The organism is Aquibacillus sediminis (assembly GCF_005870085.1).
GTDB lineage: Bacteria > Bacillota > Bacilli > Bacillales > Amphibacillaceae > Aquibacillus_E > Aquibacillus_E sediminis.
On sequence record NZ_SZNM01000010.1, the window covers coordinates 57672 to 115342 of the forward strand.

The 57671-nt window shown below is 38.0% G+C and carries 55 protein-coding genes, 1 pseudogene and 1 riboswitch (2 of these 57 cut by a window edge); of the genes and pseudogenes, 45 read left to right on the plus strand and 11 right to left on the minus strand.

Going from position 1 to position 57671, the window contains the following annotated elements:
* Window positions 1–812: pseudogene (locus FCI53_RS11305) on the minus strand (AraC family transcriptional regulator); it reaches 61 nt to the left of the window's first position.
* Window positions 813–1104: 292 nt separating this feature from the next.
* On the opposite strand from FCI53_RS11305, the gene ddlA reads away from it, so the two are divergent.
* Entirely contained in the window at window positions 1105–2214 is a 1110-nt protein-coding gene (ddlA, locus tag FCI53_RS11310; protein WP_138418907.1) for a D-alanine--D-alanine ligase, read from the plus strand.
* A gap of 98 nt (window positions 2215–2312) precedes the next feature.
* Window positions 2313–2510 carry an alpha/beta-type small acid-soluble spore protein gene (locus FCI53_RS11315; RefSeq protein ID WP_138418909.1) on the plus strand — a complete coding sequence of 66 codons (198 nt, stop codon included), beginning with the start codon at window positions 2313–2315 and terminating at the stop codon, window positions 2508–2510.
* Window positions 2511–2553: 43 nt separating this feature from the next.
* Here the strand turns inward: FCI53_RS11315 and FCI53_RS11320 are convergent, their stop codons facing one another.
* Complete coding sequence (locus FCI53_RS11320) at window positions 2554–3486, minus strand: DUF4349 domain-containing protein (RefSeq protein ID WP_138418911.1); 933 nt, start codon at window positions 3484–3486, stop codon at window positions 2554–2556.
* Window positions 3487–4099: 613 nt separating this feature from the next.
* Here FCI53_RS11320 and FCI53_RS11325 point away from each other — a divergent pair.
* The 14 genes from FCI53_RS11325 (at window position 4100) to FCI53_RS11390 (ending at window position 20737) form a co-directional block, all read left to right on the plus strand.
* A complete protein-coding gene (locus FCI53_RS11325; RefSeq protein ID WP_138418913.1) occupies window positions 4100–5359 on the plus strand; it encodes an argininosuccinate synthase in 1260 nt (419 codons plus the stop codon).
* Window positions 5356–6774: an argininosuccinate lyase gene (gene argH, locus FCI53_RS11330; protein ID WP_138418915.1), complete on the plus strand. Its 1419-nt coding sequence runs from the start codon at window positions 5356–5358 to the stop codon at window positions 6772–6774. Before FCI53_RS11325 ends, argH begins: the two co-directional genes overlap by 4 nt.
* A 127-nt stretch (window positions 6775–6901) precedes the next feature.
* Window positions 6902–7996, plus strand: coding sequence for a carbamoyl phosphate synthase small subunit (locus FCI53_RS11335; RefSeq protein WP_138418917.1), 1095 nt, complete (start codon window positions 6902–6904; stop codon window positions 7994–7996).
* Window positions 7989–11234 (plus strand): carbamoyl-phosphate synthase (glutamine-hydrolyzing) large subunit, encoded by a 3246-nt coding sequence (locus FCI53_RS11340; protein WP_138418919.1) that lies wholly within the window; start codon window positions 7989–7991, stop codon window positions 11232–11234. The genes FCI53_RS11335 and FCI53_RS11340 overlap by 8 nt, the downstream gene beginning before the upstream one ends.
* The gene (gene argF / locus FCI53_RS11345) at window positions 11231–12187 is read left to right on the plus strand and encodes an ornithine carbamoyltransferase (RefSeq protein ID WP_138418921.1); all 957 of its coding nucleotides are present in this window, start codon (window positions 11231–11233) and stop codon (window positions 12185–12187) included. Before FCI53_RS11340 ends, argF begins: the two co-directional genes overlap by 4 nt.
* Window positions 12188–12615: 428 nt before the next feature.
* Entirely contained in the window at window positions 12616–13533 is a 918-nt protein-coding gene (gene murB / locus FCI53_RS11350) for a UDP-N-acetylmuramate dehydrogenase (RefSeq protein WP_138418923.1), read from the plus strand.
* Between the two features lie 132 nt (window positions 13534–13665).
* The gene (locus tag FCI53_RS11355) at window positions 13666–14226 is read left to right on the plus strand and encodes a sugar O-acetyltransferase (protein ID WP_138418925.1); all 561 of its coding nucleotides are present in this window, start codon (window positions 13666–13668) and stop codon (window positions 14224–14226) included.
* Window positions 14227–14478: 252 nt separating this feature from the next.
* A riboswitch (FMN riboswitch) is annotated at window positions 14479–14632 on the plus strand.
* A gap of 109 nt (window positions 14633–14741) precedes the next feature.
* Entirely contained in the window at window positions 14742–15833 is a 1092-nt protein-coding gene (ribD, locus tag FCI53_RS11360; RefSeq protein WP_138418927.1) for a bifunctional diaminohydroxyphosphoribosylaminopyrimidine deaminase/5-amino-6-(5-phosphoribosylamino)uracil reductase RibD, read from the plus strand.
* Window positions 15833–16492, plus strand: coding sequence for a riboflavin synthase (gene ribE / locus FCI53_RS11365; protein WP_138418929.1), 660 nt, complete (start codon window positions 15833–15835; stop codon window positions 16490–16492). The genes ribD and ribE overlap by 1 nt, the downstream gene beginning before the upstream one ends.
* Window positions 16493–16506: 14 nt before the next feature.
* Window positions 16507–17700, plus strand: coding sequence for a bifunctional 3,4-dihydroxy-2-butanone-4-phosphate synthase/GTP cyclohydrolase II (locus FCI53_RS11370; RefSeq protein ID WP_138418931.1), 1194 nt, complete (start codon window positions 16507–16509; stop codon window positions 17698–17700).
* Between the two features lie 12 nt (window positions 17701–17712).
* Window positions 17713–18180: a 6,7-dimethyl-8-ribityllumazine synthase gene (ribH, locus tag FCI53_RS11375; protein ID WP_138418933.1), complete on the plus strand. Its 468-nt coding sequence runs from the start codon at window positions 17713–17715 to the stop codon at window positions 18178–18180.
* A 391-nt stretch (window positions 18181–18571) separates the two neighbouring features.
* Window positions 18572–19264: a DUF1538 domain-containing protein gene (locus tag FCI53_RS11380; protein ID WP_138418935.1), complete on the plus strand. Its 693-nt coding sequence runs from the start codon at window positions 18572–18574 to the stop codon at window positions 19262–19264.
* A complete protein-coding gene (locus FCI53_RS11385; protein ID WP_138418937.1) occupies window positions 19261–20031 on the plus strand; it encodes a DUF1538 domain-containing protein in 771 nt (256 codons plus the stop codon). Before FCI53_RS11380 ends, FCI53_RS11385 begins: the two co-directional genes overlap by 4 nt.
* Window positions 19985–20737: a P-II family nitrogen regulator gene (locus FCI53_RS11390; protein ID WP_138418939.1), complete on the plus strand. Its 753-nt coding sequence runs from the start codon at window positions 19985–19987 to the stop codon at window positions 20735–20737. Before FCI53_RS11385 ends, FCI53_RS11390 begins: the two co-directional genes overlap by 47 nt.
* An 836-nt stretch (window positions 20738–21573) precedes the next feature.
* Here FCI53_RS11390 and trhO read toward each other — a convergent pair.
* A complete protein-coding gene (gene trhO / locus FCI53_RS11395) occupies window positions 21574–22545 on the minus strand; it encodes an oxygen-dependent tRNA uridine(34) hydroxylase TrhO (RefSeq protein WP_138418941.1) in 972 nt (323 codons plus the stop codon).
* Window positions 22546–23193: 648 nt separating this feature from the next.
* On the opposite strand from trhO, the gene FCI53_RS11400 reads away from it, so the two are divergent.
* Both FCI53_RS11400 and FCI53_RS11405 read left to right on the plus strand, forming a co-directional pair.
* Window positions 23194–23391, plus strand: a complete 198-nt coding sequence (locus FCI53_RS11400; protein ID WP_138418943.1) for a cold shock domain-containing protein — start codon at window positions 23194–23196, stop codon at window positions 23389–23391.
* A 79-nt stretch (window positions 23392–23470) separates the two neighbouring features.
* Complete coding sequence (locus FCI53_RS11405; RefSeq protein ID WP_138418945.1) at window positions 23471–23770, plus strand: hypothetical protein; 300 nt, start codon at window positions 23471–23473, stop codon at window positions 23768–23770.
* A 2-nt stretch (window positions 23771–23772) separates the two neighbouring features.
* Here the strand turns inward: FCI53_RS11405 and FCI53_RS11410 are convergent, their stop codons facing one another.
* Window positions 23773–24651 (minus strand): NAD(P)-dependent oxidoreductase, encoded by an 879-nt coding sequence (locus FCI53_RS11410; RefSeq protein ID WP_138418947.1) that lies wholly within the window; start codon window positions 24649–24651, stop codon window positions 23773–23775.
* Window positions 24652–24773: 122 nt separating this feature from the next.
* Here FCI53_RS11410 and FCI53_RS11415 point away from each other — a divergent pair, with 122 nt between their 5' ends.
* The 3 genes from FCI53_RS11415 (at window position 24774) to FCI53_RS11425 (ending at window position 26743) form a co-directional block, all read left to right on the plus strand.
* Window positions 24774–25235 carry a GNAT family N-acetyltransferase gene (locus FCI53_RS11415; protein WP_138418949.1) on the plus strand — a complete coding sequence of 154 codons (462 nt, stop codon included), beginning with the start codon at window positions 24774–24776 and terminating at the stop codon, window positions 25233–25235.
* Window positions 25236–25338: 103 nt separating this feature from the next.
* Window positions 25339–26040 (plus strand): TraR/DksA C4-type zinc finger protein, encoded by a 702-nt coding sequence (locus tag FCI53_RS11420; RefSeq protein WP_138418951.1) that lies wholly within the window; start codon window positions 25339–25341, stop codon window positions 26038–26040.
* A gap of 499 nt (window positions 26041–26539) precedes the next feature.
* A complete protein-coding gene (locus FCI53_RS11425) occupies window positions 26540–26743 on the plus strand; it encodes a zinc ribbon domain-containing protein (RefSeq protein ID WP_138418953.1) in 204 nt (67 codons plus the stop codon).
* Between the two features lie 79 nt (window positions 26744–26822).
* Here the strand turns inward: FCI53_RS11425 and FCI53_RS11430 are convergent, their stop codons facing one another.
* Entirely contained in the window at window positions 26823–28187 is a 1365-nt protein-coding gene (locus tag FCI53_RS11430) for a S1C family serine protease (protein ID WP_138418955.1), read from the minus strand.
* Window positions 28188–28346: 159 nt separating this feature from the next.
* Here FCI53_RS11430 and FCI53_RS11435 point away from each other — a divergent pair, with 159 nt between their 5' ends.
* The 4 genes from FCI53_RS11435 (at window position 28347) to FCI53_RS11450 (ending at window position 32876) form a co-directional block, all read left to right on the plus strand.
* Window positions 28347–29042: a response regulator transcription factor gene (locus FCI53_RS11435; RefSeq protein WP_138418957.1), complete on the plus strand. Its 696-nt coding sequence runs from the start codon at window positions 28347–28349 to the stop codon at window positions 29040–29042.
* Complete coding sequence (locus tag FCI53_RS11440) at window positions 29039–30355, plus strand: sensor histidine kinase (protein WP_138418959.1); 1317 nt, start codon at window positions 29039–29041, stop codon at window positions 30353–30355. Before FCI53_RS11435 ends, FCI53_RS11440 begins: the two co-directional genes overlap by 4 nt.
* A gap of 83 nt (window positions 30356–30438) precedes the next feature.
* Entirely contained in the window at window positions 30439–32265 is a 1827-nt protein-coding gene (gene typA, locus FCI53_RS11445; protein WP_138418961.1) for a translational GTPase TypA, read from the plus strand.
* A gap of 350 nt (window positions 32266–32615) precedes the next feature.
* Window positions 32616–32876 carry a YkvA family protein gene (locus FCI53_RS11450; protein WP_246050086.1) on the plus strand — a complete coding sequence of 87 codons (261 nt, stop codon included), beginning with the start codon at window positions 32616–32618 and terminating at the stop codon, window positions 32874–32876.
* 72 nt (window positions 32877–32948) lie between these two features.
* Here FCI53_RS11450 and FCI53_RS11455 read toward each other — a convergent pair whose 3' ends face one another.
* The 3 genes from FCI53_RS11455 to FCI53_RS11465 all read right to left on the minus strand — a co-directional run bounded on the left by FCI53_RS11455 (window position 32949) and on the right by FCI53_RS11465 (window position 35288).
* Window positions 32949–33095, minus strand: a complete 147-nt coding sequence (locus FCI53_RS11455) for a YfhE family protein (RefSeq protein ID WP_138418965.1) — start codon at window positions 33093–33095, stop codon at window positions 32949–32951.
* A 775-nt stretch (window positions 33096–33870) separates the two neighbouring features.
* Window positions 33871–34407 carry an HD domain-containing protein gene (locus tag FCI53_RS11460; RefSeq protein WP_138418967.1) on the minus strand — a complete coding sequence of 179 codons (537 nt, stop codon included), beginning with the start codon at window positions 34405–34407 and terminating at the stop codon, window positions 33871–33873.
* 71 nt (window positions 34408–34478) lie between these two features.
* Window positions 34479–35288, minus strand: a complete 810-nt coding sequence (locus FCI53_RS11465) for a DUF2935 domain-containing protein (RefSeq protein ID WP_138418969.1) — start codon at window positions 35286–35288, stop codon at window positions 34479–34481.
* Between the two features lie 160 nt (window positions 35289–35448).
* Here FCI53_RS11465 and FCI53_RS11470 point away from each other — a divergent pair, with 160 nt between their 5' ends.
* The 9 genes from FCI53_RS11470 (at window position 35449) to FCI53_RS11510 (ending at window position 43370) form a co-directional block, all read left to right on the plus strand.
* Window positions 35449–36651: a CapA family protein gene (locus FCI53_RS11470; RefSeq protein WP_246050087.1), complete on the plus strand. Its 1203-nt coding sequence runs from the start codon at window positions 35449–35451 to the stop codon at window positions 36649–36651.
* Window positions 36652–36771: 120 nt separating this feature from the next.
* Window positions 36772–37587: a DUF368 domain-containing protein gene (locus FCI53_RS11475; protein ID WP_138418971.1), complete on the plus strand. Its 816-nt coding sequence runs from the start codon at window positions 36772–36774 to the stop codon at window positions 37585–37587.
* A gap of 65 nt (window positions 37588–37652) precedes the next feature.
* Window positions 37653–37973 (plus strand): thioredoxin family protein, encoded by a 321-nt coding sequence (locus tag FCI53_RS11480; protein ID WP_138418973.1) that lies wholly within the window; start codon window positions 37653–37655, stop codon window positions 37971–37973.
* Between the two features lie 100 nt (window positions 37974–38073).
* Window positions 38074–38571, plus strand: a complete 498-nt coding sequence (locus FCI53_RS11485) for a GNAT family N-acetyltransferase (protein WP_138418975.1) — start codon at window positions 38074–38076, stop codon at window positions 38569–38571.
* A gap of 264 nt (window positions 38572–38835) precedes the next feature.
* Window positions 38836–39300, plus strand: coding sequence for a MarR family winged helix-turn-helix transcriptional regulator (locus FCI53_RS11490; protein ID WP_138418977.1), 465 nt, complete (start codon window positions 38836–38838; stop codon window positions 39298–39300).
* Window positions 39301–40188: 888 nt separating this feature from the next.
* Window positions 40189–40434, plus strand: a complete 246-nt coding sequence (locus FCI53_RS11495; protein ID WP_171038149.1) for a glutaredoxin family protein — start codon at window positions 40189–40191, stop codon at window positions 40432–40434.
* A gap of 86 nt (window positions 40435–40520) precedes the next feature.
* Window positions 40521–40919 (plus strand): YppG family protein, encoded by a 399-nt coding sequence (locus tag FCI53_RS11500; RefSeq protein ID WP_138418981.1) that lies wholly within the window; start codon window positions 40521–40523, stop codon window positions 40917–40919.
* Between the two features lie 233 nt (window positions 40920–41152).
* Window positions 41153–41839, plus strand: coding sequence for an alpha/beta hydrolase (locus FCI53_RS11505; protein ID WP_138418983.1), 687 nt, complete (start codon window positions 41153–41155; stop codon window positions 41837–41839).
* Between the two features lie 49 nt (window positions 41840–41888).
* Window positions 41889–43370 (plus strand): MFS transporter, encoded by a 1482-nt coding sequence (locus tag FCI53_RS11510; protein WP_171038150.1) that lies wholly within the window; start codon window positions 41889–41891, stop codon window positions 43368–43370.
* Window positions 43371–43497: 127 nt separating this feature from the next.
* Here the strand turns inward: FCI53_RS11510 and FCI53_RS11515 are convergent, their stop codons facing one another.
* Together FCI53_RS11515 and FCI53_RS11520 are read right to left on the minus strand one after the other, a co-directional pair.
* Window positions 43498–44352 carry a DegV family protein gene (locus FCI53_RS11515; protein ID WP_138418987.1) on the minus strand — a complete coding sequence of 285 codons (855 nt, stop codon included), beginning with the start codon at window positions 44350–44352 and terminating at the stop codon, window positions 43498–43500.
* Between the two features lie 58 nt (window positions 44353–44410).
* On the minus strand, window positions 44411–45322 hold the full coding sequence (locus FCI53_RS11520; protein WP_138418989.1) for a DMT family transporter: 912 nt from the start codon (window positions 45320–45322) through the stop codon (window positions 44411–44413).
* A gap of 320 nt (window positions 45323–45642) precedes the next feature.
* On the opposite strand from FCI53_RS11520, the gene cshA reads away from it, so the two are divergent.
* The 4 genes from cshA (at window position 45643) to FCI53_RS11540 (ending at window position 50764) form a co-directional block, all read left to right on the plus strand.
* Entirely contained in the window at window positions 45643–47115 is a 1473-nt protein-coding gene (cshA, locus tag FCI53_RS11525; protein WP_138418991.1) for a degradosome RNA helicase CshA, read from the plus strand.
* 644 nt (window positions 47116–47759) lie between these two features.
* Window positions 47760–48302, plus strand: a complete 543-nt coding sequence (locus FCI53_RS11530) for an RNA polymerase sigma factor (protein WP_138418993.1) — start codon at window positions 47760–47762, stop codon at window positions 48300–48302.
* Complete coding sequence (locus FCI53_RS11535; protein ID WP_138418995.1) at window positions 48295–48621, plus strand: hypothetical protein; 327 nt, start codon at window positions 48295–48297, stop codon at window positions 48619–48621. Before FCI53_RS11530 ends, FCI53_RS11535 begins: the two co-directional genes overlap by 8 nt.
* Window positions 48611–50764 carry a carboxypeptidase-like regulatory domain-containing protein gene (locus FCI53_RS11540; RefSeq protein WP_138418997.1) on the plus strand — a complete coding sequence of 718 codons (2154 nt, stop codon included), beginning with the start codon at window positions 48611–48613 and terminating at the stop codon, window positions 50762–50764. The genes FCI53_RS11535 and FCI53_RS11540 overlap by 11 nt, the downstream gene beginning before the upstream one ends.
* A 53-nt stretch (window positions 50765–50817) precedes the next feature.
* Here the strand turns inward: FCI53_RS11540 and FCI53_RS11545 are convergent, their stop codons facing one another.
* Window positions 50818–51582: a rhomboid family intramembrane serine protease gene (locus FCI53_RS11545; protein ID WP_138418999.1), complete on the minus strand. Its 765-nt coding sequence runs from the start codon at window positions 51580–51582 to the stop codon at window positions 50818–50820.
* A 143-nt stretch (window positions 51583–51725) separates the two neighbouring features.
* Here FCI53_RS11545 and acpS point away from each other — a divergent pair, with 143 nt between their 5' ends.
* From acpS to FCI53_RS11580, 7 genes are all read left to right on the plus strand, one after another.
* Window positions 51726–52088: a holo-ACP synthase gene (acpS, locus tag FCI53_RS11550; RefSeq protein ID WP_138419001.1), complete on the plus strand. Its 363-nt coding sequence runs from the start codon at window positions 51726–51728 to the stop codon at window positions 52086–52088.
* A gap of 378 nt (window positions 52089–52466) precedes the next feature.
* Window positions 52467–53972 (plus strand): NAD(P)H-hydrate dehydratase, encoded by a 1506-nt coding sequence (locus FCI53_RS11555; protein WP_138419003.1) that lies wholly within the window; start codon window positions 52467–52469, stop codon window positions 53970–53972.
* Window positions 53973–54028: 56 nt separating this feature from the next.
* Window positions 54029–55057: a LolA family protein gene (locus FCI53_RS11560; protein WP_138419005.1), complete on the plus strand. Its 1029-nt coding sequence runs from the start codon at window positions 54029–54031 to the stop codon at window positions 55055–55057.
* Window positions 55058–55341: 284 nt separating this feature from the next.
* Window positions 55342–56490 carry an alanine racemase gene (alr, locus tag FCI53_RS11565; protein WP_171038154.1) on the plus strand — a complete coding sequence of 383 codons (1149 nt, stop codon included), beginning with the start codon at window positions 55342–55344 and terminating at the stop codon, window positions 56488–56490.
* A gap of 218 nt (window positions 56491–56708) precedes the next feature.
* On the plus strand, window positions 56709–56990 hold the full coding sequence (locus FCI53_RS11570; RefSeq protein WP_138419008.1) for a CopG family ribbon-helix-helix protein: 282 nt from the start codon (window positions 56709–56711) through the stop codon (window positions 56988–56990).
* Window positions 56991–56993: 3 nt separating this feature from the next.
* On the plus strand, window positions 56994–57344 hold the full coding sequence (locus FCI53_RS11575) for a type II toxin-antitoxin system PemK/MazF family toxin (protein WP_138419011.1): 351 nt from the start codon (window positions 56994–56996) through the stop codon (window positions 57342–57344).
* Between the two features lie 149 nt (window positions 57345–57493).
* Window positions 57494–57671, plus strand: the 5' end (the start) of a protein-coding gene (locus FCI53_RS11580; RefSeq protein ID WP_138419013.1) for an RsbT co-antagonist protein RsbRA. Its footprint extends 689 nt past the window's final position; only the first 178 of its 867 coding nucleotides appear in the window; its start codon is at window positions 57494–57496; the stop codon falls past the right edge of the window.

A 57671-nucleotide genomic window follows, 5' to 3' on the forward strand; every position in this document is an offset into this window, starting at 1 on the left:
CTTTTGATTGATAAGATTTCGGGCCCTTCTGTTACTTGATAGTTGGATGATGGGAACCACTCGGAATAGATTCTTCCCCAAGTTTCCTGTAATGTACTAGGAAAAGGTCCTATTGATTCGAATACCGCCCATGTTAGGGCAGGAACTTCAAGTTTAGTAAAGTTTTCGGGGCATTCTTGTGTCGTTGCCACTCCAATATACTGATCTAGTTCTCCTGTTTCTTCCATACGTCCTTCCGAGAAGTTAGTAGATGCTTGAATGATTCCTTAAGGTTCGATTGTAGACAGTTTTTTTAATTGTTCTATTTTGTCCATTGTCAATGATTGCCACATCTCTGTAATTTCCGGATTTTCCCCTTCAAAAACAATCGGTACTCGTTTCATAATTCCAACTAGGTTAAATGCTTGCTTTTGTTCAATTCGATAGTTCATTTCGTTTCCCCCTCTAATCGATAATTGAAAGGACATTAATGGATAGGCCTTTAATTGCTTGCCACTGTTTCTTGCTTCTGATGGTGTAACACCGTGTAAGTGTTGAAAAGCTCTAGTGAATGAGTCTGGTGAGTTATAGCCGTATTTCACCGCGATTTCAATAATTTTTTTGTTGCGATTTTGAAGTTCAAAGGCTGCTAAACTAAGTCGTCTGCGGCGGATGTATTCTGACAAGGTAATACCAGCAAGGAAAGAAAACATCCTTTTGAAATGATATTCGGAACAATGGGCGATCCTTGCTACCGCTTTATAGTCTATTTCATTTGTAAGGTTATCCTCGATGTAATTCATTGCATCATTCATCCTTTTAAGTGAGTCCATCTAATATCCCTCCGTTAACCATATAGTAACAGGAATGGAATGTAATTTTCCGACAATCTGTGCACCATTATGTAGGATTCATTCCCCCCTCCCGTCGTATTCGTCTTCAATATAATGTAGAGTTTTCAACATTGAGTTTTTTATCAAAAATTTGCTGTGCTAGAATATAAGGGTTCATGATATTACATAAACATATAAGAGACAAAAATACTTGCTTGAAAAATTACTCAAAACAAGCCTTGATATGGTATCTTTATGTAAGACTAAAATTGTCAAAGTGAGGGAAAACTGCATGTCTAAAATTAAAGTTGGTATTATTTTTGGTGGTAAGTCTGCCGAGCATGAAGTTTCGTTACAGTCAGCCAAAAATATTGTAGATGCAATTGATAAAGATAAATATGAAATTACACTGCTAGGAATAGATAAACAAGGAAAATGGCATTTACACGATCCATCATCTTATCTTGTTAATGAAGATGATCCAAAGCGAATTCAGTTGAACAAAACCAATCATCCCGTAGCCATTAGACCTGGAGAGACGACAAATCAACTCGTCTATTTATCTGATGATGGAGAAACAGATAAGTTAGAACTTGACGTTGTTTTTCCAATTGTGCATGGCACGTTAGGAGAAGATGGTAGTGTTCAAGGGATGTTCAGGATTGCAAATATTCCATTTGTTGGTACAGATGTATTAGGTTCAGCAGTTAGTATGGACAAAGACATTGCTAAGCGATTGTTAAAAGAAGCTGGGATCCAAGTAGCGGACTCCGTAACATTTACGGCTGCTAAAATGGATGCCATTAACTATGAACAAGTAAAAAAACAATTAGGTTTACCAATGTTTATTAAGCCAGCCAATCAGGGGTCTTCGGTTGGGGTCAGTAAAGTGAGAAGTAAACAAGAGTTTGAAGGTGCTATAGAAGAAGCTTTCTGTTATGACCACAAACTGTTGATTGAGGAAACGGTGGAAGGTCGTGAAATAGAGTGTGCCGTTCTTGGAAATGAGCATCCAAAAGCATCTTTACCGGGTGAAATTTTGCCGCAAACAGATTTTTATTCATACGAATCCAAGTATATTGATGAAAAAGGTGCCGATCTGGCAATCCCTGCTGAACTAACGGACGAAGTAAGCCAAAACGTCCAACAAGAAGCAGTTCGTGTGTTTGAAACACTCAATTGTGAAGGGATGGCACGGGTAGACTTTTTCTTGAAGGAAAATGGTGAATTAGTCGTTAATGAAGTCAATACCTTACCAGGTTTTACAAAAATCAGCATGTACCCTAAGCTTTGGGAAATAAGCGGAGTTTCATACCCAGAATTAATTAACCAACTGATTGAACTAGCAATTGCCCGTTATAAACGAAATGAAACACTGAAAAATGCAGTTTGGGAAGATTAATTAACAGAAAGTACCGGGTGTATGATGGAAATAAAAACATATAGTAAGTATGAATAGCAAATAGGCTATTCCATCATCCCACAAGGAGTGATTCGGTTATGGCATCTCGTAATAAATTACTAGTGCCTGGTGCAGAACGAGCGATGGACAATATGAAAGAAGAAATCGCAAATGAGTTTGGTGTAAAGCTTGGAGCAGACACCACTGCACGTGCAAACGGATCAGTGGGGGGCGAAATGGTCAAACGAATGATCAAAGTAGCGGAGCAAAGTTTAGAAAATAATAATCAACAGTAATAAAGAAAAGGGTCGGACTATTTGTAGTTCCGACCCTTTTAAGTTATTCTTTCTGTCGTTGTTTTTGTTTTTTATAGATCGAGTACACAATCAGACCTATGATTCCTAACAATAGGATCGTTGGCAAGTTCCCCACTATAAAGACAACAAGAGCGGAACCAGCAGAAAGGAGAAAGTTGATGCTGTTCATAAATTGTTGCTTTGTTTTTTCCCATGTGTTCAAGTCTTCATCATGGACGTTTGGGATGTTTACTCGATTTTCATGAAGGTGAATCGTGACCGTCGCTAAATCTGTTTTATTTTGTAAGTATTGAAGTCTTCCTGTAATCTGTTCAATTTCTTCTTGTACGTCGGCTAAGTCATTAGAGATCTGTAATAAATCCTCTGTTTCTTCGGCTTGTTCCATAAATGTGAGCAATCTTTCTTCGACCACTTGTTTTGATTGTAAACGAGACTCTAAATCAACAAATTCTTCGGTTACATCTTGCCCTGATACATTTTTTTCCATTACCTTCATGCTACCCTCTTCAATGACTTGAATGAATGCATCAAAGTGTTGTTGAGGGATCCGAACCTTCAACATTCCTTCTTGTCGATCATCATCGGCGCCACCATAGGTTGTTGATTCTACCACATAGCCATTGTTATCAGTTACTTGTGATTGAATATCTTGAACGGCTTGCGTATAATCTTCTACCTCAATTTGCAGATTTGCGGTATAAATCACCTTTCGTTCTTGATCTGTTGCCTGCTGCTCTGATTCTGTGCTTTCTATTTGATTAGACCGGGACTGGTCACGATCTGGTGCGTCATCTGTCATACTGACCCTATCATAACTTTCTTCTGTAGCACCATCTGCTGCAGCATTACTATCGTCTGAGATAGCTTCATTAGATTCAGTTGATTCATTGCTACTACAAGCTGTTAATAAAGAGATTATACAAAGACCGACAATGATTAACCATCTTTTATACATAATGTCCCCCACCTTATTCCTTTTCTATATAGTCGTTTTTTGACAACGATCTGTTACAGTAATTTTCAACTTTGTTAATAATAGCTGCAAGTGGTTTAAAAAGCTTCCCGTATAGGATGGAACGAGGAACCGGTTAATCCAACGATGTGGTTCCTGAGTCCGTTATATTGTAAAATCTGCCCATTTTGAGGCGTGAAATAGTTTCTCATTCCGCTATTTGCTATTTTCTACAAGATTTTAACCACTATAGGGCCCAATAGCGTAATCACAAACCGCTTCCCTCTAAATGTGGGGTTATTTTCTTGAATTAGTGGAACGAGGAACCAGTTAATCCAACTTGCGGTTCCTCATTCCATTCCACATTTCGAGGTTCATTCCGCCTTTCCTTCAATTACTTCTGAGATGGTTTTTAAAAACAAACATTCCCCATAAAATTTCACCCAAAAAACAATGAACGATATGCCTAAAACCACATAAGTTATCGTGAGAAAACTTTTTTAAAAAAATGGGACTAAATGGTTGAATTAATATACTTTATAGTGCATAATAATTCATAACATCAAAATAATTAAAAAATTGTATCTAATATAAATATTTTAAGGGGAGATCGCAAATGGGTAAGGAGAAAATCGTTTTAGCGTATTCTGGAGGACTTGATACATCAGTAGCAATTAAGTGGTTACAAGATAAATATAACTATGATGTGATCGCTGTTGGTCTTGATGTAGGAGAAGGGAAAGATCTTGAATTTGTAAAAAATAAAGCATTAGACGTAGGTGCGATTAAATCCTATAGTGTCAATGCAAAAGCATTATTTGCTAATGAATATGTATTACCAGCGTTACAAGCAAATCTTCTATATGAAGGGAAATATCCGTTAGTATCGGCATTATCCCGTCCGTTAATTGCAAAAGTATTGGTTGATATTGCTGAAAAAGAAGGAGCAGTTGCAGTTGCACATGGTTGTACTGGAAAAGGAAATGACCAAGTTCGTTTTGATGTAGCATTTACTGCATTAAATCCAAACTTAAAGATTGTAGCACCTGTTCGTGAATGGAAAATGACAAGAGATGAAGAGATTGCCTATGCAAAAGAACATGGTATTCCAGTACCAGTAAAATTAGATAGTCCATATAGTGTCGACCAAAACTTATGGGGACGTAGTAATGAATGTGGAATTTTAGAGGATCCGTGGGCAGAAGCACCTGCAGATGCCTTTGATCTAACAGTAGATCCTGTAGATGCGCCAGATGAGCCACAAACTGTGTATATTGGTTTTGAACAAGGGAAGCCAGTATCACTTGATGGCGAACACCTACCGTTAGAAGAGTTGATCTTGAAGTTAAATGAAGTTGCTGGAAAACATGGTGTCGGCAGAATTGATCATGTCGAAAATCGTTTAGTTGGGATTAAATCACGTGAGATTTATGAAAGCCCAGCAGCTATTACATTGATTGAGGCGCACCAAGAATTAGAAGCACTCACACTTCCAAGAGAAGTTGCAGCGTTCAAACCAACAATTGAGCAAAAGTTAGCACAAACGATCTATGATGGACTTTGGTATTCTCAATTAACAGATGGCTTAAAAGCATTTATTGAACAAACACAAACTTATGTTTCTGGAACAGTGAAAGTGAAACTATATAAAGGTCACGCACAAGTGGTAGGACGTGAATCAAGTCATTCTCTATATGATTTAGATCTTGCAACATACAACAAAGGGGATGCATTTGATCATGATGCAGCACTAGGTTTTATTAAGTTATGGGGCTTACCAACGCAAGTACATTCTACTGTAAACAAAGTACATGAGGAAAAGGACACATCAATGGAAAAAACAAAAGTTGATGTAAAGGAAGCTGTCAAGCAATGAAACTATGGGGCGGACGTTTTACGAAACCAACTAGTCAATTAATGGATGAATATACGGCATCGATTCAGTTTGATCAAAAACTAGCAAAGTATGATATCCAGGGAAGTCTCGCCCATGTAGAGATGTTAGCAAAGTGTGGCATTATAGCAGAAAGTGATGCCACGACAATTGCAAAGGGATTAGAAGCAGTTGCTGAAAAAATTGAAACAGGTGAAGCGGAGTTAACGGAAGATAATGAAGACATTCATATGAATGTCGAGAAACTATTAATTGATGAAGTCGGTCCTGTCGGTGGAAAGTTACACACTGGCAGGAGCCGAAATGACCAAGTTGCTTTAGATATGCGATTATATCTTCGTGAAGCTTTGGTGATGCTGAGTCAGCTAGTAGTAGATGTACAAAACGCTTTGTATAACCAGGCCAAAAACAACTTAGATACGGTATTGCCTGGCTATACACACCTGCAAAGAGCGCAACCAGTATTGTTTGCCCACCACATGATGGCGTATGTGTTTATGTTTCAACGTGATGTGGAACGATTGGTAGACAGTTTTAAAAGAGTGAATAAATCGCCATTAGGTGCGGGGGCGCTTGCTGGAACGAGTTTTCCAATTGACCGTCAATATGTTGCAGACAAACTAAACTTTGACGGGATTACCGAAAACAGTCTAGATTCCGTAAGTGATCGCGATTTTGTTGTCGAGTTTCTATCTAATGCATCGTTAATCTCTACCCATCTATCACGCCTATGTGAGGAGCTTGTACAATGGTCTAGTGCAGAATTTAATTTTATTGAATTGGATGATGAATTCTGTACGGGCAGTAGCATGATGCCACAAAAGAAAAACCCAGATGTAGCGGAGTTAGTACGAGGAAAAACAGGTCGTGTCTATGGGCATTTAATGGGAATGTTAACGACATTAAAAGGGCTTCCGCTAGCATATAACAAGGATATGCAAGAAGATAAAGAAGGTATGTTTGATACAGTTGAAACATTAAAAGGAGCATTAGCATTATTTGCACCGATGATCGAGTCCATGCATGTCAATAAAGAGACGATGTACCAAGCGGTTGCGAAGGATTACTCAAATGCAACGGATTTAGCGGATTACTTAGTTGGCAAAGATTTGCCGTTTAGAGAAGCGCATGCAGTTGTTGGGCAAGTGGTGCTCTACTGTATACAGCATAATAAATATTTATTAGATCTTGAATTTGAAGAGTTCCAGCAATTTTCTGAGTCTATTGATCGTGACATTTATGATGTGCTTGCACCAGAAGCTGTCGTTAATGCTCGTGATGTTGCAGGTGGAACAGCAAAACAACGGGTGAAGGAACAATTTGAAACTGCAGATCAATTATTGCAACAAAGTTCAAATTGGATCCATGAACATGAAAAGAAGTTAAATGTGAACTAGATAAAATGAATGTAAGAACTAAGTTTCCGATCTTGTGAAGGTTCTTAGTTCTTATTTTTTCCTATATATGCATAATTATTAGTTATTGAGTATAAATATTTGTTTGGGGTTTGGGAGGAATGAAATCATGAAGGAACAAATTGGCTATCTTGTATTAAGTACTGGGGACGTTTTAGAAGGGAAATGGTTAGGATCAGTAAAAGAAGTAGAAGGTGAAATGGTATTTAACACAGCAATGACAGGGTATCAAGAGGTTATGACAGATCCATCGTATGCTGGACAGATTGTTACCATGACCTATCCGCTGATTGGGAATTATGGAATGAATGATATCGACTATGAAAGTATTAAACCTTCTTTAGCTGGTTGGATTATTTCTTCCCCGTGCCATACACCTGAACATTATCAATCGAATCATACGATTGTAGATATTATCGAGAAATACCAAATTCCTACTTTATATGATATTGATACAAGAGCATTAACGAGAATTATTCGTGAGCATGGTGAAGTGTATGGAAAAATAACAACAGATGAAAAAGATATACCCAAAAAGCGAACGGTTGATGCTGATATCGTAAAACAAGTATCCATTTCAAAAATCACCCAATTTAAAGCAAATAAACTGACTGATCAAGTCTATCCACATGTCGTTGTTTTTGATTTTGGTTATAAACACTCGATTACACATTCGTTAATGGAATTAGGTTGCCATGTCACGGTTGTTCCATATGATACATCTTTTGAAACAATAAAGGAGATAGATCCAGACGGAGTTGTATTGTCTAATGGACCAGGGAATCCTGAAGATTTAAATCATATAACAAATACGATTAAGCAAGTAACTGATTATTACCCTACTCTAGGCATTTGCCTTGGCCATCAGCTTGTTGCATTAGCTTATGGTGCACAGACGAAGCGTCTACCTTATGGACATCGCGGGAGTAACCATCCAGTGAAAGATTTAATTACTGGAAAGGTCGTGATTACGTCACAAAACCATGGGTATGTTGTGGATCATGACTCGGTAAATAGCGGGGATTGGACTGTATCCCATATCAATGTCAATGACCGCTCAGTGGAAGGGTTAAAGCATCGTACGAAAAATTTAATGACGGTGCAGTTTCACCCTGAAGCACACCCAGGCCCAATTGACACGTTCAATATTTTTACTACATTTATCAACCAGTTATCAACAAAGGGAGAGAAACAACATGCCTAAATTGCAGCACATAAAAAAAGTACTCGTGATTGGGTCAGGGCCAATTGTGATTGGTCAGGCTGCAGAATTTGATTATGCCGGAACCCAAGCATGTCTAGCACTAAAAGAAGAAGGAATTGAAGTTATACTTGTTAACAATAATCCAGCAACCATTATGACGGATGAAAATATTGCAGATAAGGTTTATATGGAGCCGTTAACTGGTGAGTCTGTAGCTAAAATTATTGAAAAAGAAAAGCCAGATGGATTGTTGCCAACACTAGGAGGTCAAACTGGTTTGAACCTAGCTGTTACATTAACAGATTCTGGTGTATTAGCAAAATACAATGTTGAATTACTTGGTACACCATTAGATACGATCCAAAATGGAGAAGACCGTGAGAAGTTTAAAGCCATGATGAAAGAGATTGATGAGCCAGTTCCAGAAAGTATTTCAACAAGTTCTGTTGATGAAGCTATTCAATTTGGTCAGTCAGTAGGTTTTCCGTTAATTATTCGACCTGCCTACACACTTGGTGGCGCTGGTGGGGGGATTGCCAAAGATGAGGAACAGCTTATAACAGTTGTCAAAAGCGGTATCCATGCTAGTCCGATTAACCAAGTATTGATTGATCAAAGTGTTAAAGGTTGGAAGGAAATAGAATATGAAGTGATGCGAGACGCCAATGATACGTGCATCATCGTATGTAATATGGAGAATTTTGACCCTGTCGGTGTTCACACTGGTGACAGTATCGTTGTCGCTCCATCGCAAACATTAAATGATCGACAATACCAAATGTTACGTTCTGTATCATGTAAGGTTATTCGTGAGCTTGGTGTTGTTGGTGGTTGTAACATTCAATTTGCCTTGAACCCTGAAAGTAATGAGTATGTCATTATTGAAGTAAATCCACGGGTAAGTCGCTCTAGTGCCTTAGCCTCCAAAGCAACGGGTTATCCAATTGCTCGAATCGCGGCTAAATTAGCCCTTGGTTACCACCTTGATGAAGTGTTAAATCCTATTACTGGGGACACGTACGCTAGTTTTGAACCTGCCATCGATTATATTGCATTAAAAATTCCACGCTGGCCATTTGACAAATTTGCTTCAGCGGATCGGTTACTAGGTACGGCGATGAAGGCAACTGGTGAGGTTATGGCATTAGCGAGGAACTTCCCATCCGCACTAAATAAGGCAATTCGCTCGTTAGAAATAGGATTGGAACATCTTGCACTACCAGGACTCGAAGCATATTCTAATCAGGATTTGAATCAACAATTAGTTGAGGCAACCGATGAAAGACTATTCTTTGTTGGCGAGGCTTTAAGACGTGGATATACGGTGGAAGATATTCATGAACTAACAGCGATTAATAAGTATTTTTTAAATGAATTAGATTACATGATTCGGATCGAGCAAGAACTGCAACAAACAGGTTGGGAGCAATTAACAGAAAGCCAGTTGAAAAAAGCAAAAGTGCTTGGTTTATCAAATAATGCATTGTCCGAAATCATGAGTGTTGATGTAAGTGACATTCAAGCTCGTATCAAAGCGTTAAATATTCGACCTTCTTATAAAATGGTTGATACTTGTGCGGCAGAATTTTCTGCAGATACGCCGTACTATTATAGTTCGTGGAATGAATTTGATGAAGTGGAAGCATTAACAGGAAAGAAAAAGGTTGCTGTTCTTGGGTCGGGTCCTATCCGAATTGGGCAAGGTGTCGAATTTGATTACTGTTCCGTTCACGCCGCCATGTCTTTAAATGACCAAGGGATAGATTCCATTGTTATTAATAATAATCCAGAAACGGTTAGTACCGATTTTAACACGGCAGATCACCTTTATTTTGAACCATTAACAGAAGAAGATGTGCTCCATGTTGTCGAAAAAGAAGGAGCAGATGGTGTCCTCGTTCAATTTGGTGGGCAAACAGCAATTAATCTAGCAGATGGATTGCAGGACTCGGGCGTTAAATTGTTTGGTACCTCATTAGCTTCCATTGAAGCAGCAGAGGACCGTGATCAATTTTATCAACTGTTGCAAGGATTAGATATCCCTCATATTCCTGGGGATACTGTGACAGATGTACAGGATGCCAAAGCTGTGGCTAAGCAAATTGGGTATCCAGTATTAATGCGACCATCGTATGTTATTGGTGGTAGAGGGATGGTTGTTGTTCATAATCAGGAACAGTTACTAGAGTATATTGAAGGATTAAAAGCGAATGCACCAGGTAATCGTGTGTTTCCACTACTAATTGATCGATTTATTTCCGGATTTGAGGCTGAAGTCGATGCGATTTGTGATGGAGGCAATGTGATTATCCCTGGCATTTTTCAACATATAGAGCGTGCAGGAGTGCATTCGGGTGACAGTGTTGCAGTATTTCCTGCACCAGATTTAACGGATGTGCAAAAACAGTTAATTGCAAACTATACGCAAAAAATTTCAAAACAAATTGATGCAAAAGGTATTATTAATATCCAATTCGTTATTAGTGAAGATCGAAAAGATATCTATGTGCTAGAAGTGAATCCAAGAGCCTCAAGAACAGTGCCGATTGCAAGCAAGGTTACTGGTGTGCCGATGATCGATTTGGCAACACGAGTACAGATGGGAGAGAGCTTGTCAGAGCAAGGATGGAAGTTAGGCTTACATGAAGAGGTTCCATTCTATGCTGTGAAAATGCCTGTGTTCTCGACAACGAAATTACCTGGTCTTGATCCTGTTCTTGGACCAGAGATGAAATCAACAGGCGAGGCGATTGGTATTGGGTCAACGGTTGAAGCGGCAATTGCCAAAGCGTTTGGCTGGAAAGAAAAGACTTTAAAACCGATCGAAAGTAACGATTCCATCTTTCTTTCTTTATCAGAAACCGATGTTGAAAATAAAGAGTTGCAAGCATTGCTTTCTAATGTGAAAGCGAATATTGTTGTTGATGCTTCGACAGCAACACTATTAAAAGATAGCGGTGTCGAAGTTGCTAGTGTTATAGAAATGGATGAGGCGATCGATCAGTGTCTAGGAAATAAATTTAAGTTTGTGTGTAGCACAAAACGGACTGGGAATATGGATGGTCATGTAAAGTTGCGAGAAAGTGCGATTAAGTTAGACCTGTTATGTATGAGTTCAGTAGAGACACTTGTCGCTTATTTAAAGGCAACAAACCAAGACCAAGAGGAACCTGTTTCCATCAACGAATATATGCAGGCTGGCAAGAATCTTAATACAAAGGAGCGTGTGTTACGATGACAGTGAATACAGAATCGATTACTATCAAACAGCAATTAAAAGGTCGTGATTTTTTAACATTAGCGGACTATTCAGCAGATGAGATCGCTTATTTATTAGAACTGGCTGCTCAATTAAAAGAACAACGTAAACAAGGGAACCCTGAACAACCGTTACAAGGCAAAACTTTAGGTATGATTTTTGAGAAGTCCTCTACCCGTACACGCGTCTCCTTTGAATCAGGTGTTTATCAGTTAGGTGGAACAGGATTATTCTTAAGTACATCTGATATTCAGTTAGGCAGAGGGGAACCGATTTCTGATACTGCTCAAGTATTGTCAGGCTATCTTGATGGGATTATGATCCGTACTTTTTCACAGTCTGAGGTAGAAGAGTTAGCAAAATATGCAAGCATACCAGTCATTAATGGTTTAACAGACTCCTATCACCCTTGTCAGGTACTAGCAGATATGCAAACGATTATCGAATTAAAAGGGACATTACAAGGGGTTAAAGTTGCATATATTGGGGATGGAAACAACATGGCTCACTCCTTAATGATTGGTGCGGCTAAAATGGGGATGGATATTCGTATTGCTGCACCAGCAGGCTATCAGCCAGACCCAGCGATCACCGAACAAGCAAAATCATTTGCTAGTGGAAATAACATTGTGGTCACAGAATCCCCAGTGGAAGCAGTGAAAGATGCCGACATCGTTTATACGGATGTTTGGGCTAGTATGGGGCAAGAAAGTGAACAACAACAACGGGAAAAAGCATTTGCAGGTTTTCAAGTGAACACGGATTTACTTGCTTATGCAAAACCGGATGTCAGCTTTCTGCACTGTCTACCTGCACATAGAGGAGAAGAAGTGACTGCTGAAGTAATTGATGGAGAACAATCAGCTGTTTTCCAAGAGGCAGAGAACCGCCTACATGCGCAAAAGGCTTTAATGACTGCGTTAATGGGGTAACGTTCAAAAGTTAATCGTGAAACTAGCTAAAATAACGGAATGAGGGACCAGTTGAAGGTGTGAGCTGGTTCCTCATTCCGTTATTCTCTTTTTTAGGGTTGTTTTGCCGACTAAGCGGATGCTTTTGCGCGAAATAGAGGAATAGATGTCCGCTTTAAGGTGGGAGGAGGATATTTATTCGTTAAATAGCCAAAAAAGGAAAAAATAAGTATTGAGCGGATATCTGTTTTATTACAATATCGGAATAAGATAAGAAAATGAGTTAAAATATGAACCATTAGCTAACTCTATTTCATTTCAATAAACGAATGGGAACACCGAAACAACACCCTACATATTTATAACCGAGGGCTAAATTTAATTGATGTAAGGCTCATCCAACTGCTATAATTTGATTGGTATGAAGTAAACTGTAGAGGATGATCGAAGTGGTTACGAACCATGATTTATATAATAAGTTACTCGATGTTACTGCGGAAGAAAATGTGATGGTAGACGAACCATTAAAAAAACATACGTATACTCGATTGGGTGGTAATGCTGATTTTTTTGTTACCCCAGCTAATAGGCGAGAGGTGCAAGAAGTAATTAAGCTAGCTAATCAAGAACTAGTGCCATTTACTTTGCTTGGGAATGGTTCCAACTTAATTGTGAAAGATGGCGGTATTCGTGGAATTGTTATGAGTTTGAAGCGATTTACTACGATTAAAAGAGAAGGCAATAGTATTATTGCTGAAAGTGGTGCAAGGATTATTGACGCTTCTAGAAAGGCGTTAGATGAACAACTAACAGGTCTTGAATTTGCCTGTGGTATACCTGGTACTGTAGGTGGAGCGTTATTTATGAATGCAGGAGCCTATGGTGGCGAAGTGAAAGATTGTTTGCGTGACACTGTTGTTGCTACTCGAGAAGGTGAATTATTAACACTTACTGCTGACCAACTAGATTTAGATTATCGAACGAGTAACATTCCTGAAAAAGGTTATATTGTGTTGGAAGCTCGTTTTGATTTACAGCCAGGAAATTATGAGGAAATAAAAGCAGTCATGGATGATCTAACACATAAAAGAGAGTCAAAACAACCATTAGAATATCCTTCTTGTGGAAGTGTATTCAAACGACCACCAGGTTACTTTGCTGGAAAGTTAATACAAGATAGTGAGTTGCAAGGTAAAGGGGTTGGTGGAGCAGAAGTATCCACGAAGCACGCCGGTTTTATTGTAAATAAAGACAATGCGACTGCTTCTGACTATATATCTGTGATTGAAATGGTACAGAAAACAGTGAAAGAAAAGTTTGGAGTCGAATTAGAGCGAGAAGTGAAAATATTAGGTGAAGATCTATAACAGTAATAGAGTGTGAGTCAGTTTCTCTTGCGTAGTAAGAACAGAATAATAGTTATCGCGAAGACGGATGGGAGGTAAATAACCTCCCACTAAAATAAAGGTAACGGTACATATTCGGAAAGTAGGCTGGAAATGAAAACAGAAAAAGAAAAAATGTTGGCAGGAAATATGTATGACCCTGAAGATCCGGTATTAGTAAACGATCGTAAGGAAGCAAGACGAAAGGTTAGGATTTACAATCAAACATTAGAAACAGAAGGAGAAAAACGTTCCCTATTATTAAAAGAATTACTAGGTTCAACTGGAGAAAATGTATCCATGGAGCCTAATATAAGATTTGATTATGGCTACAATACATATGTTGGAGAGAACTTCTATGCAAACTTTGACTGTACCATATTAGATGTTGGTGAAGTAAGAATTGGCGATAATTGTATGCTGGCACCAGGTGTACAAATCTATACGGCAACACATCCTCTTCATCCAACTGAACGTAACTCTGGTAAAGAATATGCAAAACCAATTACGATTGGTAATAACGTATGGATTGGAGGAAATGCAATCGTAAACCCTGGTGTAACAGTAGGAAACAATGTTGTTATTGCTTCAGGTGCTGTCGTTACGAAAGATGTACCAAATAACGTTGTCGTTGGTGGTAATCCAGCTCAAGTGATTAAGCAAATTGATAACTAGGACTGCTGCAAATAGTGTATATGGAGGAATGGTATATACATAAACGACAGTCGTTTATTTAATAACGATGTAAGTGAATAAGATAGCTTTTTTCTTAAAATCTTGCTACACATATGAACGTGATAGCAACAACATATACAAAATGAGTAAGGAATAAGTTTTTTGGTTTAAATGTTCAATAATTCACAAATAATTCAAGTTTTTTTCATGCATTTTAATTAAAAAGATGTTATAGTATAAGTAATTGAATAGGAATTCCTTTGGGGCAGGGTGTAATTCCCGACCGACGGTGATGGGTGTACGTGAAGAACCCTCAGTCCGTGACCCGGAACACAGTCAATGTGTGAAGGTGGATTTGGTGAGAAACCAAAACCGACAGTTAAAGTCTGGATGGGAAAAGGAAAAAGACGCGTACTATGTACGTTTATTTAGCCGTATGTATAAGCCCCAGGTCTATCTGCCTGGGGCTTTCTTGCTTCTCTTTCCAAAATAAGTTGGAAAGGTTGTGGGAAGAAATGACAAAGGAAGAATATATGGATTTAGCTTTGTCTGTAGCGGAGAGTACCATTGGCCAAACGAGTCCTAATCCATCAGTCGGAGCTGTTGTGGTGAAGGATGGTAGGATCATCGGAATTGGATCACATCTCCAAGCAGGTAAGGAGCATGCAGAAGTTCACGCGCTAACACAGGCTGGTGATCAAGCAGAAGGTGCTGATATTTACGTGACATTAGAACCTTGTGCACATCATGGAAAAACGCCACCGTGTGCAGACTTGATCATTGAGCAAAACTTGAAAAAGGTTTATATTGCTTGTTTGGACCCAAACCCTGAGGTTGCAGGAAAAGGTGTTGAAAAGTTACAACAAGCAGGAATTGAAGTTGAAATTGGCCTAAGAGAAGCAAGAGCATTAGCGCTGAATCGAAATTTTTTCCATTTCATGAATACCCAAAGACCGTATGTAACATTAAAGGCAGCGATGACGTTAGACGGTAAGACTGCTACGTCCACTGGTGATAGCCGTTGGGTAACATCAGAACAAGCACGTCTTGACGTCCACAAGCAACGCCATATTCACGATGCTATCTTAGTTGGTATAAATACGGTCAAACATGATAATCCCCATCTTACCACCAGGTTGCCCCAAGGTGGAAAGAATCCCATTCGAATTATATTAGATACTAAACTACAAATAGATCACGATGCCAATGTGCTAAACCACGATGCGGAAACATGGATCATTTGTGGTGTTGATGCAAAAACGGGCACATTTCAGGAATTATTCCCGCATGTGAAGGTAATCCAATTAAGTACAACATCGATTGAGTTGGATAATGTATTACACATCTTAGGTGAGCAAGAGGTTCAATCGCTTTACGTGGAGGGCGGGAGTACAGTCCATGCATCCTTCATAGCAAATAATCTGTTTGATGAATGCCATTGGTACATTGCACCAAAATTACTTGGCGGTCATAATGCCATTCAGACAGTAGGTGGTTCATCACCAGAGTGGATGAAAGATGCAGCATCCTTAACATTCACATCGGTGGAACAATTAGGTCCTGATATAAAACTGATCGCACAACCGATGAAGGAGGATGGCGAATAATGTTTACAGGTATCGTAGAAGAAAAAGGGAAAATTAAACAAATTAAGCGAAACAAAAGTTCCTTAACATTGATGATTGAAGCGAAGACCGTTACTTCTGATGTAAATATAGGAGATAGTATTTCAGTCAATGGTGTTTGTCTTACAGTAACCTCTTATAGTGACGGGTGGTTCACCGTTGATGTGATTCCAGAAACGTATAGAGGTACCTCATTAGCAAATACGGAAATCGGCTCTGAAGTGAATTTAGAACGAGCGATGAGTGCAGGCGGAAGATTTGGTGGCCATTTTGTTTCAGGCCATGTTGATGTTATAGGTAAGATAGAAAATATTTGGACAGAGGATAACGCAAAGTATATCCACATTTCGATTGACCAAGACGGACTCCATTATATCGCATTAAAAGGGTCGATTACGGTTGATGGTACGTCATTAACGGTTTTTGGTTTAAAAGAAAACGGCTTTATCATTTCTTTAATACCAGAAACACAATCAGCAACGATTCTAGGTCAGAAGCAACAAGGCGATATTGTCAATGTTGAATATGACATGTTAGCTAAATACATGGAACGTATGTTAACTGTTCAACATAACTCAAAGCAAACTAATGAGCGTTCGGTAACAAAAAGTAAGTTAGAACAATATGGTTTTATAGATTAGAGGGGGGCATCATTATGTTTGAAACAATTGAAAATGCCATTAAAGCTTTACAAGAAGGAAAAATGGTCATTGTAGTTGACGATGAGGATCGTGAAAATGAAGGTGATTTCGTCATGTTGGCAGAACATGCGACGCCAGAAGCAATTAACTTTATGGCTACAGAAGGTCGCGGCTTAATTTGTACACCAATGGCCCCTTCTCTAGCTCAAAAGTTTGAATTAAATGCGATGGTTACGAACAATACGGATGCGCATGGTACAGCTTTTACGGTTAGTATTGATCATAAATCGACACATACTGGTATTAGTGCCTATGAACGTGCATTAACAATTCAAAAGCTTCTAGACAAAGAAACAGTAGCAATGGATTTTAAACGACCAGGACACGTATTTCCTTTGGTTGCAAAAGAAGCAGGAGTGTTAGAAAGACCAGGTCATACTGAAGCATCTGTAGATTTAGCGAAATTAGCCGGAGCTGAACCGGCAGGGGTTATTTGTGAAATTATGAATGCGGATGGAACGATGGCACGCCTGCCACAGTTAGAACAAATGGCAGAAAAGCATGATATGATGCTCATCACGATAAAAGACCTCATTGCTTATCGCAAGAAACACGATAAATTAGTAGAAAAAGAAGTGGAAATCAATTTACCTACAGAGTATGGACAATTCAAACTTGCGGCATATACGGAGGAATTTACTGGCAAAGAGCATTTAGCTTTATATAAAGGTGAGTTCAATCACGACGATCCCGTGTTAGTTCGCATTCATTCAGAGTGTTTGACTGGTGATGTATTTGGATCACATCGATGTGATTGTGGTCCGCAATTAGAACAAGCGTTAAAAGAGATTGAAGAGGCCGGCGAAGGTGTACTAGTTTATATGAGACAAGAAGGTAGAGGGATTGGCTTATTAAATAAACTAAAAGCCTATAAGCTTCAAGAACAAGGGTTTGATACGGTTGAAGCGAACCACCAACTTGGATTTGAGGATGATTTACGTGATTATGCAGTTAGTGCGCAAATATTAAAAGATTTAGGGATTAAAAAATTACAACTATTAACAAATAATCCACGTAAGCTAGCGAGTATGAGTGATTATGGATTAGAAGTAGTTGAAAGAAAATCAATTCAAATACCGGCGAACAAAAGTAATGAAGTATATCTAAAAACAAAAGTAGCAAAATTAAATCATTTACTTAAATTTTAGGGGGAATAAGCGATGTCAACAATATTTGAAGGAAATTTAGTAGGTACAGGGTTGAAAATAGGTATTGTAGTTGGAAGATTTAATGAATTTATTACAAGTAAATTGTTAGCAGGAGCGGAAGATACACTTCGTAGGCATGGTGTGAAAGAGGAAGATGTAGCGGTTGCTTGGGTACCAGGAGCTTATGAAATTCCATTAGTAGCGAAGAAAATGGCGGCTTCTGGTAAGTACGATGCAGTCATTACGTTAGGTACCGTTATTCGCGGTTCGACACCGCATTTTGATTATGTATGTAGTGAAGTATCCAAAGGTGTGTCCAATGTATCGATGCAAGAGAACCTACCAGTAATTTTTGGTGTTATTACAACGGAGACAATCGAGCAAGCTATTGAACGTGCAGGGACAAAAGCAGGCAATAAAGGTGCTGAAGCAGCAGTGTCTGCAGTTGAAATGGCAAATCTTATGAAGGAACTTTCTTAATTAGTCTGCTAAAAAGTAGTTAAATTAACGCGATCAAGAAATAAAAACACTCAAAGTTGAGTGTTTTTATTTTACATAATAATCTTCCATACAAGCCTCAAATAACATTTGCTTAATTCTGCATTACTCTCTCATTCAAATCTTAACCTTAATCCAACTACAAATGATATACTAATAATATGGTAAAAAACTTCTTCATATGAATCGCTTAGCATAGGGTAGTAATAATGCTTTTAAAAGTTTAACCCTAATAGGAAAAGTGTGAAGCCATTAACTGTGTTTTGTTTTTTCTGAATTTTCCCTCCTTTATTCATTACTACCTATATCTGTTAAAAGAAATGTCACCTCTCTGTCTATAAAAGTTCGAAATAAGAGTTTTAGGGGGTTTTGAATGGATAATATAAAAGAAACGATTTTAGAAGTAATTTTATCTGTTTTACCTATTACGTTAGTTGTCACAATCTTGCAATTCACGCTAATTTGGCTCCCAATAGAAACATTTTATCAGTTTTTAGTGGGGGTGGTCATGGTATGCATTGGCTTAATCTTATTTTTACTTGGTGTTCATGTTGGTTTATCACCAGTTGGGGAAATGATTGGTTCTGCATTGTCAAAAACTAAAAAAGCTTGGCTGATCGTCTTTTTTGGTTTTTTACTAGGTCTTGTTGCAACAGTAGCAGAACCTGATGTGAGAGTGTTAACAGGCCAAATCGGTCAAGTATCAAATGGAGAAATTCCGAGTAGTGTGTTAATTCTTGCGGTAGCTTTAGGGGTTGGGATATTCGTAGGACTAGCTATGATTCGGATTATCTTTAATTTCAGTATTGTTTATTTATTAACAATAGGGTATGGTGCGATCTTTTTGTTAGCTGCTTATACTCCATCAACATTTGTTCCGATTTCCTTTGATGCTGGCGGTGTGACAACAGGGCCATTAACGGTACCTTTTATTTTAGCCTTAGGTGTAGGGGTGGCTTCTGTTTTGAGAGGTAAATCTGCCTCAAAGGATGGCTTTGGACTAGTGGCACTTGCATCCATAGGCCCGATTCTTTCCGTGCTCATTTTAGGGGTGATTTATGGATGAATATACAAGTGTTTGAAGGATTTGGCTCTGTGTTAGCAGAGGTTGCATTTGCGCTTACGCCTTTAATTATCTTTTTCTTGCTATTCCAATTCTTATTTCTGCGTTTGCCAATAAGAAGACTGAAAGATATAGGTGTAGGGTTCTTCTTAACGTTTTTAGGTTTATCCTTTTTTCTACAAGGAGTACATGTAGGATTTATGCCAATAGGGGAATTAATGGGTCAGAAATTAGGCTCGATAACGAACCAGTGGCTTTTAATTCCGATTGGGTTCATTCTAGGCTTTTTTGCTACCTACGCAGAGCCCGCGGTTGCAGTTTTGAATCGACAAGTTGAAAAGGTTTCAGGTGGGTATATTCCTCAAAAAGTTCTTCTTTATACACTTTCTATCGGAGTGGGCATATCAATAGCATTATCAATGGTTAGAATTATATTTGGTTTTTCCTTATGGTATTTCATTTTACCGGGCTACTTAGTTGCTTTAATTATGGTAAAATATTCATCGAAAACATTTACAGCAATAGCCTTTGATTCTGGTGGTGTGTCTACTGGACCTATGACAGCTACCTTTATTTTGGCAATGTTTGTTGGTATTGCTTCAGTGACGGACGGACGTGATCCTCTTTTAGATGGGTTTGGAATGGTGGCGCTAGTAGCTTTGGCTCCAATACTATCCGTATTAACACTGGGAATACTATTCGGTAGAAAGGAGAAGAGCCAAGATGTCAAATCTAATCAAGGGACAAAAGTTAATAGTTACGATCGTTAGACGAGAGAAAGCAAAAAAAGTGATAAAGGCATCAAAAGCTGCTGGTGCACGTGGTGGCACAACATTGATCGGAAATGGCTATCGCCTTAATGATAAAAAAAGATTCCTAGGTATTCCATTGGAGCGCGAAAGAGAAGTGATTTTAACACTTGTCCCAACAAGTAGGATTTCAGAAGTAATGAATGCGATTACAGATGCAGTAAAGTTAAATGAACCAAGACAAGGAATTGGTTTCATTATCGATACGAAACAGGTTACAGGGATATGTCATATGCTTGGATTAGAGGAAGAAGTTGAAGAGAATGAATATGGAGGTGACAACCAACCAATGACAGAGCAAAACGTCTTGTATGATTTAATCGTTACAATTGTAAATAAAGGTGATTCGGAAGATGTAGTTGATGCGACTAGAAAAGCAGGAGCAGAAGGTGGCACCATCCTAACTGGTCGTGGGACGGGAATACACGAAAAGGCGAAGTTATTTAATATTTTAATTGAGCCTGAAAAAGAAGTGGTGCTGACACTTATTAGTCGGGATAAAACAAGTGATGTCTTAGATGCTATAAATGAGGATGCGGAGTTAAAGAAACCAGGCAAAGGAATTGCGTTTGTATTAGAAGTTGAGAAAACGGTTGGTATTAATCACCTCTTTAATCAAATGGTTAATGAAAAGTATAAAAAGTATAAAAATGATGGCACCTTATAAATATTTCAGCGTAACGGATACAAACCCTTCACCTAAAGTAGCTGTTTAGGTGGGGTTTTTTTGTGTTAGCAATGGTGGATGGTTCAATATAGAAAAAATCCGGTGCTAAAGGCTTGTCAATCACTATGTAAGATTTCGCAAATTATTTAGCGAAGTGAAATGAAAGAGCCCATATTCCATCAATAATTAGAAATATCAACCAAAAGGTGTGAAAATGAATATCGATAACTAAAATTACTTGAGCAATGATAAATAAACCACAGTGTAAATAAAACTTATTACGTAAAACGCTGGGATAGTTTGAAATGAATTCATATTGTACAGTGATCGACCTTGTGTAGCTGCGATTACTTTTCCATTTAGCCACTTTCAATTGGATGTAGTGGTCTAACCGTACCATATCGATGGGGCCTCGTATGATTGCATAGATATATAAACCTAAAATAACCATCTGAAATAATGAAACATGTCCTGTATGAACGAAATCTAGACAGGCTAGAGGGATATTAAGGAATTGGTTAACAATAGATATGTACAAAAAGAACAGTTGCCCTCTTGAATGGAACCAGTATCGTAACAGTAAAAAAATACAAAATGTTAACCAAAAAACAATCTCGGAGGATATTAATAGGTGCCATTTATATTCCATAATAAAGCTGACCATAGCATTCACCTTTTCTATTTACTCGTACCATTAGGTATATGGTCAAGCTTTCTGTAAAATAACAGTAAATGTTAAAAAATTGAACTGGTACGTAGCCAAAGTGCTTGTTCTTACATTAAAAAAAGTCTGCCTCCAATATAGGGAGGGCAGACTTTTAGGTGAAATTCTAGTGTTATTTGGCTGTTACGCCGTCTTCTTCTTCAATTCTTTTTAGTCTTTCGTCAATTTCTTCTTGTGTTAATTCTTGTTCTTTTACATACATATTTCTTGGGTGTACACGACATTCGTAAGTACATCCGCGCATATATTTATGTTCATTTTCTTCTGAGCAAAGAATTTGTTTATTACATTCAGGGTTGGCACAGTTTACATAGCGTTCACATGGTTGTCCATCGAAATAATCTTCCCCAACGACAACATGTTCTTTTTGGTTAACGGGTACAGCAATTCGCTCATCAAATACGTAAAGCTGTCCATCCCAAAGTTCACCTTGTACTTCTGGGTCTTTCCCATAAGTTGTAATTCCACCGTGTAATTGACCGACATCGTCGAAGCCTTTTTCCTTTAACCAGCCTGAGAATTTCTCACAACGAATACCACCAGTACAGTAGGTTAACACTCGCTTACCTTCTAATTTATCTTTGTTTTCTTCGACCCATTCAGGCAATTCGCGGAATGCTTCAATATCAGGGCGAATCGCACCTCGGAAATGGCCTAAATCATATTCGTAATCATTTCTTGCATCCAATACAACTGTGTCCTCATCTTGCATTGCTTCGTAAAATTCTTTCGGAGACAAGTACTGACCTGTTGTTTGATTTGGATTAATATCATCTTCTAAGCGAAGGGTAACAAGCTCAGGGCGTGGACGTACATGCATTTTCTTGAACGCATGACCATCATGCTCATCCACTTTAAATACCATGTCTTTAAATAAAGGGTTGTTGTGCATCGTTTCCATGTACTTGTTTGTTTGTTCGACAGTTCCGGATACTGTGCCGTTAATACCTTCTGTTGCTACTAAAATACGACCTTTCAACCCTAGCTCTTTACAAAAATCTAAATGCTCTGCAGCAAAGGTCTCAGGGTCTTCAATTGTCACATAATTGTAGTACAATAATACTTGATACTTTTCATTTTCCATTTTTATTACCACCTATCAATTCATATTTGCAAGATATAAATGTGTCTAGGTTGGATGTTGATGAACATTGTCTCTTGCAAACATACATTTTATCAAAAAAAGTATAAAAAGTTAAATGGAAATATTTATTTGGTAATCATTTACTAAGGCTGTTTTCCAAAAGTTGTTGTTTTGTCGCAATACATATAAACTCCGACGTAACTTTAGTATTTATCTTATATTGGAAATTACCCGTTGGACGTGCACGATTTAACTCGTTTTCGTCTATATCTGAGGCGAAATCGCATACAAATGTGCACGTTTCTTAAATTTTCGTGTACATTAGGTGTGATTTTCAAGCTAAATGTGTACAATTAACTCATTTTCGTTTATATCCGTGGCGAAAACTCATGTAAATGTGCACGTTTCTTAAAATTTTGTTTGAATTTTCGTCGGACTTTCTAACAACTACGGAGAAAAAAGCAACAAACCATACAAAAGGGACCTTTGCTAAATACTTGCGTTTTCCATAAATTAATAGTAGAGTGAAGGTGCAAATTCAATTGAAACGTGAATATTTCTTTACGATCTCTGAACAATAAGTGGTGTAAAGTAATAGGGATTTCACTTCAATTACTTTTGTACTTTATTGTAAGGAGGTCATTTTAAATGACAGGAAAAGTAAAATGGTTTAATGCAGACAAAGGTTTCGGTTTCATCGAACGCGAAGATGGAGACGATGTATTCGTACACTTCTCAGCGATTCAAGCAGAAGGTTTCAAAACACTTGATGAAGGTCAAGAAGTTGAATTTGAAATCGTTGAAGGTGACCGTGGACCACAAGCTGCAAACGTTGTGCGTTTGTAATTATATATACTAATCCTAAACAAGGGTGTACTCAATGGGTACGCCCTTTTTTATATAACAGATTAAGGGAGGGCATAAGATGAGTCAAAAAGAAGTGGAACAAAAAATTATTGAAAGGTACCAGCAAGATGAAAACATGATGATTCTAGTGTTTGCTCAGTGGTGTGTCAACAATGATTTAGATCCAGAAACACTATATGTACAAGCATATCCAGATCAAAAAGAAAACCTTGCCTTGAAAAAAGTGCTGGAATTAACTGTCCCTAAAAATGAATCAGAACATATCCCAGCACAAACGGTTTTGAACGTACTACAATTTTTTGGTAATGATGATTTAGCTTATATGGTTACCAAGGAAATCGAAAAAATGAAACGTTAGTTTTAACTAAATAGTTTAATCAATGCTTGCGTACCGCTATTTTCTTCGCCTTCTTCTGCTAACTTTTTATACAGTGATAAGGATAATTCAAGACCTGGTGTCGTTAATCCCATTTGTTGGGCAGCCTCTAAGGCAATCGTCATATCTTTAATAAAATGTTTTACATAAAAGCCAGGATCGTAATCGTTGTTAATCATGCGTGGTGCCAATTTACTTAATGAAAAGCTTCCAGCTGCTCCAGTTGTTATACTATCTAACACTCGATTAGGATCTAGTCCTGCTTTCTGTGCATAGGCAATAGCTTCACAGACCCCAATCATATTAGTTGCAATGGCAATTTGATTACACATCTTTGTGTGCTGGCCAGCACCTGCTTCTCCTTGTAAGATGATGTTTTCCCCCATCACTTCGAAGATTGGCAACAGATCATTAAAGGCCTGCTCGTCACCTCCAACCATGATGGCAAGTTTGCCACTTTTGGCACCAATATCTCCACCAGAAACTGGTGCGTCTAATGCATGGATGTTTTTGTTTTTGGCTTCTTCACTAATTTTTTTTGCTAGTAGTGGACTGGATGTTGTCATATCAATGACGTATGAACCGGGTTTGGCATGATTTAGTATGCCACCTTCTCCCATGTACACTTCTTCTACATCACTAGGATAACCGACAATGGATAGAATCACTCCTGTTTGGCTAGCTAATTGTGCGATCGTTTCTTGCCAAGTCGCACCTAGATCAAGCAATTCTTGAGCCTTCGATTTTGTTCGAGTATAGACGTGCACATCATAACCTTGTTGGATTAAGTTCCGTGCCATACTTTTTCCCATTACACCTGTTCCAATGAAACCTATCGGAGTTTGCTTCGTTAGTTGACTCAATTCAATCCCCCATCTCTTTAGCAATTTATTCCTAAACTAAGGATATCAAAACGTCTCACTATTAACCAGTTATGCAAATGTGTAAAATAACAATAAAATGACATAAAAAAGGGATGATAATAGTGGAGTGGCAATTAAAAGCGTTTAGAGATTTGACTTCGGATCAACTTTATAAAATTCTTAAAGCAAGAGTGGATGTGTTTGTTGTCGAACAAGCCTGTCCATATCCGGAAATTGATAATTTTGACCAAGTGTGTACTCATTTATTTATCGAACAAGATGGGATTATTGTTGCATACTCCCGTCTCATTCCTGCGAATACGATGTATGCTCAAGCATCGATCGGACGAGTATTGGTACATAAAAATTATCGACAAAAAGGCCTGGCAAAAGCTTTAATGGAAAAATCGATTGCTTTTATTATGGATGAATGGCAAGAAAAGGAAATAAAAATTCATGGTCAAGAATATTTACGAAACTTCTATGGATCGTTAGGTTTTGAAGAAGTTAGTGACGTCTATTTGGAGGATAATATTCCCCATGTCGATATGATTTTACATGCAAATAAATTAATGGAATCGTAATAAATGTATTTCCTCTACTTCCAACAACTATTTTGGTTGTAGTTGAAATAACGCATATACTAATAATGCCCCGCCAAGACAAGAAGTCAGGAGGCGATTATTAGTGATCACTCAACAACAATTAAGGACTTGTAAACAACAGTTAGTGGAGCGGAAGCAGCAAGTCGAAGCGCATTTACAAGACCATTATGGCTTAGAAGGTGAGTTAATTAAAGAATCAGTCGGTGAATTATCTAATTATGATAATCATCCCGCCGACCACGGTACAGAGTTGTATGAACGAGAAAAAGACATTGCGTTAAATGAACATGCGGAGCAAGAAAAGAAAGATATTGAGAATGCTTTACAAGCTATTGAAAATGGCATGTATGGAAAATGCGAGGTGTGTGGTGCAGAGATTCCAGCGGAAAGGTTAATGGCAATGCCAACCACACGTCGTTGTATAAACCATGTGGAGCATGATATAGATAAAGTGCGTCCAGTAGAAGAAGATGTCATTCATTCCAGTATAACGGAAATGGAAACAGAAGCAGATGAGGAAGAATCGACTATTTTTGATCCGGAAGATTCATGGCAGAGGGTCGAGAAATTTGGTTCTTCTGATGGGCCATCTGATTTTTATGATACAGAAAAAGATTACCAAGATATGTATTCTAATTCCGATGAACTTGTAGGGAGTGCCGAAGAAATTGAAGGCTTCTTACTAACTGACATGGAAGGGAATTACATTGGGGTTAATGGCAACCATGAAGATTATGAATCCTACTTGGATGAAAATGAAGTGGGCTCCATATTGTATGAATAAATAAGTAAAGGCTGTCCTTAAATGGACGGCCTTTGCTGTTGATTAAAAATAGCAGTGTGATTTTTTAGGACTTTGTTACGTATAAGCTGTATTATGTGCATCAAATTATTAACTATAACGTAAATACGCAGGATCTTTGGAAAAAGCGCTGGATGATGTATAAAAAAGCCGTAATCACGCAGGATCTTTGAAAAAGCGCTAGATGATGTATGAAAAAAACGTAAATACGCAGGATTTTGAGAAAAAACGCTAGATGATGTATGAAAAAGTCGTAAATACGCAGGATCTTGAGAAAAAGCGCAGGATGATGTGTGAAAAGTACTATATGCTCATTATCTAAAGAAAAAGTACTCAAATAAAAAAACTATTATAAAAGTTAATGCACATAATACAGCAAATACGAAATAAGGGCCTTTAAAAATAAAGTGACTAGAATGATGAAACAAAACAGAGCTTTTTACCGTATATATGGATAAGATAAATAAAGGAGGCGATTTAATTGTCAAATCAAGGGTGTATAAAATGCGGAAGTACAGATGCAGATAAGAAAGAGGTAGCGATGACTGGTACAGGCTTATCTAAGATGTTTGATGTGCAAAATAATCAATTTATTGTTGTGTACTGTAAAAACTGTGGGTATTCGGAATTTTATAACAAGCAAAGCTCGGCAGGAAGTAATATTTTTGATTTCTTTTTTGGATAAGATTAAAACAAGCGAGGCTATCCCGACATTGAGATAGCCTCGCTTTATCTATATAAATTTAGGAGGAGGTGAGTATTTTTTAATTGTCGCTTAAGGTTAAGGTAGTTGTTTGTTCATTACCTTCCCGATAATAAGTGATGGTTACTTGGTCACCAATTTCTCTTTCGGAATATAAATATTGCTTTAAGTTCATCATGTTATCAATCGAATGATCATCGATTTGGGTGATTACATCATAACGTTGCAATCCTGCATTATCAGCTGGAGAACCTGTTTCCACTTCAGCAAGTACCACGCCATCTGTTACTTCTTCGTCTAACTTTAATGTTTGTTGTTTATTCATTGACGGAACAGTGGATAAGGATACAGCGCTTATACCAATAAACGGACGGGCTATTTTACCATCTGTTTCTAACTGTTCAATAACTGGTTTGGCTTCATCAATTGGAATGGCAAAACCAATACCCTCCACAGATTCTTGCGCAATTTTCATTGAATTAATACCTATGACTTCACCGTTACTATTGATTAAGGCCCCACCACTATTACCAGGGTTAATGGCAGCATCCGTTTGAAGCACTTCTGTCGTCCAATCAGGTCTGCGGTCCCCATTTAGGTCCATCTCAACAGATCTATCAAGACCACTAATAATACCTTTTGTAACGGTACCGGCAAATTCTGTGCCTAATGGATTACCAATTGCAATGGCCGTATCACCAACAATTAAATTTTCAGAAGTGCCAAGTGTAGCCACTTGTGAGACGTTACTTCCATCAATTTCAAGTACGGCTAGATCTGTTAATTGATCGGCACCTAGAAGCTTCGCATTCACGTGATCCCCATTGGTTAGGATAACTTCAATGTCACTTGCCCCTTCGACAACATGGTTGTTTGTGACAACATAAGCGTTATCGTTTTCCTTTTTATAGATAACCCCTGAACCAATTCCATTCTCTTGTGTTGGTGTCCAAAGTCCTGCTTGTTGAATGTTTGATACGCCTACAACAGCATCGGAAACTTGTTCGATTGCATTGGTTAAGGAATTACTACGTTCGTTTGCAATCGTTGGTATTACATCATTTTCCGTATTATAATTTTGATTATTGGGTTGTGAATTTGTTGTTTCTGTTGATTCTGTTGCGGTTGTATTAGACGTATGCGAGTCTAATTGAATCAAACCAGTGTTAAGGAGAAAAAATCCAACTAAGGCGACAACAATCCCGCCAGTCACACCGCTTAACAGTATAGCCCATAAACTACTACGAGACTTTTTGTTTTTGTTTGATGAAGGTGGTGTTGTGCTTCCTGATTCAAACCCTGTGTTTTTAGTTTCGGAAGTTTGGTGTGCGTCGTCATGTTGTGGTCCTTCATAGCCTGAATAAGTACTATGATCATTGTTAAAAGGTTTATCGTTATGATGGTAGCGATCATCATGAAATGTCATTATGAATCACACCTTTCTAAACAAGTTGTTTATGTTTACAATTTTAGTATATGAAACAGATTTGGCAAGTCTTCGGTAAAAATGTGTAAAAAGTGTGGAATTAAATAAACAAAGATTTTTTGTTAGAATATGTGCCAATCAAAGGGAAGGGATGAAGCTATGTCTTATCATATTTATGTTGTGGAAGATGACCCGAATATACGCGATATTGTATCCGCCTATTTGAGTAAGGAAGGGTATCAGCTATCATTGGCTAATAATGCAGAGGATGCTTGGGAATTGTCACAAAATGACCCTCCAGATATGTGGATATTAGATATTATGTTACCTGGAATGGATGGATATGAATTATGTAAAAAAATTCGGCAGACAAGTGAGGTTCCAATTATCATTATCTCAGCCAAAGATGATGAAGTGGATAAAATTCTAGGTTTAGAACTGGGCAGTGATGATTATTTAACAAAACCGTTTAGTCCGCGTGAGTTAGTAGCACGTGTAAAGCGATTGTTTAAGCGAGTGGATAAGCTGTTACAAATTGAACCCAGTGCGACTGGGGAGATGCAACAAGGCCATTTGATTTTAGATACGTCTGGTCGTCGAGTATTTTGGTATGAACAAGAGGTAGAGGTAACGGCTAAGGAGTTTGATATGTTAAGTATCCTAGTACGTCATCAAAATCGTGCTTTTTCTAGGGAAGAATTACTAGCATTAATATGGGGAGAAGATTATTTTGGTAGTGACCGTGCTGTTGATGACCTTATTAAACGATTGCGGAAAAAGTTAGATGGTTTACCGGTTGAAACGGTTTGGGGTTACGGATATCGATTACGCACTGATGGTGAGGAATCTAAATGAAATTACAATATCAGTTAACCGCAGCTTTTACTACGTTAATTGTTGTTGTTATGACGTTTGCTGGTATTACGATTTATTCTTTAATCCTTAATTTACTTATTCAAGATGAACAAAGGCAATTAGAGGACAACGGGGATTTATTAGTTCATTTGCTCAACGATTACAATTTTGAAAATATGCAACGATTGTCACAATTGTTAGGAGATTATGATTTTCAAGTTTTTGCCTATGACCGAAGTGATAATCGGTTATTGTTTACCACTGTACCAGTTTCAGTGGTGAATTATTGGGCGGAGACGTATGATTTGAATAGTGATAAAGATCGTTTGTGGAAAGCTGGAGACGAAAGTTACGTTGTATCCAAAAAACAACAAGCAAACATTGAACTTGTGTTAGTCACACCATTGGACGATCTACAAGCGGTACAGCAAACTTTTTTTATACGACTTTCACTTGTGTTACTAATAGGGTTGGCTGTTGCTATTATTTTGAGTCATTATTTGACAAAGCGTTTGGTTACCCCGTTAACTAGGTTAAAATATCAATTGAAAAAGATTGAAAAAAGACAATTTGATGAGGTTGAAGAAATAAAAGCAACTGGTGAAATTAAAGAAGTGGAAAATAGCGTGCTTGATATGGCAAAAGAATTGCAACGATATATCCAGTCGCAACGACATTTTTTCCAAAATGCCAGTCATGAATTAAAGACGCCTTTAATGACCATTCAAGGATATGCAGAGGGAATAAGGGACGGCATCTTCGTGAAAGAGGACTCTGATCGAGGGTTAAGTGTGATGGTTGAAGAGATTAATCGCTTGAAAAAAATTATTAATGAAATGATTTTGCTAGCAAAGTTAGATAGTGAAGAAAATATTTATCAACAAGAACTGATAAAAGTTGAAGAATTAATCAAACTAACAATAGAGCGAGCACTCCCGCTAGCGAATGAAAAAAAGATAAGTATAACGGACTATGTTTCACCGGATATGACACTTTATGGTGATAAAGAGAAATTATTACGGGCAATGATGAACATTGTGTTAAATGGTATTCGGCACGCAGAATCGCAAGTTGTCATTAAAGCGTATCATTCCCGTGGGGCTGTAACGATTACGGTTGAGGATGATGGAGAAGGGATAGATGAAGATATAATGCCACAACTTTTTCATCGCTTTGTCAAAGGAGAAGGTGGCGAAACAGGGCTAGGACTAGCAATTTCTCGTGCGATAGTGGAACGATCTGAAGGTTCTATTTCTGTTGCAAATTCAGAAATAGGTGGTGCTCAATTTACTATAGTGTTTAAAGTGGAATAAAAACTATACTTATCCTAAGGTTATGTGCTATACTAGGTAAGTTATAATCGGACTGACTCGGTAAAAGAGGAGAGAATTTACAAATGCAATTAAGAGAAGATATTCGTAACATCGCAATTATTGCGCACGTTGACCATGGTAAAACCACGCTTGTGGATCAGTTATTAAAGTATGCTGGTACGTTTAGAGAGAATGAACAAGTTGATGAACGTGCGATGGACTCCAATGATCTTGAAAAAGAACGTGGAATTACCATCTTAGCTAAAAATACAGCAATTGAATATAAAGACAAACATATCAATATTTTGGACACACCAGGTCACGCTGACTTTGGTGGTGAAGTAGAACGAATCATGAAAATGGTGGATGGTGTCCTTCTAGTTGTTGATGCATACGAAGGAGTTATGCCACAAACTCGTTTTGTGCTTAAAAAAGCATTAGAGCAGAAGCTAAATCCTGTTGTGGTGCTAAACAAAATTGACCGTCCGAACGCACGTCCAAATGAAGTAATTGATGAAGTACTTGATCTATTTATCGAACTTGGTGCAGATGATGAACAGTTGGAATTCCCTGTTGTGTATGCTTCTGCATTAAATGGTACTTCTGGTAATGAACCGGAAGAGCAAGAAGAAACAATGGATCCTGTTTTCCAAACAATCTTGGAAAATATTCCTGCACCTGTTGATAATACAACTGATCCATTACAGTTCCAAGTTACTTTATTGGACTATAATGACTTCCTTGGACGTATTGCGGTTGGACGTATTTTCCGTGGAACAATACAAGTTGGGCAACAAGTGTCATTAATGAAAAAAGATGGCTCCGTGAAAAATTTCCGTATTTCAAAATTATTCGGTTTTATTGGCCTAAAACGCATTGAGATAAAAGAAGCGAAAGCAGGCGACATTATTGCGTTAGCAGGACTTGAAGATGTTAACGTTGGTGAGACGGTATGTCCAACTGATCACCAAGAAGCAATGCCTATTCCAAGAATTGATGAACCAACCTTGCAAATGACGTTTGTTGTTAATAACAGTCCATTTGCGGGTAAAGAAGGAAAATATATTACATCAAGAAGAATTGAGGAGCGTTTGTTAACGCAATTAGAAACAGATGTAAGTTTACGTGTGGATCCAACTGATTCACCGGATGCGTGGACAGTTTCGGGGCGTGGAGAGTTACACCTTTCGATCCTAGTAGAAAACATGCGCCGTGAAGGGTACGAATTACAATTATCAAAACCACAGGTAATCATTAAAGAAATTGATGGCCAGAAATGTGAACCAGTCGAGCATGTGCAAGTTGATGTACCTGAAGAACATCAAGGTGCTGTCATGGAATCATTAGGTGCTCGAAAAGGTGAAATGGTTGATATGGTGAACCAAGGGAATGGACAAGTTCGTATGGAATATAAAGTACCTTCTCGTGGTTTAATTGGTTATTCAACTGAATTTATGACACAAACAAGAGGTTTTGGTATCATTAACCATACCTTTGACAGTTATCAACCTGTTGCAACAGGTCAAGTTGGCGGTAGACGTCAAGGTGTGCTAGTTGCATTAGAAAATGGTAAAGCCTCAACGTACGGGATCATGAACCTTGAAGACCGTGGTACGATTTTTGTTGAACCAGGTACAGAAGTTTATGCAGGTATGATTGTCGGTGAACACAACCGTGATAACGACCTAACCGTTAATATTACAAAAGAAAAACATCTTACTAACGTACGTTCTGCAACGAAAGACCAAACAACAACGATCAGAAAGACACGTACACTAACGTTAGAAGAAGCAATTGAATATTTAAATGATGATGAGTATTGCGAGGTAACACCAGAAACAATTAGACTTCGTAAGAAAATTTTAAATAAGAACGAACGTGAAAAAGCATCTAAGAAAAAGAATGTCTAAAAAGTAATGAAGCAGTGACTTGTTAAGGGTCACTGCTTTTTGTATGATACTATATAATTGGGCTAATACATTTAATACGAAATAGCTAGCTATATGTTGTTCAGAGCTATATAAAAGTGGTTTTAACAAAAGTGCTTATATCATCATGGAAAAAGAAGGATTTGGGGTTTTTCGTACGTTGTTAAGTTTCTTTCTCTCTCTTCAAATACGTATTTTTGCACTGCATCTCTAGCAATTGGCTGCTTATGTCGTGATATATAGCTTTTATGTAGTCAACAACAATCAAAAGATTTAAATTTTTATAAAAAGGAAGGAATAGCATGCTCCGTTTTTGGCGTAGGATTAAATTCTTGTTTAACTTTAAAAAATCATTGCCTTTCTTAAAAGACTTATTTATCTCAAAGCAAGTTAAGGTATCAACAAAAATAATATCGCTTCTATTAATTATTGGGTATGCGGTGTTTCCTTTTGACATTATTCCAGATTTCTTAGTCGTATTAGGGATCTTTGATGACCTAACAGTAGCCAGTTTAATTTTACAACAAATGATTAAAATGGCGCCTGATTCCTTAAAAAGGGAGCACGGTCTTATACAAACGGATGAAGACTAATAAAGTCTATAAAAAATGCGATTGCCCACTTTTGGTGACAATCGCATGAAAAATTATAGCCAATAAAATATTTTATTGATCGTTATGATTTAAAGCTTGCTCTCTATATCCGCCAGCGATATCGGCCTTTTTAAATTCTTTGTTATAATGAATTTCTTGGGCCGCAGATAACTCCACGCCTTCCTTTTTTGTTGGTTGATATTGTGATTTTCTTGCCATTAAAAATCATCCCTTCTTTGTGTATTAGCTGAATATGGATACTACTAGTTTACCCTTATAAAACATGAATAAAACATTGGCTGTAGAATGAGATTGAGATAGTTTTTGCCGCAATAAATATAGAACCCGACGTAAATTATATGTAAGTATTAATTTCCTGGTTTGAATTGAGTGATTTACTATCGCTTCGGTAGAATATCCCGCATCCCGCTTGACGACCTTTAGCCTCGGTGCCGAGAGAGTCCTTGTCACGGCAGTTCCAGTGCCGTTTAGCGGTCGGAAGTGTCGAGAGAGTCCTTGTCACGGCAGTTCCAGTGCCGTTTAGCGGTCGGAAGTGTCGAGAGAGCCTTTGTCACGACAGTTACAGTGCCGTTTAGCGGTCGGAAGTGTCGAGAGAGCCTTTGTCACGGCAGTTCCAGTGATATTTAGCGGTCGGAAGTGTCGAGAGAGCCTTTGTCACGACAGTTACAGTGACATTTAGCCCTCGGAAGTGTCGAGAGAGCTCTTGTCACGGCAGTTCCAGTGCCGTTTAGCGGTCGGAAGTGTCGAGAGAGCCCCAGTCACGGCAGTTATAGCGACGATTTGCCCCTGAAAGTGTCGAGAGAGCTTTTGTCATGACTGATTCAGCAACATTATAAGCACAAATCTGTCGAGAGAGTTTGGTGAATTACCGAAGCGGTCTTAGTTGCCGATCCATTTCTTTAGTTACGTCGGCGTTTCCACTCAATACGAGGTTTTTAAAGTCATAATTTGTACCAAAAAACTACTCAAGCTTTTACACAAATTGCTCGAGTAGTTTCTGGTAAGTAGAAAACAAAGCAGGTGATTCATCGATGTTGGTAGTTAGACTTTCATAAATAGTAGAGTAATACCATTGTTGATCTTGCTTCCCGCGTTTAAAGGAATCCCAAATGGTTGAACCGATCTGTTGTTCATTTTCCAAAATGGATGATAAATTATCGATTTTGTCTGCACAAACGACAAGTTTCGCTTCAAGTGGTGCTGTTTTGATTGCTTCAATGGTATGTTGTTTTCGCTCCTGCCAAGATAAGGATTTATCAGGTTCAGACGCATAGCTGACTAACCGGGCCACATCTACTCCGAATCGTTCTTCTATTTCTGTTAATGTACTATCCGTATCCTCGACGACGTCATGAAGCAATCCTGCAATGACAACATGCTCTGGATAATTTTGTTGCATGAGTAGCATGGCCACTCGATAAGGGTGGGAAATGTAGGGTGCGTGATCCATCTTTCTTTTTTGACCATCATGTTTGATTGTTGCATAAGAAATTGCATCCATTATTTTCATGATTTCACCTCGCTACCATTATAATCCTACAAAATAAAAAAAGAAAAGGTAGCCGTATAGCCACCTTTCAATCAATGCGGGTCTGATGTTCTTGGCTTGGTAGGATCGCAGTTGGGTGGGGGACTATTTTTGGATTGGGCCAGTTTCATTAAATAGTAACATTCTTCTCTTGCCATATGATCGGCCATTAATCCAGAGAACGTGCCCAGTACTTGCTCGGAAAGTTCCATTTCTTCCAATTCATGAAGAAATGTACGGAATAAATTTAATTCCACTTCCACGTCTTTATTGAATTTATTTAGTGCAGGGAAAGAATCAATGTTAGAGCGTAAGTATCCTGTTAACTCAATTGCTTTTAAATAGAATGTATCGAAGTGTTTGGAAAATTGGTGGCTCTTTTTCTTTAGTCTTTTTTCAACACCATCCAATTGGTCGTTAATTGCACCGGCATGACCGGAAGCATCAACTAACCAGACGAGGTGATGGTGGAGTTCGTGGAATATGGGGGGTGCCTCTCCTTGTTTTAAATAATCTAGGATAAGTTGATACTCTTCAAGTTCATTCACCATGTGATTAATAAACGTAGGGGAGAGGTGAATACCAATCTTCCCTACTAAATGTCGCTTTATAATAGAAAGTTTTAATGTTTTGAATTTTTCTGCCGCTGCTTCTGCTTCTTTCGTGAACGAAATGGCATTCGATTCACTTAAAGCTCTAGATCGGTTAAGCAATTCGTCAAATTGACTGACGAAGCCTGTTGCCTTCTGGATGTCATCTGTTTCTTTTGGGAACAAAGAATCTCTAATAAATCGAGCATGATCACCTAAAACTTGGAGCCAAAATTGATGTTCAAATGTAGCACTCTGTAAAAAACTAGGCAAGTCATTCCACCCCTTTATGCTAGTATCATTTCATCTTATTCATTGTTTAATGAATTTATTATTGATTTATACTAGGATTGGATTTTTTGGCAATAATTGTTATAAAATGCCATCATGGATAAACAGATGTCGACAAATCTTTACAGGAAAGGAGTAAAATATGCTGAAAATAGTAAGGGGTCAATCGATGTTGTTCATCGTATTGTCTCTATTAGTGCTCGTTGCTTGTACTGGTAACGAAGGAACAGAAAACAATGAAGATGATTCGGTTGAACAAATAAATAATCAAGCACAAGAGACGGAGGGGAAGAGCGACGAGCAACAACTTCCTGAAGAACCCAAAGAGGTTACAAATGAAATTACGGTTGCAGCGATAGGGGATTTATTAATACACGGTATACTCTATCAAGATGCTCGCACTACGGAAGGCTACGATTTTACGCCAATGTTTGAACAGGTAAAGCCATTTTTACAAAAGCCAACGATTACAATGGCAAACCAAGAAACGATGATAGGTGGTGAAGAGTTAGGTTTATCAACCTATCCAAGGTTTAACAGTCCGCACGAAGTAGGGGATGCACTAAAAGAGGTAGGGGTAGATGTTGTGACGTTAGCGAATAACCATACGTTAGATGGAGGAGAACCCGCTATCGAAAGCGCAATTAAACATTGGGAAACGCTTGATATGATGTATGCGGGTGCGTATAAAGATGAGGATGATCGAGATTCAATCCGTGTCCTGCATACAGATGAAAATATTGATGTCGCTTTTTTAAGTTATACATATGGAACAAATGGAATTCCAATACCAGAAGGCAAAAACTATTTAGTAAATCTTATTGATAAAGACAAAATAGCAGCTGATATTGAGACGTCTAAGGAATTAGCAGATGTCATTATATTAAGCCTTCACTTTGGTACGGAATATCAACGGTTACCAAATGACGAGCAAAAGGATTTAGTGCAATTTGCCGCGGATCAAGGCGTTCATGCAGTGATTGGGCATCATCCACATGTGCTTCAACCGGTTGATTGGGTCGAAGGGAAAGATGGAAACCGTACGTTTGTCGCCTATTCTTTGGGTAACTTCTTATCGGGACAAGATGAAATTTACCGACAAATAGGTGGGATGGTTAATTTTACGATCGAAAAAGTAACAAAAGGAGAAGAGGAATCCATTAACATTAAGGATCCTAAATTTTTACCAACTTTTGTAACTAATTCAAATCGAAGGGATTTCAAGGTAATCCCCATGTATCAGTTGTCAGAAAATGAATTAGCAAATGCATCGAAATATTATCAAGATATAAAGAAGCATATGGCACAGTGGGTTCCTGAACTTGAATTTATAGAGAGTGAGTAAAGTTCATCAAGTCTGCTTCTATTAGGAGCAGGCTTGTCATATGTTAAATACAACTAATATTTGGTATACTGTGTAAGTATGTGTTGGCGTTGCTATATTAGTATAGAAGGGGAATATGAAATGGAATGGAAAAATATATATCGTGGCATGTTGATGGGGGCGAGTGATGTTGTTCCAGGTGTAAGTGGTGGAACGATTGCTGTCGTACTTGGCATCTATGATCGCCTTATCGATGCGATAAATGGATTCTTTAGTAAAGATTGGAGGAAACATCTTAGTTTCTTGCTTCCACTTGGTGTTGGTGTTGTCACTGCCATCTTACTTTTAGCAGATCTTATTGAATGGTTATTTGAACATTATCCTGGACCGACACAGTTTGCATTTTTAGGCCTTATTATTGGGGTGTTGCCATATCTTTTTCACAAATCAGAGGCTCGAACTACATTTAAGGGACACCATTTATTATTACTATTCATAGGGGCTGCTGTTGTTGCCTCCATGCTATTTTTCGGTGCTGGTGAAACAGAGCCAGTAAAACAATTTACCACTACAACTTATTTATGGTTATTTCTATCGGGGTTTGTTGCAAGTGGTGCAATGATATTACCGGGCATTAGTGGATCGTTTTTATTGTTGATCATTGGGTCGTATACAACTATCCTTAGTGCTGTATCGGAATTAAATCTAAGTGTACTTGCAGTTGTGATAGTAGGAGTTGCTTTTGGAATTATCATTATGAGTAAGATTATCCACTTTTTCTTAGAGCGTTATACGACAGGTACATATGCCGTTGTGATTGGTTTAGTGATTGGTTCGGTGTTTGTTATTTTTCCTGGTTGGCCAACGACAGTTATGGCTATGCTTATTAGTGTCGTTACGTTTGCTTTTGGCTTGTCAGTTGCTTATATGTTGGGAAGAGTGGAGTACCAGCAATAAACAGATTACTTGAATGTTAAGGTTCGAGATGGTACTTTTTTGCTAAAGAAAGGAGTTGAGTTTTCATGAAGGCAATTAAAACAAGGGAAGAATTTAATGAAGTGATTAACTCTGATAAACCCGTTATTGTAAAGTTTTTTGCTGATTGGTGCCCCGATTGTAAACGTATGGATATGTTCATTGGGGATATCCTTGAAGAATATAAACAGTATGAGTGGTATGAGGTTAATAGTGATGAAGTAGAAGGGCTTGCCCAGGAACATGATGTGATGGGAATTCCAAGTCTTTTAATTTTCCAAAACGGTGAAAAGCTTGCGCATCAACATAGTGCCTATACGAAAACACCAGAAGAAGTAACTGAATTTTTACAACAACAGCTAGGTTAAAGGGAGATCCCGACTCAAAGATGAGTTGGGATTTTTTTGCCCGTGTTTGTTGTTCGTCATTATAAGGTGGTAGTCCATCCGAGTATGGGGGTAGGTAGTAATGATAAGATCGGCAAATCAAGAGGATTTACAACGTATTATGGAAATCGTGGCTGCTTCAGTTGAAGTGATGAATGAACAAGGAAACTATCAATGGGATCATACATATCCAACCGTAGCAAACTATCAAACAGATTTGGACAACGAAGAATTATATGTCTATCAACAAGACGATGCAATTTTGGGTGTTGTGGCAATTAGTGAAAAGCCTCATAGTGAATACCCACTTATTCGGTGGAGTTATCCAGATCATGCATTGACAGTCAAGCGGCTAGCAGTGGATCCAGCCGCCCGTGGTAAAAGTATAGCAGATAACTTTTTTCAATTTGCTGAATTAGTTGCTAAAGAAAAAGGCATTCATTATTTAAAGACAGACACTTTTTCTAAAAATATATATGCCCAGCAATTATTTTTAAGAAACGGCTATCGTTTTGTTGAAGAGCGTAAACATGACGGAGATCGTGATTCATTGTATTATTATGAAAAAGTGTGTACATAGATTGGATATCGAGGTGCTCTATGCTTAAAAAAATAGTCAGTATAGTCTACTTAATCTTAGCTTGGTTGATGGCTGGTTTTGGAATATATATCGTTTTTAAAGAACAAAGTCTTCTCCATTTTTTGGTAGTAATAGTAGGGGTTATTAGTGTAATTATTGCCGAACGATATTTTAGACGGGTTTTTACGAATTGAGGTAGTTTGACATACAAAATAAGCTTTTTATATAATTACGTGTAATTAAAGCGGAGAGCGGGGTGAAGATGTGGACGAGCAAAAATTGTATCAGCAGAAAAAGCAAGATCCCTCGTTGAAATTATTTGTCGTTCTCTCGAAGGCGTATCGGTCGATTACGGATCAAGTTATGGTAGATATACGTAAACAAGGATTGAACCCTACAGAGTTTGGTGTATTGGAGTTGTTGTTTCACCAAGGGGAACAACCATTGCAAAAAATTGGAGATAAAATATTATTAGCTAGTGGTAGTATTACGTATGTTGTAGATAAATTAGAACAAAAAGGCTATGTAAAAAGAAAGCCGTGTGATAATGATCGACGTATTACGTATGCGGCAATTACAGATAGTGGAATGAATTTATTAAATGACATTTTCCCTAAACATTGGGAGCAAATTGAATCGATAACAAATGGATTAGATCAAGATGAGAAACAACAGGCAATTGCATTACTGAAAAAATTAGGTATGTATGCCGATGAACTTAAGTCTTAAAAAAGTGTTAAAATGTGATATTTATCACTGCGAGGAAATACCTATTGGTTTATGATGAAATTGAGATTGGGATGTCTCTGCTCTATAAATAATAACGATATAGTGCCTAGCACTGTATCCTTGAGAACTTGATTGTACGGGATCGTTCTCAGGAAGGATAGCGTTCACCATTGGTGAGCGCTATTTTTCTATATTATTATGTTGTAATTATAGGCTGTTTTCTAAAAGATTGTTGTTTTGTCACAATAAACATAGCCTCCGAAGTAATTATGATAAAATTTCTTTATGACACTGAATCTGATTGAGTGTTATACCATCGCTTCGGCAGAATACTCCGCTTTCCGCGGGCACGGCCTCAGCCTCCTCGTGAAGACCACACTGCGGGGTCTTCGGACTCGTGCTGTTCCCGCAGGACAAGGAACGCTAAGGCAGCGATGCATCGCACGAAGAAAATTGAACTTTATTTTCGAGTCTCCGTATTCTGCCTACGCTATAGTAATTTTCTGATCTAAGCTAGATAAAACACTTGAACCAAATAACCGAGTCTGAGTGCACTATTATCTACGGGATAGGGAGCTTTTGTTGTACGTATACTCTAGTAATTTTCCTTAAAGAATTCGATAACACAGAAAGAGCGGAGAAAATACACCGGAGACTCCTGTGGGAGGAATGGCCTCTTTGGGAGACCTCGCAAGTGAGGGACGAACGAGCCTCATCAGCCACCCACGGAAAGCGTAGGTGTATTTTCGCAGCACTAGACTAGCACAACAATCCATACAAAAAGAGCCTAATCATAAGATATAGTAAGTTTTGCTTGTGACCTATAAGGGTAAAGATAGAGTGTTGGTCATGATGAAGAATTATAAGCAATCGTGGGAGGTAACATCATTGCGAGCACAAAATGTCGTCGTGTATATAAGTAATCAATGCGAGCAGAGTGATAAGTTGCTTCATTTTCTGGTTGAGAATAATATAAGTTTTGAAAAGAAAAATGTATCAGAGTATAAAGCAAATATGAAGGAGCTACAACGATTGAATGTCTTCAGTACACCTGCAATATTTGTTGATGATCAAAAAGTATTAGGATTTCAAAAAAATCAATTGCAAAGATTAATAGGTATTTCTTCTTGGTAAATCTAACCTAAAGATGAAAACTGGAACGATTTAACCACCTATCACATAGACTGTAATGAAATGACTTAAATAAAAGGGGTGTTCACATGAATCAGTGGAGACCACCGTATATGCCGCCACCATATGCACAACAGCAAGAAATGAATCCTGTCTATGATAATCAATTTGCAAATCCTATGTTACCTAATCAACCAAACCAGTCTAGTCAACCTAATATGCCACAGCAACCAATTACACCTTTTGATTATTTTGCTAAGCCGCAACAACCATCGACATGGGCCGGTCACCCTCCGCCAATGCAAGGGGAGGCACAACCTCCGTTATGGAATCAAAAGCCAAATGGGGTGATGAGTTACTTCCAAGATAAAGATGGTCAGGTCGATATTGATAAAATGTTGAACACTGTTGGTCAGGCGGCAGCTACATTTCAACAGGTATCCCCATTGGTGAAAGGACTTGGTTCCTTTATGAAAGGTTTTAAATAATCTTAAAAATCCTTGTCGATAAAGTCGACAAGGATTTTGTATGTATTGTGGCAAAATAATAACTTTATTAGAAGAGACCTAGTTTATTCTGTATTAAATGAGGTTATTTATTTGGAATTAGATATAAATAAAGATATAGTATTTTTTGAGTATTATTTTTTATCAAACGTTGTTGATGCTAAGATTGTTATTTGCTATTCATTTAGCATAGATCAACATAAAGGAGTTAAAAAATGATAGGGTGTCTGTGTATTCATGGCTTTACAGGTGGTAGCTATGAAGTGGAGCCATTAGCAATGTATTTAAAGGAGAAAACAGATTGGAACATTGTTGCCCCTTCTCTACCAGGTCATGGAGAGGAGCTTCAATTAAAATCGGTTACATATGAGGAATGGATTGCTACTTGTGAAGAAGAACTTGAACGATTAAGTCGTAGTTGTGATCAACTATACCTTATTGGATTTTCAATGGGAGGAATGATCGCAGCTTATTTAGCTGCAAAGTATAATGTGAGTAAGCTTGTGCTTTTATCGCCCTCAAGAAAATATATTAGTGTGAAGCAAATGGCAATGGATATCACAACCATTTTCAGAGAAGGAATAACGGGCGAACTAAAAGATGACGAAGTGTTTCAGCGTTATGTACATAAAAAAGGTTCTGTTCCGTTACGATCCATGGTTGAATTTATCAAGTGTATGCGATTTACTAAATCATCATTACATGGGGTTACCTGTCCAGTGTTTATAGCGCAAGGGATTCAAGATGGGATGGTGCCTTATCAAGCAGCTCGTGAGTTAGATGAGGAGATACCTGCAAAAACAGAAGTTGTATTTTTTTATGATTCCAAACATCATATTTGTTTAGGTGCTGATAAAGAGATCGTATTCGAAAAGGTATATGCATTTTTATCTGCTTCTTAGATGTATACCTTCGTTTGGAATACCTGTGTTAGTATTGGAGGGTTTATTGTTGAAGTTAAAAAGTGACAAAACGCTAGTAAATCCACCGTTTTTCTATGGGTGGATTATTGTTTTTATCGCTGGATTTAGTGTTTTCTTCTCTGGTCCAGGGCAAACTTATTCAATATCCATATTTATCGATCATTACATAGCGGATTTCGATTATTCAAGGTCATTTGTATCTGGTATTTATTCAACCGCCACATTATGTGCAGGATTTACTTTGTTTCTAGTTGGTCGTTTAGTCGATCGATATGGTCAGCGTGTGATGATGACCATAATAGGAACATTATTAGCGGTGGCAGCTTTTTGGAACGCGTTTATAACTGGTGCGGTGATGATGTTTATTGGGATCTTTATGCTTCGACTATTTGGTCAAGGTTCGATGACATTGTTACCAAATACACTAGTGCCCCAATGGTTCATGAAGAAAAGGGGGAGAGCACTAAGTGTGATGACGGTAGGTAGTTTTGCTAGTGCAGCCTTGTTTCCCCCTTTGAATAATTGGTTGATCAGTAGTTTTGGCTGGAGAAGCACATGGTTAATATTAGGTTGTTTATTGTTACTTTTATTTGTGCCACTGGCATTATTGCTAGTTCGAAATCAACCCAAAGACATAGGAGAAGAACCAGATGGAACATTACGTGAAACAATTCCTTCTCAAAAACGTTGGAACATAAAAGATGTTACCCGGATGAAGATTTTTTGGATACTGTTAGCTCTCGTATCTGTGATTGTGACAATATGGTTAGTCACTAGTTACCAGTGGCAGGTAGTAACACTCTTTTGGGGTGGGTTACTGCTAATTGTCATACCAATTGTACGCATGTTAATTAAGATTAATAGAAAAAAACAGTCAAATCCGACAAATCCGAATGTCTCCGAAAATGAAGTGAGTTGGACTTTATCCGAAGCAATGAAAACAAGAACGTTTTGGTTTGTATTGTTTTGTATTTGTGTTCCGTCATTAGTTAACACAGGTGTCACTTTTCATATTACTTCTATTGCTGAAGGAAAAGGTTTAACAGCGGAAACAGGTGCATTAGTTCTTTCAATGATGGCAATATTTGGTTTTCCTGTTAGTTTTGTTGTTGGTTATTTAGTTGATCGTATTTCCGTGCACTACATTTTAGCTATTACGTTTTTAGGTCATTTCATTACGCTTGTGATTTTACTGATGACGAATACCGCATTAGGTGCGATTGTATTTGGGGTGAGTTGGGGAATTGTGAATGGATTTGAACGGATTGTTTTAAACATTGTCTGGCCCAACTACTTTGGTAAGAAGCATTTAGGAAGTATTAAAGGGATGGCGCAAACATTTATGGTCTTGTCGTCTGCTTTGGGGCCGCTTCCGTTTGGTTTATTTTTTGATTTGTTTGGTGGCTATCAAGAGATTATTGTGGTATCAATGATTTTACCGATAACGGCTGGTATTTTAGCGCTGTTATCTCCACAACCGTCGTATCAAGCATATCATCAGAAAGGATAAAAAACAGGATGGCTAGAAGTAATGGGTTCAAGCATAGGGGAAAATCGAATGAAGTAGCAATAAAAAACACTCAGATTTGTTCTGAGTGTTTTTTATTTGATGTTTAATTGGCGGACACTTAGTACCTTTATTGATCACTAAAGAAGGCGATCACTAGTCCACCTTCTCCAGCGTGTGTGGAGATGGTTGGTCCCATTTCTGAAAGAATCGTTTTTTTAAATGGATGGGCTTGTGTAATCTCATCGAGGACAGTTTTGGCACGATCTTCTGCATTGCAGTGTGTCATAGCGATGACTTTTTCCTCAGCAGTTTTCGTATAATCCCCAATTTGTTCAATAAATCTACGGATTGATTTTTTATTTCCGCGTACTTTTTCTGTCACTTCAATTGTCCCTTCATGACTTGCTCGCATCAATAGCTTTATGTTTAATGATTTTGCAATAGCCCCTTTTACTTTATCAAGTCTTCCACCACGTACTAAATTTTCCAATGTTTTTAATATAAAAAGTGTGGTTGTGTGCTCAACTCGGTCATAAAGGTGTTCAACAAGTTGTTCAAAATCATATCCAGCTTGTAACTTTTGGCTAGCTTCATCCAGTAGAAGAATTAAGCCACTAGAGGCTGTTTTGCTATTGATTACTTCAATCTTTCTGTTTGGTTCTTGTTCAAGCAGCATATCCATTCCCATCCGCGCATGGTTATATGTACTGCTTATACCACTAGATAGACATAACATAATAATTGGTATTGATGGGTCTACCTCTTTAAATGCTTGATAGAATTCATGAGGAGCAGGTGCAGCGGAACGTGGGAATGTTTCGTTATTTCTAAGTTTTTGATAAAACGTATTTAAATCTAAACTCGCATCGTTATACTGTTCTTCTCCAAAATTTACGTATAGTGGGATTACTTTAATTTGTAAGTCTCTTTTTAAATTAGTTGGAAGGTCAGCGCTTCCATCTGTCATGAGTTGGATATGCATTGGATTGCTTCACCCCAATCATAATAATTATATAAATTATATCATATTAGTATTAATGCTAGTTCCTTTTTCTACGTGAAATGGTGATCTGGGTTTGTTGGGAAGTACTAACCACAAACAAAAATAGTCCGAATAGAACAATTGTGCCACCGAGCCATTGTGACCAAGATATTTGCTCGCCAAGTATCCAATAGGCAAGTAGGGAAGCACCAATAGGTTCGAAAATAATACTCATGGATATGGTAGAGGTACTCACCCATTTTAATGCCCAATTGAATAACGTATGTCCAAAGAAGGTTGGGATAATAGCTAAAGCTAAAAAGATCCACCACTGATAAGAAGAGTAACCTAAAAAAGAATGCTGATAAATTAAGTTGTATACAATTAGAGTTAAAGAGCTGAATCCATATACAATAAATGTATAAGTCATTAATGATAAGCGTTTCCGAACATTTTGACCCATTAAAAAGTATACCGTGATCATAATCGCTCCAACTAAGGCTAGGATATCACCGAATAAAGCCAAGCCACTTATTTTAAAGTCACCCCAGCTTATTATGACACTACCTGTTAGAGCAATGATCATACTAATGATGGTTGCGTGTGAAAATCGTTCTTTAAAAAATAGAAACGTACCAATAAATGCAAAAATTGGCTGGAGTGTAACTAAGACAACAGAACTTGCAACAGATGTATAATTTAGAGATTCAAACCAAAAAATAAAGTGAAATGCTAGAAATACACCAGCACAAATCGATAACGACCAATCCTTTTTTGAAATGGAAAGAAGCTCTTTTCTATGTTTGAAAAACACATATGGTGCCATAATAATAACGGCTAATAGTAGACGGTAATTTGCAATAATGGACGCTGGTGCACCCTCTGCCAATTTAACAAGTACAGCAGCAGTAGATACAGCAAAGACGCCAATGATAATAGCGATAGCTGGATGAAAGGGAGGTTTATCCATGAAAAGTCCTCCTGTAATCTTGTTTTTTTCTTATTCTAACACTCATATGTTTGAAAATCATTCTTCACACAGGTAGAATTAGGAAGAAGAGTGTGATAAGATGTAATAATCCATTGAGTGCTCGCTAATTGGCCTCTTCGAGTGTGAAGCAAGGCTTTTTTCACGTTAAAAGAAATATTCTAAGATTCGACATGCTCGGTTTAAAAGATCGATCAACCTTACTTAAAAATCAATCCTAGATTGTGTTATACACGTTCGTTTAACGTGTTAGTATAAACGTGCTGAATATGAGATCTAAATAAAAGGAGTAGAATGTAAAATTGACTACATTTAGTGCATTAGGTATATCCAAATCAATTATGAAAGCTTTAGAAAAAATGGGGTTTGAAGAAGCAACTCCGATTCAAGAACAAACCATTCCATTAGGGATGCAAGGAAAAGACGTTATTGGACAAGCGCAAACTGGGACCGGTAAAACAGCAGCGTTCGGTATTCCAATGCTTGAAAAAATTGACCAAGATCAAAAAAGAATTCAAGGCCTAGTTGTTGCGCCGACAAGAGAACTTGCAATTCAAGTATCGGAAGAAATTCATCGTTTAGGTAAGTTTAAAGGTGTGCGTACACTGCCTGTATACGGTGGTCAACATATGGATCGACAAATTCGAGCGTTAAAAGACGGTCCACATATTGTTGTCGCAACACCTGGTCGTCTCCTAGACCATATCCGTAGAAAGACAATTAATATTAGTGGTGTGCATACAGCAGTATTAGATGAAGCGGATGAAATGCTTAACATGGGGTTCATTGATGATATCCGTGATATTCTAAAGGCAATTCCTGAACAAAGACAGACATTGCTGTTCTCAGCAACTATGCCTAAAGAAATCAGAAATATTGCCGAAACCCTTATGAAAAAGCCAGAAGAAGTAAAAGTGAAGTCTAAAGAAATGACGGTTTCAAACATTGATCAGTTTTTCGTTGAAGTACATGAAAAACAAAAGTTTGATACACTTACAAACTTATTAGACATTCATGCACCGGAACTTGCGATTGTCTTTGGACGTACCAAGAAGAGAGTCGATGAAGTAACAGAAGGTTTACATGCCAGAGGCTTTCGTGCTGAAGGGATTCATGGTGACTTAACACAGGGTAAACGTATGTCTGTGTTAAATAAATTCAAGCACGGACGCATTGAAGTACTTGTTGCGACAGATGTTGCGGCAAGAGGGTTGGATATTTCTGGTGTGACACATGTTTATAATTTCGATGTGCCACAAGACCCAGAAAGTTATGTGCACCGAATTGGCCGTACAGGTAGGGCTGGAAAAGCAGGGGAAGCTATTTCCTTTATTACACCAAGAGAGATGCCGCATCTTCACTTGATTGAAAAGACTACCAAAAGTAAGGTTCAACGAATGCAAGCACCTTCTATTGATGAGGCGAGACGTGGTCAACAGCAAATTACCGTTGAAAAATTAGTCTCTACCATTAATAAAAAAGACCTGCAAGATTATCGAGAGACAGCATCAGAACTATTGAATGACTATGATTCCGTTACAATCGTTGCGGCAGCATTGAAAATGTTAACGAAAGAACGTCGAAATGCACCAGTAACTTTGACATCTGTTGCTCCTGTTAGTGTAAAGGGGTCCAAAGGTGGAAAAGGCGGTAAGAAGTTTCATCGTAATGATAAACGCAATAACTTTAATCGCAAAGGAAAATCTGGTGGAAGAAATCGCAAATTCCAAAATAAACGCCCTTCTAATAACAAAGGGAATAGACAGCAAGGATAAAGATAGAACAAGCAGAGAGGATCCACCAAGTAGATTGGTGGATCCTCGTTGTGTTTGGACGCATGTTCATTATAAACTTCCACAATTTATCATTCATTTCCCTTTCACTCCATTGGCCATTTGTTCATTATTAGCTTCATCCTATCACAGGAACGCCCCCAGGATAGAAATCCACTTCAACATTACAAGAAATGAATAGATAGTATAATTAAACGTTGTGGCATTTTGTAAATGGGTTATGATTTTTTTCCAAACAACATGAACTTTGTATAGACCAAATGTGAGCGCGGTCCGAAGACATGGTTCCTAGATAGAAATCTCAAACTAAAGAAACGTGCACATTAAAAGTGGATTTCACCTCTAATATAGACGAAAAGGGATTAAACGTGCACATCTAGCCTACAAATTGCTCCAAAAGTACACGAAAACTAAAGAAATGTGTACATCTCGCTTTAATTTTCGTGAATATGAGCAATTTACTTAAGGTTTATGTTGGGTTCTATATTTATTACGATAACTCAACATTTTTTTTGCTTAGCAAAAAATTTTTTAAGCTTATAAAATAAATGTTTTTTAATCAAAACATGCAACCATTTTCTGTTTGCATGCATCTATATAGGTAGCGGGGTTGGGGAGAGAGACTATTGGATATTATCGAACGACTAAAGAAAAAAGATGAAACAGCATTAATGGAAGTGATGGAGGAGTATGGTTCATATTTAGTGCGCACCATCTTTTTAATGGTGAAAGATAGGCAACTAGCGGAGGAAATTGTTCAAGACGCATTTGTTAAAGCCTATCAAAAAATTAATCAACTACAAGAAAAGGAAAAGCTGAAGAGTTGGCTTATGACGATCGCCATTAATTTATGCCGGTCGAGGTTAAGACGCAAGCAACTGAAGCTGTTGACGATCGATGAGAGTGATGGGCAATGGATGGATGAGCGGGAACAAACCCCTGAACAACATGTTTTAATCCTTAGTAAATTTGAAAATCTCACAGCGGCAATTATGACCTTAGAGTATAAATATCGTGAAGTAGTAACCCTTCATTATTTTAATGAATATAGCATTACCGAGATCTCTCGAATGACAAAAACGAAAGAAAATACGGTGAAAAGTAGATTAGCACGTGCAAGAAAACAATTATATGGGTTACTTGTTGAGGAGGAAGTATGGGATGGATAAAGTGAAACAAAAAATAGATAAAGAATTAGAACAAATTCAATTTTCTTCAAAGCAACAGGTACTTCAAAAAGTAAAAAAGAAATCGTTGTTTGAACGAGGGAGACACTTGTTAAACAAAGAAGTTGAAATCCCTCTCCTTCCTTTCACTGGTATTACGATTGCATTGATTACTGTTATTTCATTGTATCCAATGATGGAAACCAATCAGCAAACACCGATGCCAGATCGACAAGCACCTCGTCAAGATAAAATTATTGAAAAAGGTGGTAGTTTCTATTGGGAATCGTGGTTTAATGAGGTGAAAAAGTATGAAAGTTAAATTGAAAATTAAACATATTATCATGATCATAGTGGTTGTAGTTGGTTTAGCAATTGGAATTTCGCAATGGGTTCTCCCAACATTAAAAATCATAGAGGCTGAAAAAAGTGCAGAAAGTCCAATTGAAGAAACGGAAAACTTTATCGATTTATTACAAAATAAGGAATTACCCGCTTATAAACGAAAACAAATCATCGAGGAACAAATCATTAATTTTGGATATGACAATAACTATGATGTGATGGCAGGACCGGCGTCAAGGCAGGGCCCAACGTTACCATTGAATAGTGAACGCACCCATCATTTAGAGTGGTATGTTGACAATAATGCAGGGAAAGACTCGCACTATTACCGAGCAGTGAATCAATTGGCGTATGCTTATGCGAAACAAGGTGATAGGAACCAGGGAATCCAATTATTATCAGATACTGCGGAGAAATTGAACGTGACACACGATGACTATTGGCAGTTATATAAAACAGAGGTTGAGCTGTTAGCGAATCTCAATCCAGATCAAGCCATACAAATGATCGATAAGGCACTAGAATATAACCAGTTGGCTGCAGATTTCACTGAAATAAAAGTAAACCTTTTAATTAATCAGGAAAAATATGCCGATGCCCTCGAGGCGATCAAGCAAACAGATGTAAGCTCAGATCAAATATCGGCGCAGGAAAGGATTTTGGCTGAGTGGCAAGAGGGGGAAGAACTGCATCAAGTGCAAGGCAGCATTACAACTTCTGATGGTACTCCTGTCCCGTTTGCGAAAGTATACTTGCGGTTGCCAAATACGATTAACCATAGTGTGATCGAGCGTCAGGAAAGGCATTATACCGAGACAGATCAAGATGGTAATTTTACGATTGCAGGGGTGCCAAAAGGTTACTATCAAACCTATATCGGCATTGATATCCAACAAATCGATGGCTACCAGTGGCCGGTGGAAACAGATGATTGGATAAAAGTTGACGGGGATATGACAAATGCGATTACTTTTCAGCCGCTGATTAAAATAAATGAGCCAAGTAATTATCAGAAACTGACTGAAGATCAAGTAACGTTTTCTTGGGAACCTGTAGAAGGTGCTGCTTATTATCGGTTAGGGTTTGGAGTGGAATATGAAAATGGTTCTACATCAAGTCCAATGATGCAACGGTTTGAAGATAATCAAGTGACATTGCCAGTGGAGCAGATTTATTCGCATGGAACAGGGGTGAGATATGACGAGAATGATGAAGGAGAGTTAGTGGTTATTCCTGAATCATTGCTGGCATATGCTAATCCAAATGGAGACTACTTTTGGTATGTAGAGGCTTTTGATGAAGAAGGAGATCTACTTACAGCAAGTAATGGTTTCAGGTTGTCCGAACAATCGATGGGTAATGTACCATATTTTCAGTTACAACATAGACAGCTGATCGAAGCGGATCAAATTTTGCTCGAAGGTAATCTGGAAGAAGCGTTGGAAACATACCAAGAGAATCTTAAGAATAACCCAGATAATCTTCACGCATTGCGAATGGTGGAACGGATTTTGCTATATGGAGATCGAGAAAATACATCCCACCAATATGCGCGTAAGCAAGCGATGCCATACACAAAAAAATTAGCCGAGATGACGGAAAATAATGATACATCAACCCCTGATTATTGGTTTGATTTGGCTACAACAGCATTTGAACAAGAAGATTGGGAGCCTTACTTTGACTATTATCAAAAAGGGGTAAACCTCCTAGACGGGCCAGTGGATTCCTATAGTAAAAGTAATTATGCAATAGCTTTAATGAAAAATGGTCAGTTGCAGAAGGTTGATCAGTTATTTGAAGAAATAATGGAAGCGGATGGAAGCAATCGATATATGCCACCATGGACAGCACTTCGTCTATACCAAACAAATGATTTTCAGCAGGCACAACAGTTGGCCAGCGAATACCGAAGATTAGGCTATCAAGACAACGCAGATTGGTCGCAACTGATTCAATCAATGGAAAAACAAGTGCTAGCAGACCCGCAGAAGAAGAAACAAGTTGAACAAGGATTAGAGCTATATGTGAAAGGAAACCAGCACCAGCTAGACCAATGGTTAGAGGGAGAAGCGGAAGGTAGTATTAAATCTTATTTTAGTAAATTGAATGATCTTTAGAGGTGAAGAGAAACGAGCATGGTGAGGCCATCACCATGCTCGTTTCGTATTTTTTAAAATAAACGTGCAATTAAACCTAATACGACTAATAGTATAATAATAGTCCAAATAGCTGGACGAGCGTATTTTTTAATGGAAAATCTTTTTTTATTCCACCGGTTTGGGTCAAATTGAATCGAATCATCATTTCTTGGAGCCCTTCGGTTACGCCAAATTGAAAAGGGCTGTACATTCCTTAGTATAATTGGTCCTAATGCTACGCCACCAATAAAACCAAATAAGTGTCCAAAGATGTTCACACCAGAACGCAAGAATGTCATGACAAGCCCAATAATGACGATCGTTGAAATGACTTGTGCATTGGCTTGATCGATGAGGTGTTTTCGAAACACGACCATGAAGATATAAATACCAAATATGCCGAAAATAGCCCCGGATGCGCCAACGTGGGAGTACATCGTTGATTCCGTGAAATATGTTAACAAATTAGCGAATACACCCGTGAAAAGGTAGGCGAAAATAAATTTAGTTTTTCCTAGCATTTGTTCTAAAGCAGGTCCAAATAAAACAAGGGAAAACGAATTAAACAGTACATGCATCACACCGTTAGGATCGTGTATGAAAATTGGTGTGACAAGTCGCCAATACTCACCCTGACTAATCCAAAAGTTAACCCCAACACCCCACTGGAATAAAGGACCGCCTATAGCGGGGAACAAAAAGACGAGTAACCAAATACTGAGTTGAATCGCTATAATGGTTGTAACTACAGGGTAAAATCGAGTGAAATCTCTAAAATTCTCCGTTCGTATAAACATAGTGATCTCCTTTAAAGTAATTTCTTATAAATTATAATACGCTACCTATCTGTATATTCTCAAATAGGAATAGCTTATGTTAGAAAAGTGCTTTTGTATTAGGCTATACTATAGATAGAAAAGTTAAAAAGGTTGGTTAATCAATGATAAAAGGAATAGGAATTGATATTGTAGAAATTGATAGAATAAAAAATTCGATAAAAAAAAATACTCGTTTTATCAATAGAATTTTAACAGATAAAGAGAAAGAAATATATACAAGTATAAAGACAGAAGTGAGAAAGTTAGAATTTGTAGCAGGCAGGTTTGCGGCTAAAGAAGCCTATGCGAAAGCAAATGGTACAGGGATTGGGAAGTTAAGTTTTAAAGATATTGAAGTGTCGAATGATGACCAAGGTGCACCAAAAATATTCGTGAGTGAGCAACAAGACCAGCACGTTTTCGTATCTATTTCCCATAGTGAAGCATATGCCGTTGCTCAAGTTGTGATTGAGAGTAGTAGGTAACTTGAATGTTGCTAGTTATTGCGCAATAGCTATATACTACGCAGTAATATTAAACTGGTTTCATGGTTTAGAGCCGATTCGGTGCACATTTAGCTCGTAATCGTGAACTGGTTTCAAACTTTAGCCCAGATCAAAGGCTGAGACGTGGCCCATACGAGACGGATTATTCTGCTAAAGCGACCTCATAGCTTTTTTCAATTAGCGTAAACAAGAAGTTAAAGTTATTGCGCATAAATAGCTAATATACAATTAAAAGAAAATAATGTTAATACAATCCTTTTTTATCTAAAAAATGATTAATTTTATAGCTTGTCATGGCTAGTCTGCATAATCAGATAGTTTGTCTCATATATTCTAGTGCGGGTAGGAGGGAACAGAATGCACATTGTCACCGCAAACGAAATGTACGAAATTGATCGATATACGATCGAACAATTAGGAATGGATGGAAAAATCCTAATGGAGAATGCAGGTAGGGAGATTACGAAAGAAATAATACCACTAGTTAGCGATCGAGATCGGATCCTGATACTCGTTGGTAGCGGCAATAATGGTGGAGATGGTTTTGTTGTTGCTAGAACCTTACGAAATCTTGGGTATCACCCGTTTGTTTTGCAACTTGTAACAAATGAAAAAATTAAAGGCGATGCTGCTTACCATAAACAATTGTTTTGCAATTTTGGTGGAAGTGTCGAGATACTCCAAAATGTAGATGAGATTCATAGGTATATAACAAATGCCGATGTTATTGTGGATGCTATCTTAGGTATTGGGGTTACTGGTAATTTACGATCACCAATTGATCAAGTCGTACAAGCCATTAATGACTCTGAGAAACGGACCATTTCAGTTGATATTCCAAGTGGTGTACCAGCTGATGAAGGAGTTGAAGTGTTTGATGGTGTGAAGGCTGATTACACGATTGTTGTGGATAGGCCAAAAATAAGCGCGTTTCTAACACATTGTGCTAAATATTATGGCGAGTGGAAGGTTGTAGACATTGGTTTACCTCCTAGTATATCATCCACTGTTAAGACGTGGATGAAGGCTGATGTGCAAGCAACTCTTCCAAAACGTAATAAATATGCACATAAGGGAAATCATGGAAAAGGTTTGATCGTTGGCGGATCAATAGAAATGCCAGGTTCCATCGCAATGACAGCATCAGCGGCCTTACGTTCAGGTTCTGGTCTACTAACGGTTGCTTCGGTTAAGGGAAATATACCATCCATTGCTATGCGTTGTGCGGAAGCTACTTATCGTCCCTTGAAAAGTCAACAAGGTGCAGTAGTTAATCAAGAAGTTGATCTTTTTGGGTTTGATGCGATCGCAATAGGCATGGGAATGGGGCGTGATCCGAATACAGCTATATTTACAAAGAAGGTCGTAGCAGAAGCGGAAATGCCTGTTCTGATCGATGCAGATGGTCTTCATCATATCAAAGAAGATTTATCAATTCTCACAGATCGAAGTTATCCAACCGTATTAACTCCACACCTTGGAGAAATGGCAATGTTAACAGAGAGATCGGTTAAGGAGATTATGAATCGTCCGTTTGCAATTGCCAAACAGTTTGCCTGTCAACATCAAATCTACCTTGTGCTTAAAGGTGCTTTCACCATTGTTACAGACCCATCAGGACAGCAATGGGTGAATACAACTGGAAATGCAGGTTTAGCTAAAGGTGGAAGTGGAGATGTATTGTCAGGAATACTATTGGCAATGATGATGCAAGGAACAAAGGTACAAGTTGCATTGTCAAACGGTTGCTATCTTCATGGGGCATCTGCTGATCATTTGGTAGAAAACCACCATTCCCAACGTGATTTGCTTGCGACAGATGTCGTTCAGGGGTTAACTTCTGTGTTTCGTACATTTTCGTAGATTCATCGTGCATGCGTTCCCTTTGTCCTTTGAAACGAGACAAAGGAGTTGTGACCATGAGAAAATATTTCAGCTTAGGAATCATTACCCTATTGGTTCTTGTCTTAGCTGCATGTGGGGAAAAATCAAAAGAAGATGTAGTGAATAAGTTACAAGAAAATGTGGAGAACATGAGTGGCTATCAGGCTCAAGCAACAATGAGTTTGCAAACTGGCGAGGAGAGTCAAACATTCACGATTGACATCGCACATCAGAAGGAAGACTATTATCGCGTGTTATTGAAGAATGAAAATGATGAAGAAGGAAGTCAAATCATTCTTCGAAATGATGAGGGTGTATTTGTGTTAACACCAGCATTAAACAAAAGCTTTAAGTTCCAAAGTGAATGGCCACAAAACAGTAGCCAACCATATTTGTATCAGTCGTTAGTTAATGATGTGATTAGTGATTCAGAATCCAGCTTTAATACAACCGAAAATCATTATGTCTTTGAAACGAAGACAAATTATCAGAACAACAATAATTTACCATATCAAGAACTGTATTTTGATAAGAAATCCTATGCGCCAGTGATGGTAAAAGTTTTAGATAAAGATAAAAATCCTTTAGTAGAAGTTGACTTTTCTCAATTTGAATTAGATCCTGAGTTTGCAGAGGATACGTTCGAAATTGAAAACAACATGACAAGTAGTCTGTTTGGTATTCCAGTTATGGCCGAAGAAGAGGAAACTGAATCGAATCAAGACTTCTCTGTTTTATACCCAACCGAAAAAATGGGTGCGGAGCTAGCAGAATCTAAAGAGGTAAATTTAGAAAATGGGAAACGTGTAACATTGACTTATGAAGGGGAAAGACATTTCACACTTGTTCAAGAGCGGGTGGATGCGTACCCTACTACTGCTGCTAGTCCAAAAACAGTTGCAGAGGCGGAACCAGTAAGTATAGATGGTACGATGGGTGCGTTAACAGACAAATCACTTGAGTGGACGATGGATGGTGTGAATTATTATTTAGCAAGTGAAGAGCTAACAAAAGAAGAAATGCTTGAAGTAGCTGGTTCTGTTGAGGCACAGGCAGCTAAATAGTATAATTTGAGCAGGCTCCGCCATAGGGTCTGCTTTTATTTTTTTTTAAAATTTACTATTTTGTCACAAAAACTATACAGTGCCTAATAGTCGGTCATTACCAGGCTGGTATAGGGATCCAGTAAACTAGCTGGTAAGAGAAAGACCGCCCAGATAACGTAAGAAAGAGGTCCATGTTGCACTAGTAAAGCAAATCACAACAAATCTTGCCTTAACCTGCACTTATCTATTAAAATAAAAGGATTAAAAATTCATAACAACACCTGAGAAAACACTGGGAGGTGATTCGCTTGAAAAAGTCTTATCGGGATTCATGGGTAGAGATTGATTTGAACAACATACAATATAACATTGAACAATTACGACATCGCCTCTCTCATCATACGAACATTTATGCTGTGGTTAAAGCAAATGCCTATGGTCATGGCGATGTTGAAGTAGCGAAAGCGGCAATACAGGCAGGGGCTTCAAGGTTAGCCGTTGCTTTACTAGATGAAGCTGTTAAACTTCGTGATCATGGCATAACTGTTCCAATATTAGTAATGGGATGGGTTCACCCAGAAGATGTGTCTGTTGCCGCAGATAATGATATCACTATTACTTTTTTTCAAAAAGAATGGCTGGAGCAGGTAATGCAATTGGAGTTTAGTGGCCGGTTAAAATTGCACATGAAATGGGATACTGGCATGGGGAGAATTGGATTGAGAGATGAGAAGGAGTTAACAGAGCTTCTACAACTTTTGAATGAACCACGATTTTACCTAGAAGGAATTTTTACCCATTTTGCGACTGCTGATGAAACGGATTTAAACTACTTTCGTGACCAACAAGCTCGTTTTGAACAGCTGTACCAAGTGTTTCGGGCTAATTGGAATCAACCGGTCATTTTTCACACTGGTAATAGTGCGGCAAGCATGCGTTTTCCGGATGTAATGCAGCATTATGTTCGGTTTGGTATAAGTATGTATGGTTTATATCCGTCCCAAATAGTCAAACAGGAAAAGCCAATTGATTTAAAACCGGCTTTTTCGCTTCATAGTAGGTTAATACATGTGAAGAAACTCCCTAAAGGAGAATCGATTAGTTATGGTGCAACCTATACAACACAAGAGGATGAGTGGACCGGAACCGTTCCACTAGGTTACGCAGATGGAATCAGAAGGAAGTTGCAAGGTACTGATGTATTAATTGGGGGCCAGCGGGCAGAAATTGTTGGTAAGATTTGTATGGACCAATTTATGATTCGATTGAGCAAACCTTACCCTGTAGGTACGAAGGTTACAGTGATAGGTACTCAAGCTGATCAAGAGATCACTATGGATGAACTAGCCAGTCACCTAGACACCATTAATTACGAAATAGCTTGCATGATTAGTGATCGTGTGCCAAGATATTATATCCCTGCTGTAAACGAAAAAAACACGCATGTATGATGTGTTTTTTGCATAAAATGGATGTTGTTGTAAAGAATGATAAAGGAATTTTTTCTTATTATTAGTTAATTCATACAGGTGTGAAATGAAAAATTGCTAAAGCCAAGTTTTTCTAACAAAAACTTAGCGATAGCCTTTGCAATGCATGGTTGGGAATGGTATGATATTAGTGGATATTTAAAAGGGCTTGTTTTATAGTTGTTAGATGGTGGAGGTGTATGGTTGTGTCAGAGAGCTTACAAGAGATAGTTGTTAGGCTACCAAAAAACCTACTAAATGAGGTGGACGGTTTAATGCAAAAAGAGAACAGTGATCTGAGCGACTTTATTTGTCAAGCAACAAAATCATATTTGCGCGAGAAGAAAAAAAGACATATTCGTGAATCGATGCAAAGAGGCTATATGGAAATGGCTAAAATAAATCTCAACATTGCTTCAGAAGCTTTTCAAGCTGAAGAGGAGGCAGAAAACACCCTAGAGCGATTAGTGAGCGGGGTGTAACTATTGATTGTTAAACGTGGCGAGGTTTATTTCGCCGATCTTTCCCCTGTCGTCGGTTCTGAACAGGGGGGCGTTCGTCCAGTATTGGTTTTGCAAAATGATATTGGTAATCGTTTTAGCCCAACGGTTATTGTTGCAGCCATTACCGCGCAAATACAAAAGGCAAAATTGCCAACACATGTTGAAATTGATGCGCAAAAATATGGTTTTGAAAGAGATTCTGTCATTCTGTTAGAACAAATTAGAACGATCGACAAACAACGATTAACAGATAAAATCACACAATTAGATAACTATAAGATGGAAAACATTAATAAAGCATTAGAAATTAGTTTAGGTTTAACTGATTTTTAATGCTTTACATAACAACGTACGGTTCATAAATAAAAATGCTAAAAAAGCCCTTGTCATCAGTCGTGACAGGGCTTTTTTAGTTTAATTATTTGCTTGTCATTCGGAAAAATGTGACAATAGATAGAAACTATCAGTTGGTGGTGGACGATATGGATGAAAAGCTAAGAGAAATTGTCTTAGAGCATAGCGATACAATTGTAAAAAAGTGGTTGGTGGAAGTTTCAAGTGAACGAATGAATGACTATCCTTCCGCAATTTCAAATGAATTATTTGAAAGTACGAATCGAGAATTTGTAAATGTCATTTTTACTAGTGTTGACCAACAAG

What these genes read in the sequence shown, in the direction of transcription:
- ddlA (WP_138418907.1), top strand. Translation starts at nt 1,105, where the DNA reads ATGTCTAAAATTAAAGTTGGTATTATTTTTGGTGGTAAGTCTGCCGAG.
- argH (WP_138418915.1), top strand. Translation starts at nt 5,356, where the DNA reads ATGAAACTATGGGGCGGACGTTTTACGAAACCAACTAGTCAATTAATG.
- FCI53_RS11500 (WP_138418981.1), top strand. Translation starts at nt 40,521, where the DNA reads ATGAATCAGTGGAGACCACCGTATATGCCGCCACCATATGCACAACAG.
- FCI53_RS11385 (WP_138418937.1), top strand. Translation starts at nt 19,261, where the DNA reads ATGAATATACAAGTGTTTGAAGGATTTGGCTCTGTGTTAGCAGAGGTT.
- FCI53_RS11400 (WP_138418943.1), top strand. Translation starts at nt 23,194, where the DNA reads ATGACAGGAAAAGTAAAATGGTTTAATGCAGACAAAGGTTTCGGTTTC.
- FCI53_RS11570 (WP_138419008.1), top strand. Translation starts at nt 56,709, where the DNA reads ATGGTTGTGTCAGAGAGCTTACAAGAGATAGTTGTTAGGCTACCAAAA.
- FCI53_RS11540 (WP_138418997.1), top strand. Translation starts at nt 48,611, where the DNA reads ATGAAAGTTAAATTGAAAATTAAACATATTATCATGATCATAGTGGTT.
- FCI53_RS11475 (WP_138418971.1), top strand. Translation starts at nt 36,772, where the DNA reads ATGGAATGGAAAAATATATATCGTGGCATGTTGATGGGGGCGAGTGAT.
- FCI53_RS11480 (WP_138418973.1), top strand. Translation starts at nt 37,653, where the DNA reads ATGAAGGCAATTAAAACAAGGGAAGAATTTAATGAAGTGATTAACTCT.
- FCI53_RS11545 (WP_138418999.1), bottom strand. Translation starts at nt 51,582, where the DNA reads ATGTTTATACGAACGGAGAATTTTAGAGATTTCACTCGATTTTACCCT.
- FCI53_RS11380 (WP_138418935.1), top strand. Translation starts at nt 18,572, where the DNA reads ATGGATAATATAAAAGAAACGATTTTAGAAGTAATTTTATCTGTTTTA.
- FCI53_RS11515 (WP_138418987.1), bottom strand. Translation starts at nt 44,352, where the DNA reads ATGCATATCCAACTCATGACAGATGGAAGCGCTGACCTTCCAACTAAT.
- FCI53_RS11355 (WP_138418925.1), top strand. Translation starts at nt 13,666, where the DNA reads ATGAAAACAGAAAAAGAAAAAATGTTGGCAGGAAATATGTATGACCCT.
- typA (WP_138418961.1), top strand. Translation starts at nt 30,439, where the DNA reads ATGCAATTAAGAGAAGATATTCGTAACATCGCAATTATTGCGCACGTT.
- ribH (WP_138418933.1), top strand. Translation starts at nt 17,713, where the DNA reads ATGTCAACAATATTTGAAGGAAATTTAGTAGGTACAGGGTTGAAAATA.
- FCI53_RS11435 (WP_138418957.1), top strand. Translation starts at nt 28,347, where the DNA reads ATGTCTTATCATATTTATGTTGTGGAAGATGACCCGAATATACGCGAT.
- FCI53_RS11555 (WP_138419003.1), top strand. Translation starts at nt 52,467, where the DNA reads ATGCACATTGTCACCGCAAACGAAATGTACGAAATTGATCGATATACG.
- ribD (WP_138418927.1), top strand. Translation starts at nt 14,742, where the DNA reads ATGACAAAGGAAGAATATATGGATTTAGCTTTGTCTGTAGCGGAGAGT.
- FCI53_RS11340 (WP_138418919.1), top strand. Translation starts at nt 7,989, where the DNA reads ATGCCTAAATTGCAGCACATAAAAAAAGTACTCGTGATTGGGTCAGGG.
- FCI53_RS11520 (WP_138418989.1), bottom strand. Translation starts at nt 45,322, where the DNA reads ATGGATAAACCTCCCTTTCATCCAGCTATCGCTATTATCATTGGCGTC.
- FCI53_RS11485 (WP_138418975.1), top strand. Translation starts at nt 38,074, where the DNA reads ATGATAAGATCGGCAAATCAAGAGGATTTACAACGTATTATGGAAATC.
- FCI53_RS11470 (WP_246050087.1), top strand. Translation starts at nt 35,449, where the DNA reads ATGCTGAAAATAGTAAGGGGTCAATCGATGTTGTTCATCGTATTGTCT.
- FCI53_RS11335 (WP_138418917.1), top strand. Translation starts at nt 6,902, where the DNA reads ATGAAGGAACAAATTGGCTATCTTGTATTAAGTACTGGGGACGTTTTA.
- FCI53_RS11370 (WP_138418931.1), top strand. Translation starts at nt 16,507, where the DNA reads ATGTTTGAAACAATTGAAAATGCCATTAAAGCTTTACAAGAAGGAAAA.
- FCI53_RS11535 (WP_138418995.1), top strand. Translation starts at nt 48,295, where the DNA reads ATGGATAAAGTGAAACAAAAAATAGATAAAGAATTAGAACAAATTCAA.
- acpS (WP_138419001.1), top strand. Translation starts at nt 51,726, where the DNA reads ATGATAAAAGGAATAGGAATTGATATTGTAGAAATTGATAGAATAAAA.
- FCI53_RS11455 (WP_138418965.1), bottom strand. Translation starts at nt 33,095, where the DNA reads ATGGCAAGAAAATCACAATATCAACCAACAAAAAAGGAAGGCGTGGAG.
- FCI53_RS11315 (WP_138418909.1), top strand. Translation starts at nt 2,313, where the DNA reads ATGGCATCTCGTAATAAATTACTAGTGCCTGGTGCAGAACGAGCGATG.
- ribE (WP_138418929.1), top strand. Translation starts at nt 15,833, where the DNA reads ATGTTTACAGGTATCGTAGAAGAAAAAGGGAAAATTAAACAAATTAAG.
- trhO (WP_138418941.1), bottom strand. Translation starts at nt 22,545, where the DNA reads ATGGAAAATGAAAAGTATCAAGTATTATTGTACTACAATTATGTGACA.
- FCI53_RS11390 (WP_138418939.1), top strand. Translation starts at nt 19,985, where the DNA reads ATGTCAAATCTAATCAAGGGACAAAAGTTAATAGTTACGATCGTTAGA.
- FCI53_RS11430 (WP_138418955.1), bottom strand. Translation starts at nt 28,187, where the DNA reads ATGACATTTCATGATGATCGCTACCATCATAACGATAAACCTTTTAAC.
- argF (WP_138418921.1), top strand. Translation starts at nt 11,231, where the DNA reads ATGACAGTGAATACAGAATCGATTACTATCAAACAGCAATTAAAAGGT.
- FCI53_RS11560 (WP_138419005.1), top strand. Translation starts at nt 54,029, where the DNA reads ATGAGAAAATATTTCAGCTTAGGAATCATTACCCTATTGGTTCTTGTC.
- FCI53_RS11440 (WP_138418959.1), top strand. Translation starts at nt 29,039, where the DNA reads ATGAAATTACAATATCAGTTAACCGCAGCTTTTACTACGTTAATTGTT.
- FCI53_RS11320 (WP_138418911.1), bottom strand. Translation starts at nt 3,486, where the DNA reads ATGTATAAAAGATGGTTAATCATTGTCGGTCTTTGTATAATCTCTTTA.
- FCI53_RS11405 (WP_138418945.1), top strand. Translation starts at nt 23,471, where the DNA reads ATGAGTCAAAAAGAAGTGGAACAAAAAATTATTGAAAGGTACCAGCAA.
- FCI53_RS11460 (WP_138418967.1), bottom strand. Translation starts at nt 34,407, where the DNA reads ATGAAAATAATGGATGCAATTTCTTATGCAACAATCAAACATGATGGT.
- FCI53_RS11325 (WP_138418913.1), top strand. Translation starts at nt 4,100, where the DNA reads ATGGGTAAGGAGAAAATCGTTTTAGCGTATTCTGGAGGACTTGATACA.
- FCI53_RS11505 (WP_138418983.1), top strand. Translation starts at nt 41,153, where the DNA reads ATGATAGGGTGTCTGTGTATTCATGGCTTTACAGGTGGTAGCTATGAA.